This is a genomic window from Roseburia sp. AF42-8, assembly GCF_003435965.1.
Lineage (GTDB): Bacteria > Bacillota > Clostridia > Lachnospirales > Lachnospiraceae > Roseburia_C > Roseburia_C amylophila.
Map to the genome: position 1 here is coordinate 115,343 of NZ_QTVB01000003.1, position 47,025 is coordinate 162,367.

The following is a 47,025-nucleotide window of genomic DNA, read 5'->3' on the forward strand; positions in this document are numbered from 1 at the left end:
TTCCAATGCCGGTTCTGCTCCGGTATGTAAAAAAGCATCTGACAGCCGGCTGATGCAACAGTCCTCTAACGGCTCTATTCCATTATAAAAAACAAAAAAGCCGGGAGTCGGAATCTTTTGAATTGCAGATGAATATAACGATTTCCGGTCGATGAGTTTTTGGTATTCCGCTGCAATATAAAACAAGTCCCGAAGAGGAATATTGGGATTTACTGTAGACTGATGTTCATAAAGATAGAGATTCATGTCTAAAATAAATGCCAGATCATTTTTCATTCCCATATAAATAGCATTTTCCAATGTTACAATTTCCAAGTCATCGGGATTGGTATAATTCCGTTTGTTTACCGCATTATAGAGTGATAGAAGTGACTCCCTGTCTGAAAAAATCATACGAAAAATCGTATCCTTATAATTGCGGTTTGCTGCTGGTACTTTCTTTGTCATATGTAGTTCCTCCTTTGATTTGCAGGAAGCTGCTACATACTCCTTTTCCTGTAACTTCTCCTGCTTTTTATTTAATAGATGGTATAAAAAGCATAGATAGATACAGAAATGTCATAACGCTTAAGACTGCCAGAATGGAATAATAGAAAATGCTATCTGGATTGTATTTTATGCTTTGGATTATTGTATCACAAAGATTTTGTCCCCGGCAATCCTTTTATGAATATTTTAGATTTCTAAGAATCTCTTAAGTTTTATTAATGGGTCCGTTCATATTCTAAGAATTCTTTTGTCTTAGACCAGTACTTGATTCCCCAGTTTTCAAAATTCCATTCTTCCATATAGGCATTACACTCATAATCCACATAATAGAGGACATTTTGCCACAGGATAAAATTTGTAGGGAAATAATCAATATTTGTATGTGCAGCATATAACTTTGTGCACATTTCTTTTACCTGTTGCAGGCAGATTTCCGGCAGTGCGTCCTTTTCCACCTGCTGATAGACAGTGTCTCCCGGAATGTATTCCTTTAAAATGCGTTCCTGTGTCTCATCGATATCAAGCAGCTTTGGCATAGTAATTCCAATTTCCATAAGCCGTTTATAATCCCTTTTTTCAGCCTCTAACTTATTATCAAACTGATAATAACTGCATGGTTCATGGTGAATCTGTTTCAGGACATATTCCTTCTCCCCATCCGTCACAAGATAGGAATAGCCGCCTTTCCCCTTTCCAAGCAGTTTTTTCACTTTATATTCTTTTCCGTTTAATGTCATTACCTCTTCTTCCGGCAGCTCCATTTCCGCTCCGATATCCAGTTTCTTTTCATAAGCCAGCTTATCCGCCATGCGGATGCTGCGCTGTTTTCCGGTATCATCCACCAGAAGAATCGTAACCATCGGTTCTTCCCCCTCCGGCCGTCCTTCACAGCCGAATTCATCCTCAATAATATCTGTGATTCTATATGTTTTCATCTGCCATTCCTTTCTCTTTACTTTTTCATCTCATTATCTTTCATTATACCAGTTTTTCCTGTTTTTGTATTGTCAACTTATGTATTATTCTAGGTTGACATTCTATTGATTTTTGTTTATCATAAAGAACTGTAAAATTCATACAGATACAAAGGAGACAAACCATGGATGCACTGACACTGGCACAGGAAATTATTGACGGACGACGCATTACGAGAGAGGATGATTTATCCTTTTTTCTTACCTGCGATTTAAAGGAATTATGCGAAGGAGCCGACAAAATCCGTGCTGCAAGAATTGGAGATAAAGTAGATTTATGTTCTATCATAACGGACGAAGCGGACGCTGTCCGGAAGACTGTAAATATTGTGCCCAGTCTGCACATAACCATACCAACTGCGAAGTATATGACTTCCTGCCGGAAGAAGATATCATCAAAGCCTGCAAAATGAACGAAAGCGAAGGCGTTGACCGATTTTCTATCGTAACTGCGGGAAAAGCACTGACCGGTCCGGAGTTTGAAAAAGCCATTCACGCCTTTGAATCCATGCATCGGGAATGCAAAATCGATTTATGTGCTTCCATGGGATTTTTAGATGAAGAACAACTGCACCGCCTTCATGAGGCAGGCGTTACCAGCTATCATCATAATATAGAAACATCACGCCGGAATTTTCCAAATATCTGCACCACCCATACCTACGATATGAAAATTGAAACTTTAAAGAAAGTAAAAGCGGAAGGCATGTGCGCCTGCTCCGGTGGTATTATCGGAATGGGCGAAACCTGGGAAGACCGTCTGGATATGGCAGTAAGTTTAGCTGAACTGGGAATTGATTCTATTCCAATCAATGCTTTAATGCCAATCCCGGGAACTCCTTTAGAAAATCTGCCGCAGTTAAGTGAAGATGATATTCTGCGTACCATCACATTCTTCCGTTATATCAATCCGGATGCAAATATCCGTCTGGCTGCCGGCCGTGCGCTGCTTACCAACGATGGTGAAACTGCTTTTCAGGCTGGTGCATCTGCAACCATTACCGGAAATATGCTGACTACCGTTGCCTGCGCTACCATAAGAAGTGACCGGAAATTGTTAGAAGATTTAGGCAGGGATGTAACTCCGGATTACTGGAAAGAAGCATAATAGATTCTTATGGACCTTTGATAGAAAAAAGGAAGCCGTTCCATCAGAACTGCTTCCCTTTTTTTACGCGGGTAACCCACAAAATATTTTCACGCGTTTATGCGATTTTCCTATACCTGTATCCGGTCTGCAATTTCATTTCCCATTGCAAATCTGCTGTCTTTTGCCCCAATAATTACATAGTCACGCATTTTCTGGATGAGCTGTATGCGTTCCCCCTCATCTACAGAGTGGCTATGCAAGAAATCAAGCACTTCTGGCTGACCAAACATCCACTGAATGGTATAGGTTTCACCTGGTGTTGCTTTTGACAATGCCTGCATAGAAATCCCTCCTTTTCTCCTATTGTAGTTTTCACCTGCCCTGTTAGTCAATTGCTATCTTAGTTGCAATCTTCCAACAAATAGTATACGTATATAACAGGAGTAAGATACGGATTTTCTCTTTTATCTTTTTAAAATATCCTCCAAATCCAGACCATAACGTTTGGCAATATCCCTTGCATAGCTTAAGCCATCCGGCGTTGTCCGGATGACCCGGTAACTCCGGGTACCCTCTTCTTTGCTCTCCATCATTGCCACCAGATTATCGATTTTTCCTCTATTCTTCATATGCCCATTATAGGTATCCAGCTGCTGTGTCAAATCATGAATATGGGTCACATAAAGACCGCAGCAGCCGATAATTCCAATTCCGGTCAGCACCTCTGATGCTATGTAGCCTGCCTCAAGTCCACTGGTACTGGAAAAAGATTCATCCATCAACAGCATATCCGTATCTGACAGTTGTTTCATGATTTCACTCAGTCTTACACACTCACTTTCCAGTCTGCCCATTCCATAATTATTTTCATCAGAGGATGGAAAATGTGTAAATATTCCGGACACCGGACTCATTACCGCCTCTTCTGCCGGAACAAACAGCCCCAGTTGAAATAACGCCTGCGCCATTCCGATAGAATAGGCAAAAATAGATTTTCCTCCGTGATTTGGACCGGTTATCAGATAGAATCGTCCATTTTCATCCAGTTCAAAGGAATTAGACACAATCGTTTCCTCTACGGAATTCACTGCCAGCATAGGATTGTATACATGCTTTAACTCACAGCGTTTTTCCTGCATGGACGCTATCTTCGGTCTGCACATGGCAAATCCCTTTTCTTTCATGGAAAGAATAAATTTTACTCCGGCAGTCAGAAAACGGATATCATCCAATAAAGCAATAAACATATTGGTATTAATGTGATAATAATTCTGTACCAGCGGTTCAAACTCCCTCAGCGACTTTGCAAAAATAGTCTGCAAAGCCGCATTCATGGAATAGTCTATAGCATCCTGTTCATCATTGTGCAGCACCCGGCTCAGAGGATAGAGTGCCGACATCAGATGCCATTTATCATTTTTCCCTTTTTTCAAAAGCCGGTCCATGATAGTTCCTAGATGGAACTGCTCCTCATTGACAGAAATCAGTCCGGCTTCTTTCGGTCTTAAATTGCCATCAAGATTAATACCTACGGTTACGCTTTTGATATGCCCGAAGTTCAGTTCCATTTTCGGAAGTTCCTCATTCAGGCTCTGGTACTCGCTGCTTGCTACGATTGAGTGAATTTCTTTTTTGAAATTCTGCATACCTTCCGAATGAATCTCTGCTTTTTCCAATGCATCCGCAAACAGATTTACAATTTCCTGATACATTTCAAGATATCGCACCGAACGCAGGGCTGAATCCGTCGTAAAATCACTGTTTAATACTCTTCGCATATCATTGATATTATAAATAATGGATACCGCCTTGCAAAATGCCTCGTAAAGTGATGGATTTTCCACCAGATCTTCTACTACGCCCAGACGATACTCTAATACCCGCTCATCTGTAGAGAAGAAATTTTCCAGTGAAAGGTCTGCCACTCCCCGGTAACTTTCCTTAATCAGTATTACCATAGCATCAATTTTTAATGCGTGGATAAATTTATAATCCTTCATGGGAACGGCTTTGTTCCGGTCATAATCCGGTGGATATAATAAATGAAAATCTGTCTGCATTCCACTTACGCTCCTTTTCTCTATTGTGCCCTTCTCTGTCACGCATCTGAACGTGAATATGCATTTTTCATCTGGCTGCTTAATTCAAACAGTACCTTATCCAAAGTATCCTGTGTTTCTTTCTTAAGCATTTCTGCTATCGCATTATTTGCCTGCTGCATCAGTTTCTGTCTGTTTGCTGCGTCCTTTTCTTCTGCCAGAAGTGCATCATAGGTATGCAGCAGTTCCCGCCCTTTTGCCATCACATGCATCTGATAGCGTTCGATGTGAAAAAGGGATCTGTGATAAGAGGCATCTGCCATAGCTGCAATCATACGGCTTGCCCAGTAGAAATTATCTGTAGAAACTTCTCCGGTGGTATTGGATACATATTCCGGCGTTGTCTCCACTTCCCCGTAAAACGGAACCAGCACATTAAATACATTGGATGCAAATGCTACCCACTGTATGATGCTTCCTGTATTTTCGGTAATGTCCGCCTGCTCCGGCCGCATTTCAATCACAGAAAGGAAATCATTCCGGTTAACTCCAATGGAACGGAATGCGCCTTTCATGGATTTTTCCCCATAAGAACCATATGGGTCATACGGTGTTCCCTGAAAATGTGCGGATAATACATATTTTACATCTTCGATTGTTACCTTTTTCTCCGGTTTTAAGCACCATGGAATATCATCGGATGCCGGCGTATAATCAGCCTGCTCCCCATCCCATTTATAGGTATGTGGGTTGAGATAACGCTCCATAAACCAGGCTCTTGGTGTATTGTATACATGGTCGGAATCATCATGGGAACCAAATGCATCTCTTGGATTTAACTTTCCATCCAAAGAAAGGTCAAGATGATTCTTTTCAATAAATTCCCGCAGATCCTTTGAGCACATATAGTCCTTCTGTGTAGTAAGGGCATCCTCTAAATCAAAGCTGTCAAGTCCCAGCTGGTTTGGCATTACCACATAGACATCATCCGGCACTCTTCCTGCCATCCAGTGATGTCCGCCAATGGTCTCAAGCCACCAGATTTCATCCTTATCCTGAAATGCAATTCCATTCATCTCATAGGTTCCATACTGCTCCAACAAACTGCCCAGGCGAATGACACCCTCTCTTGCACTGTGAATGTACGGAAGCACAATGTATACAATATCCTCTTCTCCAATGCCGCCGATAATCTCTTCCCTGCCATTTTCTGCCGGATGGTAGGTCACCAGAGGATCTGCTCCTAAGACGCGGGGATTGGAAGTTATGGTCTCTGTTGCAGTCATGGCAATCTTCGCCTCATTGACACCGCAGGCAGCCCAGACACCTTCCCCTTCTACCGCATTCGGCATTGCCGTGTAACGCATCGGATGCTCCGGCAATTCTATTTTCACATGAGATAATACCGACTGATAGATTGTCGGCTGTTCTTCCGGATGAATTACCACATATTTCTTAGGTGTAAAATGTCCGGCACCGGAATCATCATTTCGTGCAATTATGGTTGCTCCATTATAAGAAGCTTTTTTCCCTACTAAAATAGTTGTACATGGCATATCTGTTCTACCCCTTTTCCTGTTTCATTGAATGTTATTTCTAACGATAGCCCATCTTCGTCTCATAGTTCACGATGGTATCCTCATTGGTTCTCTCTATTTCCGATAACATATCTTCTTTGAAATCGTCCGGTTCAATGGTTCCGTTGTACCAGGATTTTCCATCGAAATATTCCTGCAGTCCTTCATCTAAGAATTTTCTTCCATGTCTTGCATAGATTTCATTTCTGGCAATCCGAAGGTCCTCCTGGGTCAGATTCTCCAAATCAGCTTCCGTTAATAATCGGCTGGCACTCTCCGGAAGAATATATTCTGCTTCCTCTTCTCCAACTGCTCCGTCTGTTCCCATGTCCTCATTTCCGGTTGTATCTTCTTTATTTATTACTTCGGAAGTTTTCTCAGATGCTTCCTGCTGTCCGCTTACACCTTTCCTATCTGTCTGCTCTGTAGACATTTCCGTCTCTGTGGTCTGCTCCGTTGTAACCACCGGCTTATCGGTAATATCATCCTGCTTTGCCGGCTGATTGCCCTTGATAAATAACAATACTATAATTGCAATCAGAATAATAATAAGAACTGCTGCACCGATTAATAAATATACCATGGCACCGGAGCCGGATTTCTTCTCAGTTTCATTCTTATTTTTATTTGATATTTTTTCACTGTTCTTTGTTTTTGTTACTTTCTCATTCTCATTCTTTTTTTGTTGTGGATGTGGTGCCGGGCTTGCCTGTCTTACCGGGGTCTGCTGCTGTGTCGGTGCCTGTTGCGGTACTGAGTTTCTCTGCGGTACCGGAGTCGGTTGATTTACCGGTGCTTTCTGCGGTGTCGGATTTGGCTGGATTGCTCCCGGCTGAAAAGCTTCTACTTTCGTTCCGCATTTGGTACAGAATTTTGCATTTACCGGTAATGCATTTCCACATTTTGTACAAAACATTTTCTTTCCTCTTTTCTGTTATTTTATGTTTCTTTTGTTTCAAATTTTCAAATTATTTTTATTATAGATTCTATTGTACAAAAATGCGGGACACCAATTCCGTATCCCGCATTATCTTTTTTATCTTTTAAATTTCTTCCCGTCCTGTTCTGGAACGAATTACGAATAATACGCCAATTAATACCACGATACAAACCGGAAGTGCCAGCCATGAAATTCCTGCCAGTCCGACTGCCTGCAGGATACCAATCAGGAAATAGCCTAATAAGCAGACAACCGCAACAGTCAATGCATACGGAAGCTGGGTTGCTACATGGTTAACATGCTCACAGTGACCACCGGCAGATGCCATAATTGTGGTATCTGAAATCGGTGAGCAATGGTCTCCACAAACTGCTCCTGCCAGACAGGACGCAATGGAGATTACCATCATCTGTCCGCTTGGGAATACACCAAGGACAATCGGAATCAGAATACTGAAGGTTCCCCAGGAGGTTCCGGTTGCAAATGCCAGGAACGCTGCTACCAGAAAGATAATCATTGGCAGGAAGCCCTGCATTGCATTTGCTGAATTTGCTACCAGATCAGCCACGAATACTTTTGCTCCTAAGAGATTGGTCATTCCGGATAAGGTCCATGCCATAGTCAGAATCAGAATCGGAGCAATCATCGCCTTAAATCCTTCCGGAATACATTCGGTAAATTCCTTAAAGGATAAAACATCACGCAACATGTAATAGATAAAAGTAAATACAAGTGTTACTGCGCCGCCAAGAACCAGTCCGACGGAAGCATCACAGCCAGAGAATGCCTCTACAAAGGAAGTTCCGCTGAAGAAGCCACCGGTATAAATCATGGCTACGATACAACTCACAATCAACACAGCTACCGGAAGAATCAAATCCAGTACGTGAGAGTTTTCTTTTACAACTTCCTCTTCATTATCTTCATACGGTCTTCCCGGTGTAGTAAACAAATCACCTTTGATTGCGTTCATTTCATGGGTTTTCATCGGTCCGAAATCCACTCGCAAAAGAGTAATTCCAATTAACATTACCAATGTCAGCAATGCATATAAGTTATATGGAATTGTCTGGATAAATACCGCAAATCCATTGATTCCGGAATCTGCCGGAACAGAAGAAGTAACTGCTGCTGCCCAGGAGCTGATTGGTGCGATGATACATACCGGTGCTGCCGTTGCATCAATAATATAAGATAATTTTGCACGGGACACCTTGTGCCGGTCTGTAACCGGACGCATTACGCTTCCTACAGTCAGACAGTTAAAATAATCATCCACGAAAATCAATACGCCAAGAATCATAACGGAAATCTGCGCTCCGATTCTGGTTTTAATATGCCGGGATGCCCACTTTCCAAATGCGGCAGAACCACCTGCACGGTTAAGAAGGGATACCAAAATGCCAAGCATGACAAGGAATACTAAAATTCCCACATTCCATGCATTCGCAAGCTTGTATACCATACCACCCTCTTCTTGGAAGAAAATGGTATTTATCATCAACTCAAGGTTGAAGTTGGAATACAGCAAACCTCCTGCAATAATTCCTGCCAGAAGTGAGGTATATACTTCCTTGGTAATCAGTGCCAGTCCGATTGCAATAACCGGCGGAAGCAATGATAAAATTGTCGCATAAGCTTTACACTGATAGCTGTCAGCATCAGCAATTGTTCCAGGTGTCTGGCTTGTTACGACCATAAGTATCACGATAATCGCAATAAATACCAGCATACCAATCTGTTTTCTTTTCATTTTCACTGTTTTCGTCTCCATCTCATTGTATTTTCAAAATAACCTACTCTGCCTTAATTGCCCAGCGCATCTTAGTAGAACGTGCCCGTCCGTTCTGCGCACACTCCTGTGCAGATGGGCGGATTACATCTTTGGCATAATCGGCATAAATGCCTGCCCGATAGCCTTCTTTTAATGCTTTCTTTACTAACTTGTCTTCGCCGGAATGGAAAGTTAAAATTGCAGCTCTTCCGCCCGGTTTCAATGCATCCGGCAGTTTCTCCATGAATTCATACAGTACTTCAAATTCACGGTTCACATCAATACGAAGTGCCTGGAAGGTTCGCTGGCAGGTCTTTTTTATCGTATCCTTCTTCTCTTTTTCCGGTAGAAAATCAAGCGTCTTTTCAATGATATTCCTTAACTTTGTGGTGGTATCAATCCGATTGCCTTTTCGAATCTCATCGGTAATCGCTTTTGCCAGTTCTTCACAGTATGGCTCATCTGAATTTTCATAAAGCATTCCCGCCAGTTCATCCTTTGTAATGGCAGCCAGGCGTTCTGCTGCACTGATTCCGGCTTCCTGGTTCAGCCGTAAATCCAGTGGTCCATCCACTTTAAAAGAAAATCCACGCTTCGGATTATCAATCTGCATGGAAGATACACCCAGATCCGCAAGAATAAAATCAAATCCGCCGGCTTCTTTTGCAATTTCATCTATCGTACAGAAATTCTGTAATCGTATTGTCAGAATATCTTCTCCAAAACCGGCCTCTTCTAACCGCTTTCTTGTCCTGGCTGATTCCTCCGGGTCTACATCCGTTGCATAGATGTGTCCCTGCCCGTTTAAGCACTGCAGCATGGCTTTCGTATGACCGCCATATCCCAAGGTCGCATCAAAGCCTGTTTCTCCCGGCTGGATTTTTAAGAAATCCAGAATTTCATTTACCATTATGGAAATATGCATTCCGGCAGGTGTGTTTCCTTTTTTTATTACATGCTCAATCGTATCTTTATATTTTTCCGGCTGAAGTTCTTTATATTTTTCTTCAAATTTCTTCGGATATTTTCCACTGTAACGCACCCGGCGTTTGTGGGTTGTCTGGTTTTCCTCTGCCATAATTAAAGAGCCTTCTTGATTGCTTCCATTAATTCATCATAAGTCTCAAATGCAGGCAGTTCCGGATGGTCTTTCTTAATCTGCTCGGTGCTGCGGAATAAGAATCCTGCTTTACTCGCCTCAATCATGCCTAGGTCATTGTGGCTGTCTCCGCTGGCAATCGTCTCATAACCAATGGACTGTAATGCTTTTACTGTAGTCAGCTTGGAATTTTCAATTCTCATCTTAAATCCGGTAATCTCACCGTCCTCTGCCACCTCCAGAGAATTGCAGAAAATGGTAGGCCAGCCTAATTTCTTCATCAGAGGTCCTGCAAACTGGGTAAAGGTATCACTGATGATGATAACCTGTGTCATGGAACGAAGTTCATCTAAGAACTCTTTTGCTCCCGGCATCGGGTCGATTTTTGCGATGGTTTCCTGAATCTCTTTTAATCCAAGTCCATGTTCTTTTAAGATGCCAAGTCTCCATTTCATCAATTTATCGTAATCCGGTTCGTCTCTTGTAGTTCTCTTTAATTCAGGGATTCCGCTTGCTTCTGCAAATGCAATCCAGATCTCCGGTACCAATACTCCTTCCAGATCAAGGCATACAATGTTCATGTCCATAATTAATCCTCCATACAAACATATTTAATTCAACAAATTACTTCCCTAAAGTATACCTTATTATGAATAAAAGTACAAGAAAGAACCTCATTTTTCAGAAAGCCAAAGCTTTTCTCATAGCCAATATGTGACAAGCTATGTTAATCTTACCAGAGGTATCGGTACACCATACAATTACCTCTGTTGGAAATGTAAGCTTCAGTCTTGCGCTGATTTTCCTGGGTGCAGCTCTTTCTTATATTTCCTTAAAGAATCTCGACTTTATTTATGATTATTTCTTTCTGGTAATTGTCAAAATGATTCTGATTCCGGTTGGTGTTGCAGCCGTGGTATCACATTTCCTTACTCCGGCCGAAACAACCATTCTTACCCTGATGGCATGTATGCCTGCCATGTCCGCCATTCCGATGATGGCAGAAAACTACCATTCCGATGCGGAATTTGCTTCAAAGACCTGCTTTGTCATGACACTTTGCTCCGTCTTTACGATTCCGCTAGTCTTCTTCCTCTTAGAGCTTCCCGGCATCCACATTGGCTGATGATTTACCTTCTTTCTGAAATATGCTATAATGAGCGATACTAACTTAATAGTGACTTATCAAATGCTTATTTTAACTTTAAGAAACCCTTCAGAAAGGAGTCTCCATGAGTATCTTATCCAACCTATCCAGTAAAAAACGTAGCTTTGAAGTAGCAGAACCGGACCGGAAATACCTGGCACAGGGCATCTTCTTCATTGCCCTGGGAACCATTCTTATTTCCTGCATTACCGTTACAGAGCTTAATCTGATGCCTCGTTATCTGCTGCTTGCTGCCGGTATTATCCTTGGTATCTTCGGCTGTTTTCGATTATTGAAATTCCATAAAGACGCCAAAGCTTTCCGCGACTACGAACCTGCCTGGGACAAAGGCAGAGGCATGTATGACCGGTTTGCCAAAGAATATAACCAGTGGAACGAAGATGAAACTCCTCCGGTAAGCTGTGATGGTGATATTACATATTTTCTGAAATTACAGCAGGAACGTCTTAAGGAAAAGGGACTTCATATGGAAAACCGTGTCATTCCGGGAAAGGGAAATACTTTTGGTACTGCCTGTCTCACCCACAAGAGTGCCTGGTATACCTCGGATACAACTTATGAAGAAATCCGCCATAAGTTCTCTTTTTCCAATGCTTCCGGCGAACTCTATTCCCGTGATACCGAGCAGGTTATGTATGAAACAATTGTACACAGCCCTAACGAACAGCAGCTTCCCTTTATTACCGCAACCTGTCCAAGCTGTGGTGCCGTTAATCTGGTTTCCAATCTGACGGAAGGCTGTCCTTACTGCGGTACAAAATTTCGCATAACGGATTTATTTCCCCGTGTCATGAATTTATCCTTTGTAATAAATCCATCCTCTAACCGGAATATGCAGGTATTTCACAATACCATTTTACTTACCATGCTGGCATTTTTTGCTGGATTCTTCCCATTCTTTCTCATTGGAAAACAGGAAATTCTTCCTCTGGCACTGTTCTCTGCTTATCTTGCCGCACTGATTGGTGGCGGATTCTTAGGCTTGCTGTTAGGAGATTTGCTGCTTCTTATGGGGCTTGGCAACCGTGATGGCATGAAACATATTTCGGCTTTTGGCTTTCTGCGTACAAAACGGAAGTTAAAGGATACGATGCTTCGTTATGATCCGAATTTCTCTTATGAAAAGTTTGAAAGCCAGATGATTTCTCTTGTACGCATGGCGGTATTTTCCAATGACCCATCCACGCTTTCTTCCTATCGTGGTGGTACATTAGACGAGCGTTTCAAAGATATCATTGAAATGACTTATACCAGTGGCATGACACTGAGAAATCTGTCCGTGGAAAACAATCAGCTGCATATGACCTTACGAACCTGGTGGATAAATTACAGCGAAAAAAATGGAAATATTTCCAGAACCGGTGACTGTATTGATGTCACTCTTTTGCGAAATATTTCCACTCCGGAACCACCTGGATTCTCCATCAGTTCCGTTATCTGTAATAGCTGCGGTGCCAGCTTTGATGCAGTACGACAGCGGTATTGTCCATTCTGTCACAGCGAATATCATATGGAAGATAAGACTTTTATTATCGAAGATATGAAATTAATCCGATGAACTATTCTTTTTCTTCAAAACCATGCTGCAGGAATTCATTCCATGCAGCATTGGTTTTTTCTAATTCTTTTTTCTGCATAATCGCATTCCGGTCACTTAATATAGCAAGCATCTCATCTACGATTTCACCCTCCGGCAGATATTCATAGTGTGATAAATACCACAGCATCCTCTGTGCCGTAAAATCCGTATTCAGATTCCGGGTAATGACATCACAGAATTCTTCCGGATACCCCCGCTCTGTCATGATATGATAAAGTTCTATACTCTTTTCCGACTTCGGTTTCATTTTTCATTCCTGCCCTTCGTCTCTTAGAATTCATATTTTAATATGGCACAATTCTTCACGCCAAATGCAGCATATTCTTCATTGGTCATTTCATAAAAATAGGACTGCACAACTCTTGATATGCCATTGTGTGCCACCAGAATATAAGTCTTATCGGAAGCTGCTGTTACTTCATCCAGAAGATTGTAAATCCTCTGTGCCAGATGCAGCATAGATTCTCCGCCGTCATAGCGGGTGATAAACTGTCCCTTTGCAATCTTAAATTCTGTTCCATCCCGCGGTGTGGATTCAAATCTGCCAAAGTTCTGCTCTTTTAAACGAAGCTCTTCCCTTGCCGGAATTCCGGTAATTTCCGAAATATGCAATGCAGTATCTTTTGCCCGGATTAATGGGGAATATAATATTTCATCCGCCTTTATGCCTTCTTCTAATATTTTCTTTCCGGTCTCAATTGCCTGCTTATGTCCAAGCTCAGTCAGTGCAATATCTGTTGCACCACATATCTTATTTTCTACATTCCATATGGTCTGTCCGTGCCGGACAAAATATACATATCCCATACTGTTATCTCCCTTAATGCCTTATTTATGTTCTTCGTCATTTTAGCGGTTCACCGGAAAAATGTCAATTTTCATATGTTTAAACAAATTTGAGGAATAATCAGTTTCCAAGTCACTTATTGTCTAAATAATTTTGACTTATTTCCCATAAAGTAGTAAAATTATGATAAATATTTAGATTTTCGCTTTTACTTTTACTATTGTATAACGCAATTGGTGCCATAGTGCCATTGTATATAACGAAGGAGGAACGTTATGTTTGAGAATCTTAAAATTAGAAAACGTCTGGGGAAGGCATTCCGTATTATCGTGACATCCTGCTCCATCGCAGCCGTCCTTGGTGTGGTTATGCTGATTGTAACCATGACTCTGTATAAGAATGCCCTGAACAATTATGGTTTTTCACAGGGTGACATCGGCAAAGCAATGGTTGCCTTTACCGATACCCGATCTGCCACCCGTGCTATTATCGGATATGATGATGACAGTCTGATTAGTCAGATGTCCGATACCCATGATGAAAGAAAGGCCACTTTTGAACAGTATTGGGAAATCGTAGATGAAGTTACTACCACCAGCAAAGAGCAGGAAATCTATGATTCCATTGATGCCAAGCTGGAAGATTACTGGACTACTGAGCAGAAAGCAATTGATACCGGCAAAACAACTGACCCGGGTCAGAGCGCAAAAGCCAGAATATAATGGTTGATGAAGTAGCCCCATTATATGATGAAATCTATTCCGGAATGAGGGACTTGATGAATACCAAAGTAACAGAAGGAGATCGTTTAGCAGATACACTTTTTGTTGTTTCCCTTATTTTTATCATTATCATTGCTGTAATTATTATCGTATCCATCCTTGTTTCTTCCAAGATGGGAGCTTCCATTGCAAGGGGAATTTCAAAACCTTTAGTCGCACTGGAGAATCGTCTTACCACTTTTTCACAGGGTAATTTACATGACCCGTTCCCGGAGGTGAAATCCAATGATGAAGTTGCAAGTATTGTAGCCACTTCTACTAAAATGGCCGAAACACTGAACGCACTCATCACTGATGTAGGTGTTCTGATGGAGGGCATGGCAAATGGTGATTACACCATTCAGTCCGAGCATTCCGACAAATATGTCGGTGACTTCGAACAGTTACTGACCGCAATGCGTGGCATGCGTGATGCAATGGTACATACTATCCAGATGATTGGAGAAGCTTCTTCCCAGGTTTCTGCCGGTTCCATGAACCTTGCAGAATCTTCCCAGAGTATGGCAGAAGGTGCTACTGAGCAGGCCGGTGCCGTACAGCAGCTTCAGGCAACAATCACTGATATTACAAGTAATATTGAACAGTCCGCTGATCAGGCTCAGATTGCTTATGATCAGGCAAAGCAGTATGCTGCTGAAGCAGAAGACAGCAGTGCTGAAATGAAAGCCATGGTTGATGCTATGGCACGTATTGATGAAACTTCTAAGAAGATTGGAAATATTATTTCTGAAATCGAAGATATTGCTTCCCAGACCAACTTACTTTCTCTGAATGCTTCTATCGAGGCTGCAAGAGCCGGCGAAGCAGGACGTGGATTCGCCGTTGTTGCTGACCAGATTCGTCAGCTTGCAGAGCAGACAACCAAATCTGCTGTAGATACCAGAGACTTAATCGAAGGTGCCCTTCAGGAGATTGCTGAAGGTAATGCTGCTGCAGACCATGCTGCTGAATCTATCGGAAACGTTGTAAATGGTATCCAGCAGATTGCAGAATCTTCCAAGCACATCAGTGATGTTGCTAAGACTCAGGCAAATGCCATGGATCAGGCAGAACAGGGTGTAAACCAGATTTCTGAGGTAGTTCAGTCCAACTCCGCATCCGCAGAAGAGACCTCTGCTACCAGCCAGGAGTTATCTGCACAGGCAACTTCCTTAGATGAACTTGTTGGAAAATTCATCTTACCAGAAGACACTGAACAGTAAAATATACCAAAGCCCATGAAATCATAAAACAACTTTGATTCCATGGGCTTTTCTTTTATTCCAATTTTTCTATTTCAATTTTCCCTGTTCTTCTGCCAGGCTTCGCAGTTCTTTATTTAACATATTATAAGGTCCGAAATTCTCGCAGGTGCAAATACAGGTTTCACAGCCTGCAAGTATTTTCTTAGCTTCTTCCAGTTGTGCTTCTTCCATCGGATAAAAAGCTTTTGCAGTAATGACTTTTGATGCCAGTGCCGTTGCAACAGGATATTCTACGTCATTTTCAAATAAGATTCCTGCTGCAAATGGAATATGTTCTCTCTGCAGTCTGTAATAAGTTGGTATTGCAGCACCACCGCCTCCGATTACGAATACGTTCGGGGCAGCTTTATTTCCCGGCATCTGCATGATTCCAAGCATGGAATCAAAGTTCTTTTCCTCAATTCCATAAAGCTTCTGTACCAGCGAACCCTGAAAGATTTCCTCAGGTGTTCCAATATGGCTGACGGTGGTCCCATCTACACAGGCTACCATATCCGATACTTTCTGTACCAAGTCAAGTTCATGCAGTGACATCATTACTGCTATATTCCGTTCCCTTGCCAGTTTCCGGATGCTGTTTAAAATATCAAGCTTATAACGGATATCCAGATAAGAGGTAGGTTCATCCAATACCAGGATTGCTGTATCCTGGCAGATGGCTCTCGCCAACATAACACGCTGTCTCTGTCCGTCACTGATTCTTGTAAATGACTGCTCTGCCACCTCTTCCGCATGAACCATGGTAATTGCCTCATCCACCAGTTTCCAGTCCTGCTTATCCAGGATTCCAAGTCTTCCGGTATAGGGATATCGTCCAGTTGCAACCACATCTCGGCAGGACATCAGCTCCGGATGAATATGCTCTGTCATTACCATGGAAAGGCTCTTTGCAATTTCTGCCTCTTTCATTTCCGAGGTTGCTTTCCCGTTCAGGTATACTACACCACCAAGAGATTTCAACTGCTTTACAATACTCTTTAGAATCGTAGATTTACCGGAACCATTCGGGCCAATCAATGTCAATACCCTTCCCGGCTCTGCCATTAGATTGACATTCGAAAGAATGACCTTTTTTCCATATCCAACTGTGAATTTGTCTGTTACAAGCCCCTGTTTTCTTTCAGAAGATTTCATTTTTCCTGCCATGCATTCTTTCTCTGTGGACTCTTTTTTTCCTGCTATCTGTTTTGTCATCCCCGCTCCTCCTGTCTGCGCAGCATCATTACAATTACCACCGGAACCAAAAAGACCGCTGTAACGGTACTGATACTTACTTCTGTCGGTGCAAAGAGTGTTCTTGCGATTCCATCACAAAACAGTGTCACTACCGCTCCCCCCAGAAAGCAGCCCGGTATCAGCACCAGTGGTTTTGCTGTTCCTGTAGCAGATTTTATCAGATGTGGCACAGCAATTCCTACAAAGGAAATCGGCCCTGCAAAAGCTGTTACACAAGCCGACAATAAGCTGGATAACAGAATCAGGCTTACCCGGAGCACAGTTATATTAACACCCATATTTCTGGCATAAGTCTCTCCCATCTGATACGCACCAATCGGCTTTGCAAGAAACATTGCCGCAAGAAAGGACAGCAAGGTCAGGATAAATATCATCAGGATATTCGACCAGTTCATTCCGGAGAAGCTGCCCTGGGACCAGTTGTGTAAATTTACGATATTCGAATCATCTGCAAAAGTAACACAGATGTCTGTAATTGCCGAGCAAATATATCCGATGAGAATTCCGCATACAATCAGAAGAGACATTCTATGTACCTTCATGGAAATTAATAGTACAAACCCCATTGCTAATAGCGAGCCGATAAAGGCTGCTGCTACCATTCCAAATGAGCTGATGGTAATTCCTCTTCCTAAAAGATAAATCATTGCCAGTGCTACCATAAGTTTGGCACCGGAAGAAATTCCCAGCACATACGGACCTGCGATTGGATTTCCAAAAAAGGTCTGCAGTAAAAATCCGGAAATCGACAAGGCTCCCCCCAGCATGACAGCAGCCAGAATCCGTGGCAGTCTGATATCCCAGATAATATGATAAGCGGTACCTTCTTCTGTATGCTTCATCAAAACATTCCAAAGTTCATCCCATGAAATCGAAATACTTCCAGAACCAATATTCCAGAAAATTAATCCCACCAGCAATATAATAATTGTTATAAAAGAGACTGCATACCGCTTCATTTTCTTTTACCTCAGCTTCTTTAAATATCCTGCTTCTTCTGTATCTGTATTCTGAAATATTTTATTCAGATCTTCCATAAAATCTCCGATTGCCGTGGATTTCTGGAAGAAATTATTTGTGGTACAATAGACATTTCCATCCTGTACTGCCTTAAAATCTGCAAACAGCGGATTCTTCTGTTTCAGTTCCTCCAGCGTACTGATTTCGCCTTCAATTGTACTGTTATATATTAAGATATCGGCATTCTTTGCATCTGCATAGAAATCCTCCATCTGTATGTTCATTGTGGAAAGTGCATTTTCTTCTTCGCCCGCCAGTTGTTCCGGCACATAGGTTCCACCGGAAAGAGCAATCATCTGCGCTACATAATCATTTGATTTCCGCACACTGATTGTTCCATTTGCTGTCACACTGAAAAATGCTACTGTTACATTGCAGCTTTCTTTCTTCATAATCGGCTCTAATTTTTCTAATTCTGTTTCATAAAAAGAATCTGCTTCTTCCTCTTTATCAAATAATACTCCATATAAACGGATCCATTCCAGTCTGCCCAATGGGTGTGATTCATAGCTGGAACGCTCCACAAGTACAGGGATTCCAAGTTCTTCCAACTTTTCTTTTACTTCCGGGTTATGATAAATCATTGTATTTTCAATTGCCAGATTACAGCCTTCATCCAGAATCAGTTCATAGTCCGGAGCACTGTATTTTCCTGCATATAAAATGTCTCCTTCCTCCATGGCTTCCCTGGCTTCTTCTACATACCAGCCATCTTCCTTCGTTCCGGAGAGCCGGATATCTGACATGGCATCAATCTGTCTTACCAAATCCATGACAGAAGTGGATACCAGATATGTTTTATCCAGCGGCTGCTGTAAAACCGTAACATCCTCCGGGATATTCTGCGGCACTGCCGCTCCCTCCGGAATAAGCAAAAAACGACCGCCATCCACGATCGTAATCATTTTGTACCCGCCATATTCATCGACACTATACTGTGTTGCATAATTTAATTCCATACTCCCAGTCTTGCTGAGAGAACTAAAATCTACGGTATCTGCTTTTTTCTCCTGCTTCTTTGTACCACAGGCACAAAGAGTCAGAAGAAGTATACAGATAACGCTCACTATCATAATTCGTTTTTTCTGCATTTTATTTTACCAGTTTAAAATTCAATGTATATTCAATTTCATGAGGTGTGCTCATTGCAACAGTATCACCCACTACTGCAATGTCACAGTCAAAGCCGGATACCGGAATCGTAAAGGTGGAATTTCCACCCTTGTTCTCATTCAGATACTTCGTTCCATCTACTAACATGTAATCATAGTTTGGACTGCTCCACACAACGGTTGCAGTGATTTTTCCATCTTTTATCACAACCTTCGCCGGTGAATCCACCGTTGCTCTTCCGGTTCCGCCCTCTAAAGTTACTTCTGCCTCATAAGAGCCATCAGCTAATTTTTTTTTCAGGATTAGAAACAGATACTTTGTGGTCGTACCATTTTCCCTTTGTTCCAATTAATGCAAGGTCAAAGTCTTCATCCACTGCAGGAACCGGAACATCAAAGCCGTATACTTCTTCGCTGGTTCCATCACTGTATTCTACTGTATCTGTAGTCGGCTCAAGAAGCTTGGCTCCATCCTTCTGTGCATCTGCTGCTGTTCCAGCAAATAAATTTACAATGTTCTTAGATGGAAGCGTGATATGTGCTGTCATTTTTCCATCCTTTACCGTAAGTTCTGCCTTGCCTTCTTTTGCTTCATTTACGTGAAACATTGTGCTGTCTGTGTTGAAGTCTACGGTATAAGTTCCATCCTCTAAGGTTGCAGAGGAATTGGAACCACCTGCTGTTGCAAGTGGCTCTGCCTCTAAAGCAGCCTTTGTATGTGCTACATAAATATCCTGGACTGCTTTAATTCTTCCAAGACCTTCAATCTGTGTATCTACACTGTCAAATGCTTTGGATGCTTTAAACTGGCTCTTCCAGGAATCTTCATCATCTCCAGCCATATCGTTGTTTGCGTGGTCTCCGGCAACAACCATTAACGGACGAAGAATTACTTTTTTGTATCCTGCTTCTTTTACTTTTTCAATAACTGCTTCACATGCGGTATCTTCCGGTTCACCTTCTACGGTTCCAACAAATGCATTTTTATAATTCAGTTTCTCTAACTGGGTCTGCATCTGGTCATATGTTACATTTGCAGTATGGGAAGTACCATGTCCCATAAATACAAATGCTGTTCCATCTTCTGCTGCTGCATCCATGCTGTCATATCCTGCAGCCTTAACTGCTTCTGATGTAATTGCTTCTGCAACGGCAGCTTTATCTTCGTTGATTACAGTTGCGTCGCTTCCAACTTCACCTAACAGAGGTTCTGCGATACGGACTGTTTCGAATTTATCCTGATACTTCTCAATTGCTTCTACCAGTTCATCATATTCTGCACCATGCATTAAGTGGGTCGGCTGTACCACAAGATTCTTAACGCCATTGTCTACCGCACGCTCTAATGCCTGATCCATGTTATCGATTTTCTCATCATCACGGGCCTGTACATGGTTAATAATAATCTGTGCTGTAAATGCTCTTCTTACAGACCAGTCAGGATTTGCTTCCTGTAATGCTTTTTCAATGCCGCCGATATCTGTTGTGCGGCTGTCATTAAAGGATGTACCAAAGCTTACTACTAAAAGCTCATTCTCTCCAATATCATCCTGATTTAAAGGATCATCCTTTGATGCATCTCCGGTATCTCTTCCAAAGTAATCCGGGTCAGCATTTTCTCCGGATACCAGTTCCTTCTGAGCATCTGTCAGTGCATCCCATGCTTCTTTTGCTGCCTTACACTGTGCATCTGTCTCATCAGTTCTTTCCTGCACATAAATTGCATCAATCAATGCTGCTACCTCATCTGCTTTTGCCTGATCATCCTTTTCATCTTCTGTCGAAACAGCTTCTGTTGTTTCAGTTGTCCCTGTTGTTTTCTTATCACCACATCCCGCAAACATGGTTGCAGCCATAGTAAGTGTAAGAACTACAGTCAATGCTTTCTTTTTCATTTTTTTCTCCTTTTCTCATGTTCTGGTTTCACTTACACATGAAAAAACTCCGTTCCATATTGCTATGAACGAAGTAAATGACATACTAACTACAGGAAATACGCTTTACGGATTTCCCTTGTTATCAAACAGTACAGCCAATTACTCGTGACCCGGAATCTCTTCCCGTACCAGATAAACGGCAGGTTTCCTGACTCAAAGATTAACGCTCCGTAATCACCTTCCCAATGTCTGTGCATCAGTGGCGCTTTTAAAAGCCTGACTACGTTACTCCCTTCTTACAGTGACGAGTTCGTACAGGATTTACACCTGTTTCCCTTTTACCCTGCATATGAATGAATTTCATTGCAGGCACCGGTTATCTTTCTATGAAATCGCTACTATACTAACACACTTTTTATTTTTTCACAAGCCATAGTTCACCCAGCCTCAACAAACTTCACCCTTAAAAAGTTCTCTAGCCTTTCAGCCGGTGGGTCAGTACCTTCATAATGGCATCATAATGTTCTGCCTGATGGGGATACGTGCAGTTGGTACAAATCTTAAGTTTTCTGCCATTTGTCTCTTTGTACTCCGGTGTTCCCGGACAATGCTCCATTTCATACATCGGGCAGTAGCAGAACATACAGTTAATCTGCTCAATGTCCCTATGGCAGGGATAATAAGCGCATGCACGATTCTCAAAAAAGCGGCTGCTGTTATGCACCGGCTCATCTTTGGTCTTTACAATCACGATGGTAAAATATCCGCTGTTTTCCGGTATGTTATCCGCACCGGAAAAGACTTTTTCTTCCTCTTTTCCACAATCGGAAACACTATACACTTCTAACGGACAGATGGTACTTTCCTTTTGCAGCATTTCTTTTAACTGCTTCAACTTCCTTCCGGACTTCATATAGATTCTGGTGCCGGAAAATTGTCTCGATTCTTCTATGTCATAGGAACCGGGAATAATATGAATCTGCTCTTCCTTTTCTCCAAGCGAAATGCCAAGTCTTGCCGCCACTGCACAAAAAGACGGTACCCCACTGACCATTTCCGTATGACCACCATGTTCTTCGATTTTCTGTGAAAGATAAGTATAGGTGGAATAAATCGCCGGATCCCCCAGCGTTAAAAAGGCAACCTTTTCTCCCTTTGCAAGATATGCTTCTATATTTTCGCATATCTTATCATGGGCTTCTTCTAACCTTTTCTCATCTCTGGTCATGGGAAAATTCCATGCCACAAGCTGATGTTTCCGGATGTCCGGCACCAGTTTTTCTACAATCTGAAAAGCATTACACTCTTCTATCGGTTCGGACGGCACTACTATGGTATCGCAGCATTCTATCACCTGAACCGCTTTATGGGTCAAAAGCTCCGGCTCCCCCGGACCTACTCCGATTCCATATAAAATTCCGCTCTGTGCTTTTTCTTTCTGCATCTGTCTTCCTCTTATTTTAAATTATCTTTTACTTCTATTTATCTTTTTGCTTCAATTTCGATTGTTGATACAATCCTGCCTGCTGATAGAAATGCTCCACAAAAGAAGGGTTGGACGGATAATAAAGATGAGGAAATCCCCACCAGTGGTTTTCTCCTTCCCAGACACATTCCCACCTTCTGCTTCCGGTCGGTTTCTTTGCCACGCAGTCCGTTCCATTTTCCGTACTGTCAAAATAATGGAATTCGTGTCCCCGGATTCCTTCTTTTTCCGGCAGGAAACAGCTCTCTTTCTCAGTAAGCTCCACATAACCAAAACGCACCAGTTTTCCCCGGTAATCTGCATCTGCATCAATTACGCCCGCCATGGAATATTGTCTGCCTTCCATATCCTTCAGTGATTTATGAAGATAAAGAAAACCCCCACATTCTGCCAGTGACGGAAGTCCGCCCCGGATGGCTTCCCGGATGGCTGTCTTCATGCTGTCATTTTCGGATAATTCCTTTGCAAAAAGTTCCGGATATCCTCCGCCTAACAGTAATCCGCTGATATGCTCCGGTAATTTCTTATCATGCAGGGGAGAAAACGGCACCAGCTCAAAGCCCCTTTTTGAAAGCAGTTTCAGGTTCTCCTGATAATAAAAACAAAATGCCTCATCTCTTGCGATGGCAAGGCGGAGTTTACTTTCATGGGTGTCATTTTTTTTGATATCTGCTCTCTGGAATACCATATCATTTTCATAGATATCTGCTCTCTGATATGTCACTTTGTTTTCGTGACTATCAACTTTTGGGGCTGCCGCATCCTTTTCTCCGGCTCCCCCAATTGCTAAAATCCGCTCTATCGATACCGTTTCTTTTAAGCTGTCTGCCCCGCGGCATACCTGTTCTTTTAAATCACGCTTTTCTTCTGGAAGTTTTAGCCTAAGTGGCGGCTCTCCAGATGAAGCTCCTTCTGTTCGGTAAAACAGCCCAGCACTTCTATGGATAATTTGGTTTCGATTAACTCTTTTAATGACGCATAGAACATTTTGCTGACCCGGTTTAGTATCACGCCCTTTATGATTCCGGCTTTGTCATAGGATAAAAGTCCCTGTATCAGTGGAAGTATCGTTCTTCCCATGCCATGTGCATCAATTACCAGAATCACCGGCAGGGAAACAGAATTTGCCAGGTGATAGGTGGAACCTTCTTCTAAAATTCCGCCAAGTCCGTCATAAAGCCCCATGACACCCTCTACCACTGCAAATGCATCTTCCGGTGTCTCTTCCATAAATATCTCTTTTGTCTTTGTTTCGCCGGTAAAATATGTATCCAGATTTCCGCCCGGCACACCTAAAATCGTCCGGTGAAACATCGGGTCTATATAATCCGGTCCGCACTTAAATGCACAGACATTGACTCCTGCTTCTTTCAAGGCTTCGATTAACGCACAGGTAATCAATGTCTTTCCACTGCCGCTTTTGGGTGCTGCAAGAACTACTCCTTTACGCTTCTGCATCCGCTTCTCCTCCCTGCAAATCAAAGGAACATATCATAACCGGATTTTCCGCCTTTGGCATATAATAAGAGCCAAGCTCATGATAACGGCTGACCTGCATCTGAATCATTTCAAAATTGCATACCGAAAACCGTTCTTTCACCTGCTTGAATTCCGCCACTGTCTCAAGGCTTATGGCATTCATTACAACTCTTATTCTCCTCTTTTTTGCTGCCAGTACTTCTAAAATTTCCATCAGGTGTCCACCGCTTCCCCCGATGAAAACATGGGTTGGCTCCTCTAATCCATTGCATGCCTCCGGTGCCGTTCCCCGGATAATCTCCATATTTGCTACCTGAAACTTCTCTTTATTCTGTGCCAGAAGTGCTAGCGCCTCTTCTTTCTTTTCAATGGCATAGACTTTGATTCCTTTGGATAAATGGGCTGCTTCCACAGCAATCGAACCCGTTCCGCTTCCAATATCATAAAGCACCGAATCTTTCTGAAGCCGCAGGCTGCAAAGGCTGACCTGACGCACTTCCCTTTTGGTCATTGGAACTTTCCCACGAATAAAGGCTTCATCCGGGATTCCCAGAGATATAGTTATTGCCACTTCCTGCTCCCCGCGTGCTTCCTGCACTTCACACACTTTCTGTGTTCCCTTCTCCTCACACGCTTCCTTTGCTTCATGTTCTTCTTTCTCTATCATGACAACATACAATCCTTCCTGTTCTGTCTCTCTGCACGCTTCCGGTGTAAGCACCATCAGCTTCTGCTGCGGATAAGATAACTGGTACCCCACTTTAATTCTGCAATTCTCTTTATCCGAAAAAAGTGCTCCTAATTTCCGGATGTCTTCTGCTCCGGATACCAGAAGAAACAGCCGCCCATTTTCATGCATCCTGCGTATCACTTCTGCCTGCCAGCCATCCGTATCTGTTTTGCCATGTATACTGTAAATTCCGGCATTTTCCCAGCTTACGCCACAGGCTGCTGCCATCATCTGAATGGAAGAAATGCCCGGAATGCTTTGCAGGGTTCCATGAAGTATGCCCTTTTGCAGCGCTTCCTGCAGACAGATTCTTACCTTGCTCCAGCCACTATAAAAACCAATATCCCCGGAAAAAAGGATGACTACCTTCAGTTTTTCATGCACCGCATACTGTCTGCTCTTTTCCTTAAGCCATGTAAGGATTTTATCCGGCAGATAAAGTGCCTCTTTTTCAAGCTTCGGTGTCACTGCCTCTATCAGACGTTTCGCACCTAATACAAGGTCCGCTTCTGCCAATGCTTCCTTTAACCGGACGGTCATCATATCTGCATCCCCCGGTCCGATTCCTGCCAGCGTAATCATAAGCTCCGCCGGTCTTAAGGAAAGGTTTACTCCTGTTAATGTTTCGATTTTCTCACAGACTGCATCAAAGGAAAGTCCGTCTTCCTCTGCTGCCTCCCGACGAATGACCAAAAGCGGGATATGATTTTTTAAAGCTGCTTCTTTTTTTTCTAAAAAGCCTCCGGTAATGCCGCCCTGCTTTGTTACCATACATTTTATCCCGTACTGATGAATCAGTGCATCATTGAATTCTTCAGAAAAAGGTCCCTGCAGTGCCAGAATCTGTTGTGGCAGAATTCCTTCCCTCCGGCAGATTTCAAGACTTTCCAGCCCCGGCAGTACCCGGACATAAAGACGTTTTTTTACTTCTTCCGATTCGGTATATACGGAAAGTTCCTTGCTTCCTGTAGTAAGAAGAATGTTTCCCTTGATTTCCTTTAATGCTTCTGCACAGGCCTCATTGCTGTCAAAGAAACGAAGTCCCGTTTCTTCCGACGCCTGGATGCTCCGTTTCAGCCGTAAGTAAGTGACCTCAAGTCCATCCGCTTTCATTCCGGCAACGCAGCTTTTTATGGTTCTGGTCACTTCCACCGCATAGGGATGAGTGGCATCGATTACAATGTCAAAGGATTCTTTCCTTAGAAATTCTGACATAGCTTCTTTGGAAAGGCGTCCTTCCTGAATCTTCACCTTCGGATGCGCCTTCATAACCAGCTTTCCATAATCGGTTGCCACCGATACGGTGTGGGCTATGCCTGCTGCCGCCATCAGCTCCGATAAGTTTCTTCCTTCTGTTGTTCCTGAAAAAATGATGATCTTTTTCATTGCTCTATCTTATAGCCTCTTGGTGTGATTAATTTTCCATCCTGAATTCTGGTTCTGGAATTTCCAACAAAAACGGTAGTAAACATATTTACTGATTTACTCTGTAATTCTTCTAATGTACAGGTAACTGTGCTTTCTCCGTCTCTTCCGATATTTTCCACATAACCGCATGCGCGCTCCGGTTCTATCTCCTGAAGCAGAATCTTACATGCTCTTTCCAAATAGTCTGCCCGCTTCCGGCTGGACGGATTATAAAGTGCAATAGCAAAATCTCCCCGCGCTGCCATAATCAGCCGCTTTTCAATTAACTCCCATGGTGTCATAAGGTCACTGAGACTGATAACACAGTAGTCATGATTTAATGGTGCTCCAAGAACCGCCGCACCGCTGTTGGCTGCGGTAATTCCCGGTATCACTTCCAGTGAAATCGCCGGATATTCTTTTCCAATCTCATACATCAGTGATGCCATTCCATAGACACCGGCATCGCCGCTGCATACCATTGCCACGCTTTTGCCTTTTTCTGCTTCCTCAAAACACATTCTGCAGCGTTTTTCTTCCTGCCGCATCGGCGTGGAAAGAAATTCCTTATTTTGGAAACGTTCTCCTAACAAATCAAGGTATACGGTATATCCGATGATTACATCCACCTGTTCTAATACTTCGATGGCTCTGCCTGTCATCATCTCTTCATTTCCCGGTCCCATTCCAACAATCCATATTTTATTCTTCATATAAAGTCAGTCTCCAATCTTCTTTTGCTATTGCCAGTGTCATTCCATTTTCCGCTCTTTTCTGAAGCACCAGCCTTCCATTATCCCGGCAGGCTGCCATGGCTGCCCGCTCGCAGACATTGTCCACGCCCACCTGACTTTCCACAAATACCGATGCATCAAAGGTACCAGGCACCCGGCTTAAGGCCTCTGCGTCAAAGACAAGAAATGGAATGCCATGTTCTGCCGCAAGTTTTAGAATTGCCTTCTCATCCTTCTTTTTATCAATCGAAGCAATCGCCCGTATCTGTTTCCAGTCTACTCCGGCTTCCTTTAAACAGCTTTCTGCAAATGCCTTAAGTTCCTGTTCTTCTTTATTCCTTCTGCATCCGATCCCAAGAATATATTCTTTGGGGATTAAGGTCAATAATGGCTCCGGCTTCTGTCCATCCTCTGGTGTGCCGATTACCACATCCACTTTGGCGGCATATTCCGGAGCGATTGTCATGGAAAGCTTCTTTTTTTCCAGCACCTTTGCAGAAACTTTCTTAATGCCTTCTTTTTTATCAATGGATAGGTCATGCTTTTTTGCAAATACATCTATGGCAAAGGCATTATTAATGTCGGTCGCTGTGGTAATTACCGGAACTGCTCCTAATAACTCTGCCAGCTGCAGTGCTATCTCATTGGCGCCTCCTACATGCCCGGATAAAAGAGGAATGACATAATTGCCCGCCTCATCCAGTACCAGCACCGGACTGTCTGTCAGCTTGTCCTTAAGAAATGGGGCAATTGTCCGCACTGCAATTCCACATGCTCCGATAAAAATGATTGCATTTCTTAGGGAAAACTGTTCCTTTGTCCACGCGTTCAGATTTTCCACCTGTTTTCTGCCATGATAAGTATGAATTTCATAGGGAAGCTGCTGCTCTTTGGAAAGTCTTTTTATCTTTTCGGCAAGCTCTGCTCCCTTTTCGGTAAAGCTGATGACACTCCATTTCAATGACTGCATTTTCTTTCCGCCTTCTTATGATTTTTTGCTGCCCGGAATTCTGTGGAGAAATCTTCTGCATACAGTCTGGATTTGCTGTATCCGCTCTTGTTAATGACATCTCCAACGAGAACCAGTGCCGTTTTGGTAATTCCATGTTCTGCCGCTGTCTGTGCCAATGTTTCTACCGTGCAGATATATATTTCTTCCTCCGGCCAGCTTACCTTATAAGCCAGTGCCGCAGTGGTATCCTTTGAATAGCCGCCCTTTATCAGACGCTCAGATAACTTCTCCAACATTCCGGTGCTTAAATAGATTGCCATGGAACACTGATGGGCAGCAAATGCCTCAATGCTTTCTTTCTCCGGAACCGCCGTCCGTCCCTCCATTCTGGTAATGATAAGGGACTGGGAAATATCCGGCAGGGTATACTCCAGATTCATGGCTGCCGCTGCTCCAAAGCAGGCACTTACTCCCGGCGTAGAATCATAGGCTATCTTTTTTGCATCCAGCTCCTGCATCTGCTCCTGCACTGCTCCATATATGCTTGGTTCTCCGGTATGCAGCCGCACCACATCTTTTCCTTCCTGCTCTGCCTCCACCATAACTGCAAGGACTTCTTCCAATGTCATCACTGCACTGTTATATACCTGACAGTCTGCTTTGGCATAATTTAAAAGCTCAGGATTTACCAGTGAACCGGCATAGATAATCACATCTGCTTTCTCCAAAAGATGCATTCCTCTTACGGTAATCAAATCCGGTGCTCCGCACCCTGCTCCAACAAAATGAATCATTGCTTTTCCTCCAACAGTTCTTTTAATAATGCCTCTGCTCCCGGCGTTACACCTAAAAGTCCGATATCATTACTATAAACCATACATTCTATTTCCAGTCCATCCCCGGCACGATGCTTAAGATGGTCTTCAATTTTTTCCATGACATATTCCATGGCAGGTTCTAAAAGTCCGGCTTTTCGAATCCGGTCTACGGCATCCTCTGTACCAATGCAGTCTAATATTTCCCGAAGCAGTGTCACTTCTGCGCCCGCCCGGATTGCTGCCGCCGCCAGAAGCTCCATCCGGCAGTCTGCCTCTTTGGAATGGGTGTTCATAATGCCGCCGGATACCTTTATCAGCTTTCCGATATGACCGGTTAAGAGCATTTTGGAAAATCCAAGTTCTTTTACCATATCAATGGTCTGTCCGATAAAGTTGCTGCATTTTACACTGCGCTCCAAATCATAACCATAGGTCCGTTTCATAAATTCCAATCCGTAGTTGCCCGGTGATATGGCAACAATAGAATGACCTTCTGCCCGCTTCTGTTTCAATTCCACTGCTATGGTATCTAGTAATGCCTTATCACTCATAGGCTCCACAATCCCGCTGGTTCCAAGTATCGAGATTCCGTCCTTTATTCCAAGTCTCGGATTAAAAGTCTGCGCCGCAAGATTTTCTCCTTCCGGCACTGAAATTACGACTTTGATTCCGCCCTGAAAATCAAACAGATGGCAGACCTCTGATACTTCTTTTGCAATCATCTGCCGTGGTACTGTATTAATTGCGGCATTTCCTACCGGCTGGTCTAATCCCGGCCGCGTAACCCTGCCAACACCGATGCCGCCATCTATTTCTATCTGATTGTTATTTTCTTCACAAATGCTCACCGCTGCATAAATCCATGCCCCCGTTGTCACATCCGGGTCATCCCCGCCGTCCTTTTGTACCGCGCAGGAAACTTCTGTTTCCTGAATTTTGATATGCTCCACCGTTGCATGGTAGGAAATTCCCTTTGGTGTCTCAATGGTAATCTCTGTTTTTCTTCTTCCACTCAGCAGCATATAGACTGCTGCCTTTGCTGCGGCTGCGGCACAGCTTCCGGAGGTAAACCCATATTGCATCTTTCTTCCCCCTGATTTTACTATCGTCTTAATTGATACAAAATTGCATTGCAGATAGCTGCGGCAACATTGCTTCCGCCCTTTCTGCCCCGGTTAATGATATAAGGTACTTCTGTTTCCATAATCAATTCTTTTGCCGGTACCACATTTACGAAGCCTACCGGAACTCCGATAATAAATGCCGGCTGGTAGCGTCCCTCCGTTATCATTTTATGAAGCTCGATTAACGCCGTCGGTGCATTTCCCACCGCAAAAATAACCGGTTTTTCAATGGCTGCGGCTTTCTCCATGCTGATGGCGGCTCTTGTTACCTGCCGCTCTCTGGCAAGCTGTGCCACATCCGGGTCTGCCATAAAGCAATGGGCTTCTCCGCCAAATGATGCCAGTATTTTCTTATTGATTCCGGCAAGTGCCATATTGGTATCCGTTACAATATCGGCGCCCTTAAGAATCAGTTTCTTTGCAATTTCTACTGCATGGTCAGAATAACACATTGTCTCTGCATAATCAAAATCTGCGCTGGTATGTATCACACGCTTGGTAACAGGTTCCTGCTCCCTGGGCAATACAATATGACGCTTTTCTAATTCCTCTGAAATAATCTCAAAGCTGCGTTTTTCGATCTCTCCCGGCAATACAAATTCGATTGGATTCATTTTCCCATCACCTCTCTTAATGCGCTTATCAGCCGCTCATTCTCTGTCTGCCCTCTTACTGCAATCCGGTAATACCCTTTGGACAGACCTCTGTAATTTTCACAATTTCGAATCAAAATCTGTTTCTTTAAAAGCAACTCATATAATGGCAGCTCTGTGTAAAATAAAATATAATCTGCCCGGGACGGATACACCCGGAAGCCTAAGGATATCAGCTCTTTTGTCAGAATACTCCGCTGCTCTTTTATGAGTTTCCTGCTTTCCCCGATAAATTCCGTTTCTTTTGCTGCAGCGCATCCTGCCATCTGGGCAAATACCGATAAGTTCCATTCCGGAAGCTGCCTTGCAATCTTCTGACAGACTTCCCTGTTCCGGCAGATAAGATAACCCAGCCGGACTCCCGGTATGGCAAAGGTCTTGGTAAATGCTCTCACCTGAATCAGATTCCTACATTTCATGCCAGCTTCCATTTCTTCATAAAGCTCTGCTTCTTCACAAAACGGCAGAAAGCATTCATCTACCACCACTATTATATCAAGCTCCTGACACCGCTTTAAAATCCCTTTTAAAATCTCCGGTGGAATTAACTGTCCGGTGGGATTATTGGGATTAGCAAGGTATATAAGCTCCGTTTCTTTATCTAATGCCTCAATAAAGTCCTCTCCCAGCACAAAATTATCCTGTTCCCGCAATGGAAAATAACTTACTTCACACGCTTCCGTTCCGGCAGCCCACTCGTAACCATAAAAAGAAGGAACCGGAATCAGTATTTTCTTTGGTTTTAATGCATGAAGAATTGCAGGAAAAAGTTCAGAAGCTCCATTTCCGCACAATATCTCATCTGCCGCTACCTTATCCATCTCAGCAATGGCTGCCTTCAGCTTCTCCTGCCTGATATCCGGATACCGGCTGCATAAAGACACCGCTTCCCTAAGGGCTGCCTCTACAGATGCCGGTATGCCCAGAGGATTGATATTTACAGAATAATCTAACGATATGCAATTACGGTAGATGTCTCCTCCATGTACCATATTCCTGTTCCTTTCCTGAATTTTCATCCTTTCAATCATATAAAGAATAACAATCCCATCACCAAAAGGCAAATGCCTTCACATAAAAATGCAGTCGCATACAAAAGCCGGTTTGCTCTTCTGATGTCCTCGTATTCCACCGGACGCAGTGCATCTCCGATAAACGGCTTTTTCACCAGTCTGCCAAAATACCAGGCATCCCCTGCAAGCTGTATGGACAGTGCTCCTGCACAAACTGCCTCTGTCTGGGCAGAGTTCGGGCTGGCATGATGATACCGGTCCCTTTTATAAATGTAATATGCATGTTTCCTGTTATATTCCTTTCCAAGGAAATACGTCCCTGCAATCATCAGGTATGCACTGATACGGGATGGGATATAATTGCAGATATCATCGAATTTTGCGGCAGCTCTGCCAAAATGAAGATAACGTTCATTCTTATATCCTACCATGGAATCCATCGTATTGACTGCCTTATAAAAAAAGCCCAGAACCGGTCCGCCAAGTGCGGTATATAGCATCGGTGCAATGACTCCATCCGAAGTATTTTCTGCCACCGTTTCAATGGCAGCCTTTGCCACTCCGGTTTCATCCAGCCGCCCGGTATCTCTGCCTACAATCATGGAAACAGCATGTCTTGCCGCTATAAGGTCATTCTCCTTTAAACAATTATATACCTTCATGCTTTCTACTTTCAGGCATTTTGCAGCAAGAATCTGATAGGTCATAATCATTTCCAAAATAACACCTGCCACCGGATGAATCCGGTACGCAAGAATCAGAAGAAGTGCGGTCACCATAAGAACTGTCAGCAAAACAAGCGCAACCATTCCAATGCCTGCTCTTACAAGGTATTTCTCACTGCACTCCTTTTTATTCATTCTTTTTTCCAATATCCCTATAAAATTTCCAATCACCCGGATGGGATGTGGCAGCCAGTATGGATCTCCCAAAAGAAGGTCCAGGCAAAATCCCAGTCCGAACGCAATCATGTGATAAATCATATTGTAATCTCCTCAAGGGAATCTAATTTCCATTCTTCCCCGCAAAGTCTGAGTTTACAGCAGTAGCCGCCTCCGTTTTTCACCTGATAATCAAAATAATTTCCGCCTGCAAGGATGTGAAGCAGTGCCATAATTGTGCCGCCGTGTACAACTGCTGTTATATTCCGGGGCTGACTTTCTGTCATCTGATTTTCTGCTATTTGATTTTCTGCTATTTGATTTTCTATCATCTGACCTTCTGCTATCTGTTTTTCAGGCTTCCGGAGTTCTGTTATCTCATTCGCTGATGACGTCTTTGCAGTATCTGCTACTTCTCTGACAATCTTTTCCTCTATGATTTTTGTTGCAGTAAGAAGTCCTCTATGGCAGCGTTTTATATATTCCTGCTGGCTCTCGCCTTCCGGAAAAGGCAGTGTGCCATTGCTGTCAATCCATTTCTGATAATAGGAATCATTTTTCAAATCTTCGTAATTCTTTCCCTCATATGCACCAAAATTCATCTCCCGCCATTCTTCTATCGGATAAGCTTTCTTTCCCGGAAAAAGTATACCAGCACTCTCCTGACAGCGCAGCATCGGACTGATGAAAAGCAGCCACGGCTTTCTTAAAATGTCTTTTTCTGCGAGAATCTCCAACTGCTTTCTGCCTTCCCCGGATAAGGCTTCTTCTGTTACACCTAAATACCGGTGTTCCTTATTTGACGGGGTCTTTCCATGACGGATAAGCGTTAAATTTATTTTAATCTCTGGCTGATTCCACATACAATGCGTTCTACCCTTTCTGCCTTCTCAGCAATCCGTATCTGTAGTCTTCCGGTCCGCTCCCTGTAATCCCGTTCCAGAGCATCCATCGGTACAATTCCGTTTCCAATCTCATCACAGATGAAAATAAGTCCCGGATATGTTTCCAGCAGTTTATCAGCTAACAGCTCCACATCTGTCTGCTGCTCAAGACATTTCCGGACCCACAGGTGTAAATGGTTGATGACCGGATTCTCAAATTCCTGCAGTTCTTTTATCATTCCATCCCAGTCTGCAGGAAGGTTTTCGCCCTCTATCACCTGACCTTTACATTCCGGGTGAAGCTTTAACACATATTCCTTTTTTCCCTGGTAACATCCGCCCAAAAATAATTCCATGATTTTTCCTTTCTAGCCTGCTATAAAACAAAGAATGTGCCTTGGCACATTCTCGCGCCTGTGGCGGTCGCTTGCGGCATCTACCTTATACGCCGCAGTTCGCATACTCGCGGAGCGTTTTTTACTTTACAGGAAAGCAATTTCCTGTAAAGAGAAGAACAACTACCACTGCAACTGCCATGGCATTTTCGCATAATGACACAAAATATCCTGCGGTATCACCATTGATTCCGCCAAATTCCTTCCGGCTTTTCCAGCCATAATATCCATAACAGAGCAATGCCACAACTACTGCCGCAAGCCCCGCCCACAGGTTTACATAAATCATACATCCACTGTAGACAACTGCCTCTATGATGAGGACTGCCAGCACTCTTTTTTTCTGGGCGCTGTCTGCAAAATAAGCAAGCATACCATCCTTTTTTGCTGCCTTCAGGCTTACCACACCAATTCCGCTTAAGCTTCGTGATAACGCAAAGCCAATTCCCACTACAAGAATTGCAGACAGTTCCGTAAGCTCCGCATATGCTGCTCCATAAATAAGATAATACAAAACCAGCATCAATACGGAAAATGCGCCAATATGAGGGTCTTTTAAAATTGCCAGCTTCTTCTCCTTATCCTGATAGGAATGAAATGCATCCATGGTATCCATAAATCCATCCATATGAAAGCCACCGGTAACAAGCAGTGGAATTGCCACCGCTATCAGTGTTTTGCAAAGATGGCTTATCCCGACTGCATTTCCCAAAAAGAACCAGCCGGCTTCCAATGCACCAATGATAAGACCAATCAATGGGAAGAAGCAGAGGTGATACTGCATATCTTCTTCCTTCCAGTCAAACTGTGGCACCGGTATTTTTGAATATATAGAAAATGCAATAACGAATCCTTTTATAATTTTCATGTATTCCTCTTCTTTCTTAAATTCCATCCTTTTTTATAAAAATCGGAATCCCTGCTACTACTTCAATAACCTGCTCTGCCCGCTCTGCAATCTGCCGGTTTATATCTCCTAACAACCGGATATAAGCCATTGTGGATGCATCATAACGGATTCCGTCTTCAAATATCTGATTCGTGACAATAATCAGTATATCACAGGAATCCTGCAATGCTGTTACTCCACTTATAATTTCATGGGAAAGCTGCTTTACTTTCGCTTCATCCATCACAGCAGACAGATTTTCTTCTGAAAACATTTCGTTGGCAACGAGGTTCGACATACATTCCAGCAAAACTATTTTCCCGGCCGACACTCCTTCTGCTGCAACTTTTCCTGCTGACACTTTTTCGGTTGCCACTTTCTTTGCTGCCTCTTTAAGTCTTCTCGGCTGCTCTATCGTAAGAAAGCCTTTTCCTGCCCGCATTTTCTGGTGACGTTCTACTTTTTTCTTTCCTTCTTCATCATACACCTGCATGGTGGCTACATAATAAAGGCTGCCGTTGCCTGCGGCTTTCACTGCCATTTGTTCTGCATATGCGGATTTTCCGCTGCCGCTTCCGCCGATTACCAATGCAATCATTCTTCATACCTCTTGTACTGTTCTATCTCAAAATTTGCAAAGGATGCTCCCTGCAAATACACGCCCAGTGCCACATCCAGCAGGGACATCATCATCACTGCACCGGTTCCCTCACCCAGCGCCATATCCGCATCCAGTACCGGATCTAAATGCAGCTTTTTCATAATCGCTGTCTCTGCCAGTTCCCGGCTCTTATGGGATGGTATCATATAATTTACGGCACCCTTGCAAAGAGTCTCTGCCAAAAGTGCCGCAACGGCACTGATGACGCCATCGATGACAACCGGTATCTGCTCGATTGCTGCTCCGATAAATACGCCTGTCAATCCGGCTATGTCCAGTCCACCTACCGTCTTTAATATGGTAAATGCATCCGCATCACGAAGGGAATATTTTTCTATCGCTTCTTCAATTACCCTGCATTTTCTTTTTAATGCCTCATCGGTTAATCCGGCGCCTTTGCCGGTCACCTGCTCTACCTCTAAATCCAAAAGTGCTGCTGCAACGGCTGTGCTGGTGGTTGTATTTCCGATTCCCATCTCTCCTGTGGCAAGTATCTCATACCCTTCTCTGTGGCATTGCTGCACCAGTTGTACTCCGGTTTCTATTGCCTTTAAGACCTCTTCTTCTGTCATCGCAGGTTCCTTTGCGAAGTTTTTCGTTCCCTTTACAACTTTTCGTGGCAATACTCCGGGAATCACTTCGTCTGTATCAATTCCAATGTCCACCGGAATTACATCCACGCCTGCCACTGCTGCCATTTTTCCTACAGAAGAATTATTTACTCCCATGGCTTTTGCCACTGCAAGCGTTACTTCTTTTCCACTCTGGCTGACCTGCTCTTCCACCACGCCATTGTCTGCACACATAACAAGAACTGCTTTTTTCTGAATTGATATTTTGGTCGTCTTCTCTATGGCTCCAATCTGTGCAATCAAATGTTCAAACTTTCCAAGTCCATCCAGGGGTTTGGCGATTCCATCCAGCTTCTCTTTTACCCTGCGATACCAACTGTCATCTAAAGGCAAAATCTTTATGCTATCCAATTCTGCTTTTGTCATATTCTGCCTCCTGCAGCATTCCATAAACCGCTTCCATATCAAGATATTTCCGCAGTGTGTCCGCCAGCAAATCGTACTGGCTCTCCTTATACTGCTGATAATTCATGCCCTGATTATCTTCATAATGCACTCCCTTTTTCTCCGCTAATGCCCGGATAAAAGCAGATGCGATATCTCCTTCATCAAAAATACCATGGACATACGTTCCGTAGACATTTTCCCTCTGTACAACGACTGCATCCTGTATACAGAATTTCTCCTGTTCATGAACCTGTGTATGATTATGAGCTTGCGCCTGTGTCTGCTCTGGCGCATGGATCCGCTCTGGCTCTCGGATTCTTCTGGTATGTCCCATATGAATCTCATAACCTTTGTATTCTTTGCCGGAAAGAGAAGCTAATGTGCCGGTGAGAGAGCCTATGGTTCCCGTTACCTGACGGCGTACCTTTTCCCGGCTCATCACGGTCTTAAGTGGCAATAGCTCCATGCCCCGTAAGCTGCCGCCTTCCTCTACCGAATAAGGGTCTTCGAGACTTTCTCCCAGCATCTGGTAACCGCCGCAGATTCCAATGACCGGAGTTTCTGCGGAGAGTTTCTTTATCATAGCTTCCATGCCATTTTCGCGCATCCATTTCAGGTCACCCATTGTATTCTTACTGCCCGGCAGAATAATGGCATCCGGATGATGGATTTCCTGCACCGAAGTCACATAGCGCACCGATACGCCTTCCATATGCTCGAAAACATCAAAATCCGTAAAATTAGATATTCTCGGATAACGGATAACTGCCAGATCTATCAATGCCTCTTTCCGATGCTTGAATTTTCCGGTCAGGCTGTCTTCATCCTCAAGCTGTACCTTCATATAAGGCACCACTCCGCAGACCGGAATGCCGCCTTTTTCCTCTAACATCTGAATACCCGGTTCCAATATGGATACGTCTCCGCGGAATTTGTTGATGATTAAACCTTTTACACGGGATTTTTCCTGCTCTTCTAAAAGCATCAGCGTTCCTAAAAGCTGTGCAAACACACCGCCCCGGTCAATATCTCCTGCCAGAAGAACCGGTGCATTTACCATCTCCGCCATGCCCATATTTACAATGTCATTTTCCTTGAGATTAATTTCTGCCGGACTTCCGGCTCCTTCTATTACAATAATATCCGCCTGCTCTTCCAGTTTTTGAAATGCCTTTAATATATCCGGGACAAGCTTTTTCTTATAGTTAAAATATTCCCGCGCCGGCATATTGCCAATGACCGTACCGTTGACAATCACCTGGGAGCCAATATCATTTGTAGGCTTTAAAAGAATCGGGTTCATGCAGACCTGTGGCTCGATTCTAGCTGCCTCTGCCTGCATAACCTGTGCCCGTCCCATTTCAAGCCCTTCTGCTGTAATATAGGAATTCAATGCCATATTCTGCGACTTAAAAGGCGCCACGCGGTATCCATCCTGATGAAAGATACGGCATAAGCCTGCTGTAATCAGGCTTTTTCCGGCATTCGACATTGTTCCCTGTATCATAATCACTTTTGCCATGTGATAAGTTCCTCGATTTCTTTTGTTTTCTATACTATCTTGCTTCCAGTCCCTGAAGCAGTACCACATAACATGCGAAGTCTCCGATTCGTTTTCGCTCTTCCCCTAACCAATCATCCCAGTCATTGCCCAGCTTATGCTCATACATATAAACGGACAGTTTGTTTTTCGCACTGATCACAAGATTATGACAGCGGGTGCGCTCCGCATCTTCCTGTCCTTTCTCTGCCAGCGATTTCTGGTTCCATCCGTTTCTGATTCGCACATAGTCTACTGCACATTTCAAAAAACGGTCTATGAGTTCCCTGCAGGCTGCATCCGCTTCCCCCCGCTCTGCAATCTGGTTCCAGATCTGCATGGCTTCTTCAAAGGGCAGTGACGTCTCCTGTTTTAAGTACTCTTTGTATGTTGTATACATTGGACATCCTCCGCATATTTTTATCTTAACAGATATATTGTATAACATTCCTTGTTTTTAGAAAAGATACTTTCCCTTTTGATTTAGTCAAAAATAAGACAGTCTCAATTGAGGCGACTGTACCGACCCCCAAAAGTGGCTGTCTTTTTTTATTTCTGGATTCTATCATCAACACAATTTCTATTATGTTCCTTTTCTCTCTTTTCTTCTGCTGAAAATAAAACATCGGATTGTCTACACGCTGTGTCGACAATTTCAAGAAAAAACTTATAAAACTTCAGACAAGATATACATTACTTCTTGAATTTATATTTTCCTTTTCCGTGACCGGACACTGGTTCAATAATATCTGCCTGCACCAAATTGGAAAGAAGTTTTGAAGCACCTGAACCTTTCAGTTCAAGAAGTTCCATAACTGCACTTCTTCCAAACACCTCATCAAAGCCAAACTTCTCAAAAAGTCTATGGATATGAATCGTCGTTTTTACCAAGAAATCACTACTTTTTTCGGAAAGTACACTTTCAATATCCACTTTTATATCCTCAATATCCACTTTTACATCCCCAATGTCCACTTTTTCTTTGTTCAAAAGTCCACTTATATGAAGATTTCGATTATGAAGCTCATTTTCCTCGTTCAAAAGCAAATTTCTGAGAAATGCTTCCAAATACTCTGTTGTTTCGTGAATACCTTTTTGCAGGTTTGTATAGTTTGCACGGACAAGTGCATTTCTGAAATACCACGCATTTTCTGCAAAAATATCATTGGTTGCAGAGAACCCAAGCGTCCTTAAATATTTGATGAAAAACACTGCCGTTGTTCTCGTATTGCCTTCCCCGAAGATATGGATTTGCCATAACCCTGAAATGAATACCGCAAGATGATGAATAATCTCGTCCATTGAAAGCCCTTTATAACTAAAATCCTTCTCCTTCGAAAAATCATATTCAAGTGTAGCTCTCAGTTCTGAAGCACTACCGTACATAACAGTTGCTCCATCAAGCACCCATTCTTTCTTTGTGATGTTGTAATCTCTAATCTTTCCGGCGTGTTTATAAATACCCTGAAAGAGTTTACGGTGGATAGAGATATACTCGTTTGGTGAAAATGAAAACGCTGTTTCCGAAAGAATTTCTGCGATACGGGACGAAACCTTATCTGCTTCTTCGGTACGCTCATCATCGGACAAATGCACTGGTCTTTCTTCATAATAGCTGTCAATAAGACTCTGTGCTTCTTTCATCGTGATTTTACCTTCAATGTTCTGAATGGCGGTATCAATCAGATATTTAGATGGTTTGAGTCCGTCCACTGCCTGAAGTCCAATTGCCGTACTCCAAGCATATCCTTTATGAGCTTTATCCGGTTCAGACTCCCTCAAATATTCCTTAAACGGGTCTTTTTCCATATCCACTACCTCGCTTCATAGTTATTCTAGTCAAAGTTCTTTATTCAGAAAACAACTTGATTTTAGAAAACATTTTATGCAATCTGTACTCATCAAATATCTTATACTCTTCCTTCATTGCTCTTACTTTCTTAACATTATATATCTGAAGATTAGCTTTTTCAAGATTTTACAAAGCTTTGGAGAGCTTGTGGGGATATCCTATTTTCTGCTTTGGAATGTTATAAAATATAATGGGACAGGAACTCAAATAATTTCTGATTCGTTTCTTCATTCAGTTCTTCTGCCTGCAAATATTCAGGCAGTGGAATTCCCTGCTGGCATTCTCCGCAGATATCAATGCCAAGTATATTTCCATTTTCCAGAAAATGCGACAGCAATCGCTCCAGCATCGGAAGTGACATGTTCCCCTGACTCCAGTTAGTCTCCGTATATTGTTTATCCAAGATGTCTTTGTCTATGGATATATAAACCGGCAGATTCTTTTTCATTTTGGAAATCTTATTTTTGTCTTCTCCGGTATGAATTTCTTCTGCGGAAAAAGTAAGGAGTTTTTCTGATATTTCCTTACGATTCATCAAGCCATCTTTTTCCCGATAAAGCTGCTCTATATCCTTCGCCTGCGGTCCGATTAATATCAGTTGCTGCAACCATGGATTCGTCTCTAACACCTTTTCTGCCCAGTCTCCGCAGCTTGTCATGTGCTCAATCATCGGCTTTTGCATGTCCGTATGATGGTCAAATACAACAAGCTGGAATTCCTTTTGAATCTGGCTTGTCATAATTTCTGTCACATAATGATAATTTCCGGAATCCAGAAAATGGATTCCATGAATTCCATATGGCTTGATTTTTTCTCTGATTTTCTCTTCCGCCTGTCTGGAACAATACAAATCACACTCTTCAATTTCAGAGCAGTCCAGCCAGTGGATGCCGGTATTCTTTGGTATGTTTTCATCGCAATATACATGCGAAAAATCTAAAATCAGATGATTGGTTGTCATTGTTGTGCCTTTCTTAGTCTTGATGTTTTTCCAAAAATACCCTACCCAAAATATCTTTAATAGCATATTCTATCAACTATTTTCTTAAATTTGATTATATTATTTTTTATCCTTGTGATAAATTCAATGCATTCTGCTATCTACCTTTTCTCCGCCACATATTCCAAAAATATTTTATCTTTAAATCCACCACGTTCCTTAGCCTTTTTAATTCTCATTGCCTCGAGCTCATCCAAACTATATCCTCTCGCCAAACAAATTGCCTGAAGCACTTCCAGAACATCAGCCATTTCTTCAAGATTTTTATATTCTTGATACTCAGCAACCTCTTCATTTAACTTGGTTTCAAGTGCAGCTATATACTCATCTTTTGATAAAATGCGCGTTTTGCATTCCTTCCCATCTGCCTTAATTATTTCAGGTATTTTATCTCGTACTAGCTTATTGTATACCTTCATTATATCACCCCCTCCATCAACATATTTATTTAACTACCTCCTTTGTTTTTAGTACAGTGGGCGAACTTATACTTCGTATAACATTGGAGATTTTTACTGTAATAAAGAATAGTACGAGCATTTTTAATTTTATCAGCTATCATAATTCTGTATGCCTCCTTCTTCCATGAGATTACAGCAAACGTAGTAGTAATGTCTATCAAAAGGCTTTTACATATTAGATAAAAGCATGTAAAATTTATTTTACATAGCTTAATTGCGGTCTATTTAGCTTATTTCTTGACTACTCAGGAAAAATATTTCTACCCTCGCCCCACCTGTATTTTCAGAATTTGAAAGTTTAATACCTCCACCATATTTTTCAGCCACAGTTTTTGCAAAAATAGTCCCATCCCATAATGGGCTTCGCCATTTCTACTTGTGTCATCCATAAAAAACTGCTCTGTGCCATGCAATAATGCTTCTTTTGTAAATCCTGATCCGCTATCCTCCACAATGAATGTCAGCCGGCCATCCTGCTCCTTTGCGTCAATATAAATGATTCCATTTTCTTTTGTATGCTCCACTGCATTCTGAATCACATTCATTACGGCTCGGAACATTGGATCATAAGCAATCGTTACCTTTTTATCACTTTGTTCCGCCTTCCAATCTATCTTCTGGTGATAGATTTCTACCAGTCCGAGTGCCTGTTCCTTTATATCTGCGAAAAAATCTTCTAACCTCACCGTTGTATAGGTAACATCACTGCAATTCCATGATTTTGTGACATCTATCAACTGTTTTACATAACTTTGTATCTGTGTTGTGCCGTTCAAAACATAAGTGATATTATTCTTCTGTTCTGTGGTCAGTTCAGTCTCTGAAAGTAGTTCTGCATTTCCCCGTACAATCGTAAGAGGTGTTTTAATATCATGCGCCAAAGCAGACATCTGCTGTTTCTTTTCCTGCTCTGTTTTCCACTGCTTTTCTAAGGATTCACGGAGTGCATCCCGCATATCATCGATTGCCGATAAACAGTCATCAAACTCTTTGATACCGGAATGAGATGCCTCATATTCCAGATTTTGATCCTTTATTTGTCCGATTGCATCTAATACAGGCTGCATCTGCTTTTTGATTCTTTTTCCAAAACGTATGGACGGAATGATGATAATCGCTACCGCTCCAATCACAGACATAATACTCATCACATTCTGTGGTCCTATAAAATGCTCCCTCAAAAAAGCTGAATGATATTGAGGTGTCAGGCGATATTGCAATACAACATATTCATTTTCCCTTACAATTACTTTATAAAAATATTTTCCGGATGCGTTTCCGTACTTTGCAACATTCCATGCTATCTGTTCGTATTGTTCTGACAGATCTCCACCTATTTTCTCTCCATTCTCTGAAAAGATTACATAATCGCAAAGTGCAGGAATCATCTCAGCAGTTACTTTATCCGCATGTAAAATCGTATCATATGCTTCATTAATCTTTTGCTCTGCATAATTCGCCGGATAGATACAGCCCACACTAATCAAAAGGTACAGCAGCAGCCAAGCAACAATCACCAAACCTACTAATGATCCAAGCATGACCAGTACATATCTCATAAAAATCCAGCTGAGTGCATTGCTTCTCTTTACTCTTCCCATTTATATCCAATCCCCCAGACTGTTTTTATCGGTGTATAATCATAATCCGCAAATTTTGCTCTTATATTTTTGATATGCGTGATTATAGTACTGTCATTACTCTCATTGTCAAAGCCAAAGACCGCTTCCAATATCTGTTCCTTTGAGAAAACCTGTCCTCTGTTTTTAGCCAGGAATTCACAAATTTCGTACTCCGCTTTCGTAAGAGGAAGTTCCTTATCATCCATCAACAGTTTCTTTTGAGACATCTGAATGCAGACTCTCCCTAAAACCATCCGGACAGAATGTTCCCTGTGCTCTCTTCTAAGATGTGCATTGATCCTTGCCCGAAGTTCCATCACTCCAAATGGCTTTGAAATATAATCATCTGCTCCTAAAGAAAGTCCGTTTACCAGACTGTTTTCCTCCGTTTTTGCCGTAAGAAACAAAATCGGACAATCCACAAGTGCCCTGATTCTTTTGCATAATTCGAAGCCATCAATTCCAGGCATCATAATGTCCAGTAAAATCAGGTCATAACGATGTAATTCTTCCATATTAATTTTTAGTGGATTACTTACTTTGGTAACCAGATGTCCATCCTTATTCAAAATGCTTTCTATCATTTCCAGAATTGCCGGTTCATCATCAACTGCCAGTATTTTTGCCATAGTTTTCCTCGATTCTATTCCAATATTCTGTTTCCTTCCCAGTGGTTTACCCACCAAAAATAGTATACCATACTAATCCCTGTAAATATTAAGCAACCTGGTATGAATGACAACCATTCACCTACACTAGTTTCTCCCAATACAGATTGCAGATAAGTATATGGTACTCTACCCGTCCAGCAGACAAATACATATTTCCACACATAATCTCCAAGTCCGGTAAGCATCAATGCACTAATTAGTCCTGATATAATCCCTGCTCCAATGGATACCCCTTTTCCAAACTGAAAAGCCAGAATCAGCTGCCACAGATAAAGTGGAACACTGCTTCCCCACAGCAGCAATGCTGCAAATATACATCCTTTCATGATTTCGATATCGCTTGATGCGATTCTTCCAAATCCAATTCCGAATATGATTGCTGTCAATAGGATAGAGCACAGACACAAAACCAGTAGCATCAACAGTTTCGATAAAAATGCTGCAGGTTTATCCGGTAAAGACAACAGATTTTGAAAATCACCTGCATTTTGTTCCTGTTCCATCACACTTGCTGTAAAAATTCCAACAAGTACTGGAAGTCCTGCTCCTATTGCCTGATAAAATGCAATCACTTTCATATTTTCATTCCATGGTGAAAAAAGGTAATACACTAAAAATATAACGCTGGTTAGAATCGGAATCAGTACGTGTGCCAGAATCACAGATGTTCCTTTCATCTTTCGCAAGTCTGCATTCAGAGATCTTCCAAGCATCCTATCTCACCTCTCTTCTCTCAAACCATTTCAAAAACAGAACCGTTACAAAAACAAACCAGATGATTGAGAGACACATTCCCGGAACAATGACTCCCGTATCCAAAAGAGGATTCCCTGCTTCTGCGGCAAGTCCATTTGGTAAAACATGAAGCAACGGGCACATCATTCGCATAGGGATTGCAGAAACAAGTACATACCAGATTCTGGTTTGTGATATTACCACACCGCTGACGGTAATAAATAGGCAGACGAACAGGTTTACAATCATTCCAAATCGTTCACTTAAAAATAAAGCTACCGGAATCTCCCATAACTCAGAAATCGTCAGAAACAATACTGCAATCAACGCTCCTCCAACTGGAACATGTGTCGTTAGAAGAAAGCCTCCAAGCGTTGCTCCTGCAAACACAATCACATTAGAAAACAAAATCATGTACCCAATATAAATAATTTTCCCCAGCAACAATTTTCTTCTGTCTGTTGGAATAGTCGTTAAATGATAGTATTTTATCTTTTTCTCCTGCGCTACAGAAAGATAACAAAATAGAGCAATCATCCCCGGCAGCAAAAGTGTATACCACCAGTTCCAAACACTTTCTGCATAAGCATTTGTCATCCCAAGAGTAAATATAAATGCCATGACAAATGTAAGAAGAGGAAATCCCCAGATAAACTTTTTTCGCATGGTTCTTTTGGCTTTTTGATGTTCTGCTTTTATAATATTAACCATGGATTTCACCTGCTTTCTGGTTTTTTCTTACCACATTCATAAACAAATCTTCAAGATTATCTCCCTGCTTTAATGCTCCTTCGTATCCTAAGATTCCACCTGAAATAATCCCGACTTTATCTGCAAGTAACTGTACCTCTGAGAGAATATGACTGGAGAGAATTACAGTGATTCCCTGTTCCGGAAAAGATCGAATCAGTTCTCGTAATTCCTCGATTCCTATTGGATCTAATCCATTCGTAGGTTCATCCAATATCAAAAGTTCCGGTTCTCCAAGCAATGCCATTGCAATGCCTAGTCTTTGCTTCATTCCCAAAGAAAACTGTCCTGCTTTCTTCTTTCCGGTGTTTGTAAGTGATACAATCTGCAAGACCGCATCAATTCTGTTTTCATCTGTACCAAGCAATAATTGTCTTACCTTCAAATTCTCTCTGGCGGAAAGATTTTCATAAATAGGCGGATTCTCAATTAACGCTCCTATTTTTGATAAATCTTTCCTATCCCAAAGTTTTCCATCAAAGTAAATCTTTCCTGCAGTGGGTTTCATCATACCGGTCAACATTTTCAACGTGGTAGATTTACCAGCGCCATTCGGTCCAAGCAGTCCATAAATCTGTCCTTTTTCTATATTGAGTGAAACATTATTTACCGCTTTCTGCTTTTTAAAATATTTACATAGATTTTGTGTCTGCAACATCATTTCCATCTTTTCTATCCTTCCTTCTATATTTTATTTCTTACTGAAATATAATCTATCAGGGAAAAATAAAGATTTGATGAAGTTTGCTACATTTTAGAAAATCTGTCCCGGAAGTTTTTCCTTCTCCATATACGGGAACTCTCTATCAAATGCCTCCGCTTCCTTTTCATTTACCAGATACCCTGCCGGAGGTGCATACTCTCCTGTAATTCCATTAAGATATCCCGGTATCAGTTCTTCGCACAGAAAAAAAGATGCATCCTCGCCTTCCGGCAATCCATGATAGCGGATGCCAAACTCACTCGCCTGTCTGAATCCGCTTTTTCCATAAAAATCAATATTTCCTTCAAAACATAGTGCTCCGCATCCAAGCTCTTTTGCTTTTTCTAAAGAATAATCCAGTAAAATCTTTCCATAACCCTTCCTTTTAAGCTTCGGTGCAATACAGATCGGTCCCATAGTCATAATGGGAATACTTCTGCCATCATCGGCTGCAATCACAGCCTTCATAAACATGTTCTGTCCAATTAACTGTCCATCTAATGTCATGACAAAATCCAGTTCCGGAACAAATGCGGGATCATTGCGAAGTTTGTGGAGTACATAATGCTCCAGACAGCCTGGTCGATACACATTCCAGAAACTCTCCCTTACCAGATTTTCTACCTCATGGTATTCATTTTCTCTTTCCAATCGAATGATAATATTTTCCTTCATTTTCTTTTTCTCCACTTCTTTATATAATGCTGCTAATACTTTTTTCAAACCGCTCTTTTATTCTTGTTTTATCCTTTGCTCCATCATACAGACTATAGTAGAAAAACATGATGGAATAAAACATGGTTGCTTTTTTATCTGCATCCACTATCTTCATGCTCTTGAATAAATCCTTCACATATTCTGCCGGACCGGACACAAGATACTGCTGATACAAAGCCTGCATCTCCTCATTCCGAAACTGCTCTAACGTAAGCATCTTTCGAAATGACGATGCAAAATCATTTTCTGTCCAATACGAAAACATAGATTTACTGTATTCCACGAAATTGTCCGTAGAAATCTCTTCATACTGTTCAGGTTCATTTTCCTTTTTATCAACAGGCATATCATATTCTCCTGCCTGTTCGCCATCCCCCTGCTCCATCTTTTTTACAATATGTTCAAAAATATCTCTCTTACTCTCATAATGCCTATACAATGCACCTTTTGTCATGCCAAGCTCCCCCGCAATCTGACTGACAGAAACTGCTTCATATCCATCTCTCGCAAATAAATGTAATGCAACAATCAATATATCTTCCTTTGTAGTTTTTGACATACCCAAACCTCCTGTTCATAAAATAAACGACCGTTTACATTTTGTTTGTAGTAAACGGCCGTTTATTTGTCAAGTCAGATATCTCTACACATTTTTACATAACTTTTTTATGATAATTTTGTCTTTAATGGGAAACAGATGTCAATCTCCATATAACCATCTTCCTCTATCTTCCGATAAATATCAATAATCGGTCGCTCATCCAGCTCATTCTTTCCCTTAGGAGGACTCATAAACAAGGGGAAAACGATATAACACGATACAAGATGTAATGGAAAGGATACCAGTGAAAAGTTTAGTATTTTCAAGGGGGCGACGAGATTTTTATAACAAGATATAACAGTTATTAAATCCTTTAAAAATCGTCATCTGAAAACTGAAAGTTTCCATTTATTTCTTTTTGCGGTATTTGGGTTCAATACCTACTACATACGCTACCATAGCCGCAATACTAATAAGCATTGCACCCAATATAGGTATAA

Annotated in this window: 46 protein-coding genes, 3 pseudogenes and 1 riboswitch (1 of these 50 running past the window's edge); of the genes and pseudogenes, 5 read left to right on the forward strand and 44 right to left on the reverse strand. The window is 42.3% G+C overall.

The features are described 5' to 3' along the window. Both DW059_RS02355 and DW059_RS02360 read right to left on the reverse strand, forming a co-directional pair. Positions 1–447, reverse strand: partial view of a hypothetical protein gene (locus tag DW059_RS02355; RefSeq protein WP_117697352.1) — the 5' portion only. It extends 417 nt beyond the left edge of the window; only the first 447 of its 864 coding nucleotides appear in the window; its start codon is at positions 445–447; the stop codon falls past the left edge of the window. A gap of 257 nt (positions 448–704) precedes the next feature. Then, positions 705–1,424 carry a hypothetical protein gene (locus DW059_RS02360; protein ID WP_330408221.1) on the reverse strand — a complete coding sequence of 240 codons (720 nt, stop codon included), beginning with the start codon at positions 1,422–1,424 and terminating at the stop codon, positions 705–707. Positions 1,425–1,588: 164 nt separating this feature from the next. Here DW059_RS02360 and bioB point away from each other — a divergent pair. Continuing rightward, positions 1,589–2,571: pseudogene (gene bioB / locus DW059_RS02370) on the forward strand (biotin synthase BioB). A gap of 110 nt (positions 2,572–2,681) precedes the next feature. Here the strand turns inward: bioB and DW059_RS02375 are convergent. From DW059_RS02375 to thrH, 7 genes are all read right to left on the reverse strand, one after another. Further along, on the reverse strand, positions 2,682–2,894 hold the full coding sequence (locus DW059_RS02375; protein WP_117697354.1) for a FeoA family protein: 213 nt from the start codon (positions 2,892–2,894) through the stop codon (positions 2,682–2,684). 123 nt (positions 2,895–3,017) lie between these two features. Further along, positions 3,018–4,613, reverse strand: a complete 1,596-nt coding sequence (locus DW059_RS02380; RefSeq protein WP_117697355.1) for a MutS-related protein — start codon at positions 4,611–4,613, stop codon at positions 3,018–3,020. A 38-nt stretch (positions 4,614–4,651) separates the two neighbouring features. Continuing rightward, entirely contained in the window at positions 4,652–6,148 is a 1,497-nt protein-coding gene (locus DW059_RS02385; protein ID WP_117697357.1) for a C69 family dipeptidase, read from the reverse strand. Between the two features lie 40 nt (positions 6,149–6,188). Continuing rightward, positions 6,189–7,085 (reverse strand): YARHG domain-containing protein, encoded by an 897-nt coding sequence (locus tag DW059_RS02390; RefSeq protein WP_117697359.1) that lies wholly within the window; start codon positions 7,083–7,085, stop codon positions 6,189–6,191. Positions 7,086–7,212: 127 nt separating this feature from the next. Beyond that, a complete protein-coding gene (locus tag DW059_RS02395; protein WP_117697431.1) occupies positions 7,213–8,862 on the reverse strand; it encodes a Na+/H+ antiporter NhaC family protein in 1,650 nt (549 codons plus the stop codon). 43 nt (positions 8,863–8,905) lie between these two features. Then, positions 8,906–9,961, reverse strand: a complete 1,056-nt coding sequence (rsmH, locus tag DW059_RS02400; protein ID WP_117697361.1) for a 16S rRNA (cytosine(1402)-N(4))-methyltransferase RsmH — start codon at positions 9,959–9,961, stop codon at positions 8,906–8,908. A 2-nt stretch (positions 9,962–9,963) separates the two neighbouring features. Beyond that, positions 9,964–10,563: a bifunctional phosphoserine phosphatase/homoserine phosphotransferase ThrH gene (gene thrH, locus DW059_RS02405; protein ID WP_117697433.1), complete on the reverse strand. Its 600-nt coding sequence runs from the start codon at positions 10,561–10,563 to the stop codon at positions 9,964–9,966. A 143-nt stretch (positions 10,564–10,706) separates the two neighbouring features. Between thrH and DW059_RS02410 the strand changes: the two genes are divergently transcribed. Both DW059_RS02410 and DW059_RS02415 read left to right on the forward strand, forming a co-directional pair. Beyond that, complete coding sequence (locus tag DW059_RS02410; RefSeq protein ID WP_117697363.1) at positions 10,707–11,108, forward strand: AEC family transporter; 402 nt, start codon at positions 10,707–10,709, stop codon at positions 11,106–11,108. A gap of 106 nt (positions 11,109–11,214) precedes the next feature. Then, positions 11,215–12,708, forward strand: a complete 1,494-nt coding sequence (locus DW059_RS02415) for a hypothetical protein (RefSeq protein WP_117697365.1) — start codon at positions 11,215–11,217, stop codon at positions 12,706–12,708. Position 12,709: 1 nt separating this feature from the next. Here DW059_RS02415 and DW059_RS02420 read toward each other — a convergent pair whose 3' ends face one another. Together DW059_RS02420 and DW059_RS02425 are read right to left on the reverse strand one after the other, a co-directional pair. Next, complete coding sequence (locus DW059_RS02420) at positions 12,710–12,997, reverse strand: hypothetical protein (protein WP_197420827.1); 288 nt, start codon at positions 12,995–12,997, stop codon at positions 12,710–12,712. A gap of 23 nt (positions 12,998–13,020) precedes the next feature. Continuing rightward, positions 13,021–13,557 (reverse strand): histidine phosphatase family protein, encoded by a 537-nt coding sequence (locus tag DW059_RS02425; RefSeq protein WP_117697367.1) that lies wholly within the window; start codon positions 13,555–13,557, stop codon positions 13,021–13,023. A 255-nt stretch (positions 13,558–13,812) separates the two neighbouring features. Here DW059_RS02425 and DW059_RS16900 point away from each other — a divergent pair, with 255 nt between their 5' ends. Continuing rightward, positions 13,813–14,259: an MCP four helix bundle domain-containing protein gene (locus DW059_RS16900; RefSeq protein ID WP_330408224.1), complete on the forward strand. Its 447-nt coding sequence runs from the start codon at positions 13,813–13,815 to the stop codon at positions 14,257–14,259. Next, positions 14,259–15,521, forward strand: a complete 1,263-nt coding sequence (locus tag DW059_RS02430; protein ID WP_330408225.1) for a methyl-accepting chemotaxis protein — start codon at positions 14,259–14,261, stop codon at positions 15,519–15,521. Before DW059_RS16900 ends, DW059_RS02430 begins: the two co-directional genes overlap by 1 nt. Positions 15,522–15,590: 69 nt before the next feature. Here the strand turns inward: DW059_RS02430 and DW059_RS02435 are convergent, their stop codons facing one another. From DW059_RS02435 to DW059_RS02590, 33 genes and pseudogenes are all read right to left on the reverse strand, one after another. Next, on the reverse strand, positions 15,591–16,697 hold the full coding sequence (locus tag DW059_RS02435) for an ABC transporter ATP-binding protein (protein ID WP_117697437.1): 1,107 nt from the start codon (positions 16,695–16,697) through the stop codon (positions 15,591–15,593). A 56-nt stretch (positions 16,698–16,753) separates the two neighbouring features. Further along, on the reverse strand, positions 16,754–17,758 hold the full coding sequence (locus DW059_RS02440; RefSeq protein WP_117697369.1) for a FecCD family ABC transporter permease: 1,005 nt from the start codon (positions 17,756–17,758) through the stop codon (positions 16,754–16,756). A 6-nt stretch (positions 17,759–17,764) separates the two neighbouring features. Beyond that, a complete protein-coding gene (locus tag DW059_RS02445; protein WP_117697371.1) occupies positions 17,765–18,910 on the reverse strand; it encodes an ABC transporter substrate-binding protein in 1,146 nt (381 codons plus the stop codon). A gap of 1 nt (position 18,911) precedes the next feature. After that, positions 18,912–19,280 carry a hypothetical protein gene (locus DW059_RS02450; RefSeq protein WP_117697373.1) on the reverse strand — a complete coding sequence of 123 codons (369 nt, stop codon included), beginning with the start codon at positions 19,278–19,280 and terminating at the stop codon, positions 18,912–18,914. Between the two features lie 343 nt (positions 19,281–19,623). Further along, positions 19,624–20,826 (reverse strand): annotated as a pseudogene (locus DW059_RS02455) (sirohydrochlorin cobaltochelatase); the annotation flags it as partial. Between the two features lie 163 nt (positions 20,827–20,989). Continuing rightward, positions 20,990–21,200: riboswitch (cobalamin riboswitch) on the reverse strand. 83 nt (positions 21,201–21,283) lie between these two features. Next, positions 21,284–22,252: a precorrin-2 C(20)-methyltransferase gene (gene cobI / locus DW059_RS02460; RefSeq protein WP_117697377.1), complete on the reverse strand. Its 969-nt coding sequence runs from the start codon at positions 22,250–22,252 to the stop codon at positions 21,284–21,286. A 34-nt stretch (positions 22,253–22,286) separates the two neighbouring features. Next, positions 22,287–23,018 (reverse strand): hypothetical protein, encoded by a 732-nt coding sequence (locus DW059_RS16905; RefSeq protein ID WP_330408227.1) that lies wholly within the window; start codon positions 23,016–23,018, stop codon positions 22,287–22,289. Between the two features lie 152 nt (positions 23,019–23,170). Then, positions 23,171–23,752, reverse strand: a complete 582-nt coding sequence (locus DW059_RS16910) for a nucleotide-binding protein (protein ID WP_330408228.1) — start codon at positions 23,750–23,752, stop codon at positions 23,171–23,173. After that, positions 23,739–25,889, reverse strand: coding sequence for a precorrin-6A reductase (gene cobK / locus DW059_RS02470; RefSeq protein WP_117697379.1), 2,151 nt, complete (start codon positions 25,887–25,889; stop codon positions 23,739–23,741). Before cobK ends, DW059_RS16910 begins: the two co-directional genes overlap by 14 nt. Next, positions 25,886–26,623, reverse strand: coding sequence for a precorrin-3B C(17)-methyltransferase (gene cobJ / locus DW059_RS02475; RefSeq protein WP_117697381.1), 738 nt, complete (start codon positions 26,621–26,623; stop codon positions 25,886–25,888). The genes cobK and cobJ overlap by 4 nt, the downstream gene beginning before the upstream one ends. After that, the gene (locus DW059_RS02480; RefSeq protein ID WP_242986061.1) at positions 26,613–27,614 is read right to left on the reverse strand and encodes a cobalt-precorrin 5A hydrolase; all 1,002 of its coding nucleotides are present in this window, start codon (positions 27,612–27,614) and stop codon (positions 26,613–26,615) included. The genes cobJ and DW059_RS02480 overlap by 11 nt, the downstream gene beginning before the upstream one ends. Further along, the gene (gene cobM, locus DW059_RS02485) at positions 27,602–28,390 is read right to left on the reverse strand and encodes a precorrin-4 C(11)-methyltransferase (protein WP_117697383.1); all 789 of its coding nucleotides are present in this window, start codon (positions 28,388–28,390) and stop codon (positions 27,602–27,604) included. The genes DW059_RS02480 and cobM overlap by 13 nt, the downstream gene beginning before the upstream one ends. Continuing rightward, positions 28,387–29,496: a cobalt-precorrin-5B (C(1))-methyltransferase CbiD gene (cbiD, locus tag DW059_RS02490; protein WP_117697385.1), complete on the reverse strand. Its 1,110-nt coding sequence runs from the start codon at positions 29,494–29,496 to the stop codon at positions 28,387–28,389. Before cbiD ends, cobM begins: the two co-directional genes overlap by 4 nt. 20 nt (positions 29,497–29,516) lie before the next feature. Further along, on the reverse strand, positions 29,517–30,152 hold the full coding sequence (locus DW059_RS02495; protein WP_117697387.1) for a precorrin-8X methylmutase: 636 nt from the start codon (positions 30,150–30,152) through the stop codon (positions 29,517–29,519). Further along, positions 30,149–31,183 carry a pyridoxal phosphate-dependent aminotransferase gene (locus DW059_RS02500; protein ID WP_117697441.1) on the reverse strand — a complete coding sequence of 345 codons (1,035 nt, stop codon included), beginning with the start codon at positions 31,181–31,183 and terminating at the stop codon, positions 30,149–30,151. Before DW059_RS02500 ends, DW059_RS02495 begins: the two co-directional genes overlap by 4 nt. A 35-nt stretch (positions 31,184–31,218) precedes the next feature. Beyond that, complete coding sequence (cbiB, locus tag DW059_RS02505) at positions 31,219–32,187, reverse strand: adenosylcobinamide-phosphate synthase CbiB (RefSeq protein WP_117697389.1); 969 nt, start codon at positions 32,185–32,187, stop codon at positions 31,219–31,221. Then, on the reverse strand, positions 32,184–32,948 hold the full coding sequence (locus tag DW059_RS02510; protein ID WP_117697391.1) for a histidine phosphatase family protein: 765 nt from the start codon (positions 32,946–32,948) through the stop codon (positions 32,184–32,186). The genes cbiB and DW059_RS02510 overlap by 4 nt, the downstream gene beginning before the upstream one ends. Continuing rightward, positions 32,921–33,325, reverse strand: coding sequence for a bifunctional adenosylcobinamide kinase/adenosylcobinamide-phosphate guanylyltransferase (locus DW059_RS02515; protein ID WP_117697393.1), 405 nt, complete (start codon positions 33,323–33,325; stop codon positions 32,921–32,923). Before DW059_RS02515 ends, DW059_RS02510 begins: the two co-directional genes overlap by 28 nt. Before the next feature lie 121 nt (positions 33,326–33,446). Then, complete coding sequence (locus DW059_RS02520; protein ID WP_117697443.1) at positions 33,447–34,232, reverse strand: adenosylcobinamide-GDP ribazoletransferase; 786 nt, start codon at positions 34,230–34,232, stop codon at positions 33,447–33,449. A gap of 16 nt (positions 34,233–34,248) precedes the next feature. Continuing rightward, complete coding sequence (locus tag DW059_RS02525; RefSeq protein WP_117697395.1) at positions 34,249–34,851, reverse strand: bifunctional adenosylcobinamide kinase/adenosylcobinamide-phosphate guanylyltransferase; 603 nt, start codon at positions 34,849–34,851, stop codon at positions 34,249–34,251. Beyond that, positions 34,848–35,912: a nicotinate-nucleotide--dimethylbenzimidazole phosphoribosyltransferase gene (cobT, locus tag DW059_RS02530; protein ID WP_242986062.1), complete on the reverse strand. Its 1,065-nt coding sequence runs from the start codon at positions 35,910–35,912 to the stop codon at positions 34,848–34,850. The genes DW059_RS02525 and cobT overlap by 4 nt, the downstream gene beginning before the upstream one ends. After that, positions 35,890–37,455 (reverse strand): cobyric acid synthase, encoded by a 1,566-nt coding sequence (locus DW059_RS02535; protein WP_117697399.1) that lies wholly within the window; start codon positions 37,453–37,455, stop codon positions 35,890–35,892. Before DW059_RS02535 ends, cobT begins: the two co-directional genes overlap by 23 nt. A 34-nt stretch (positions 37,456–37,489) precedes the next feature. Next, on the reverse strand, positions 37,490–37,873 hold the full coding sequence (locus DW059_RS02540) for a hypothetical protein (protein WP_117697401.1): 384 nt from the start codon (positions 37,871–37,873) through the stop codon (positions 37,490–37,492). A gap of 293 nt (positions 37,874–38,166) precedes the next feature. Continuing rightward, complete coding sequence (locus DW059_RS02545) at positions 38,167–39,282, reverse strand: Fic family protein (RefSeq protein WP_117697403.1); 1,116 nt, start codon at positions 39,280–39,282, stop codon at positions 38,167–38,169. Between the two features lie 221 nt (positions 39,283–39,503). Further along, positions 39,504–40,286, reverse strand: coding sequence for an arginase family protein (locus tag DW059_RS02550; RefSeq protein ID WP_117697405.1), 783 nt, complete (start codon positions 40,284–40,286; stop codon positions 39,504–39,506). A gap of 140 nt (positions 40,287–40,426) precedes the next feature. Then, positions 40,427–40,744 carry a nucleoside triphosphate pyrophosphohydrolase gene (locus tag DW059_RS02555; RefSeq protein ID WP_117697407.1) on the reverse strand — a complete coding sequence of 106 codons (318 nt, stop codon included), beginning with the start codon at positions 40,742–40,744 and terminating at the stop codon, positions 40,427–40,429. 267 nt (positions 40,745–41,011) lie between these two features. After that, a pseudogene (locus DW059_RS02560) lies at positions 41,012–42,387 on the reverse strand (sensor histidine kinase). Beyond that, complete coding sequence (locus DW059_RS02565) at positions 42,375–43,037, reverse strand: response regulator transcription factor (protein ID WP_055168476.1); 663 nt, start codon at positions 43,035–43,037, stop codon at positions 42,375–42,377. The pseudogene DW059_RS02560 and the gene DW059_RS02565 overlap by 13 nt, the downstream one beginning before the upstream one ends. 14 nt (positions 43,038–43,051) lie before the next feature. Continuing rightward, positions 43,052–43,792: a lantibiotic immunity ABC transporter MutG family permease subunit gene (locus tag DW059_RS02570; RefSeq protein ID WP_117697409.1), complete on the reverse strand. Its 741-nt coding sequence runs from the start codon at positions 43,790–43,792 to the stop codon at positions 43,052–43,054. Position 43,793: 1 nt separating this feature from the next. Next, the gene (locus DW059_RS02575; RefSeq protein WP_117697411.1) at positions 43,794–44,525 is read right to left on the reverse strand and encodes a lantibiotic immunity ABC transporter MutE/EpiE family permease subunit; all 732 of its coding nucleotides are present in this window, start codon (positions 44,523–44,525) and stop codon (positions 43,794–43,796) included. Beyond that, positions 44,518–45,231: a lantibiotic protection ABC transporter ATP-binding protein gene (locus DW059_RS02580; protein WP_117697413.1), complete on the reverse strand. Its 714-nt coding sequence runs from the start codon at positions 45,229–45,231 to the stop codon at positions 44,518–44,520. Before DW059_RS02580 ends, DW059_RS02575 begins: the two co-directional genes overlap by 8 nt. An 87-nt stretch (positions 45,232–45,318) precedes the next feature. Further along, positions 45,319–45,990 (reverse strand): GNAT family N-acetyltransferase, encoded by a 672-nt coding sequence (locus DW059_RS02585; protein ID WP_330408230.1) that lies wholly within the window; start codon positions 45,988–45,990, stop codon positions 45,319–45,321. Next, positions 45,962–46,543 (reverse strand): TetR/AcrR family transcriptional regulator, encoded by a 582-nt coding sequence (locus DW059_RS02590; RefSeq protein ID WP_117697415.1) that lies wholly within the window; start codon positions 46,541–46,543, stop codon positions 45,962–45,964. The genes DW059_RS02585 and DW059_RS02590 overlap by 29 nt, the downstream gene beginning before the upstream one ends. Positions 46,544–47,025 lie beyond the last annotated feature (482 nt).

Excerpts from the sequence above, each read along its gene's own strand:
- DW059_RS02390 (WP_117697359.1), bottom strand. The coding sequence starts at position 7,085 with ATGTTTTGTACAAAATGTGGAAATGCATTACCGGTAAATGCAAAATTC.
- cobJ (WP_117697381.1), bottom strand. The coding sequence starts at position 26,623 with ATGAAGAATAAAATATGGATTGTTGGAATGGGACCGGGAAATGAAGAG.
- DW059_RS02525 (WP_117697395.1), bottom strand. The coding sequence starts at position 34,851 with ATGATTGCATTGGTAATCGGCGGAAGCGGCAGCGGAAAATCCGCATAT.
- DW059_RS02555 (WP_117697407.1), bottom strand. The coding sequence starts at position 40,744 with ATGAAGGTATACAATAAGCTAGTACGAGATAAAATACCTGAAATAATT.
- thrH (WP_117697433.1), bottom strand. The coding sequence starts at position 10,563 with ATGAACATTGTATGCCTTGATCTGGAAGGAGTATTGGTACCGGAGATC.
- cobK (WP_117697379.1), bottom strand. The coding sequence starts at position 25,889 with ATGAAAAAGATCATCATTTTTTCAGGAACAACAGAAGGAAGAAACTTA.
- DW059_RS02415 (WP_117697365.1), top strand. The coding sequence starts at position 11,215 with ATGAGTATCTTATCCAACCTATCCAGTAAAAAACGTAGCTTTGAAGTA.
- DW059_RS02580 (WP_117697413.1), bottom strand. The coding sequence starts at position 45,231 with ATGGAAATGATGTTGCAGACACAAAATCTATGTAAATATTTTAAAAAG.
- DW059_RS02545 (WP_117697403.1), bottom strand. The coding sequence starts at position 39,282 with ATGGAAAAAGACCCGTTTAAGGAATATTTGAGGGAGTCTGAACCGGAT.
- DW059_RS02445 (WP_117697371.1), bottom strand. The coding sequence starts at position 18,910 with ATGCAGAAAAAACGAATTATGATAGTGAGCGTTATCTGTATACTTCTT.
- cbiD (WP_117697385.1), bottom strand. The coding sequence starts at position 29,496 with ATGCAATATGGGTTTACCTCCGGAAGCTGTGCCGCAGCCGCAGCAAAG.
- DW059_RS02360 (WP_330408221.1), bottom strand. The coding sequence starts at position 1,424 with ATGAAAACATATAGAATCACAGATATTATTGAGGATGAATTCGGCTGT.
- DW059_RS02565 (WP_055168476.1), bottom strand. The coding sequence starts at position 43,037 with ATGGCAAAAATACTGGCAGTTGATGATGAACCGGCAATTCTGGAAATG.
- DW059_RS02520 (WP_117697443.1), bottom strand. The coding sequence starts at position 34,232 with ATGAAAATTATAAAAGGATTCGTTATTGCATTTTCTATATATTCAAAA.
- DW059_RS02380 (WP_117697355.1), bottom strand. The coding sequence starts at position 4,613 with ATGCAGACAGATTTTCATTTATTATATCCACCGGATTATGACCGGAAC.
- DW059_RS02535 (WP_117697399.1), bottom strand. The coding sequence starts at position 37,455 with ATGGCAAAAGTGATTATGATACAGGGAACAATGTCGAATGCCGGAAAA.
- DW059_RS02575 (WP_117697411.1), bottom strand. The coding sequence starts at position 44,525 with ATGGTTAATATTATAAAAGCAGAACATCAAAAAGCCAAAAGAACCATG.
- DW059_RS02480 (WP_242986061.1), bottom strand. The coding sequence starts at position 27,614 with ATGCAGTCATTGAAATGGAGTGTCATCAGCTTTACCGAAAAGGGAGCA.
- DW059_RS02375 (WP_117697354.1), bottom strand. The coding sequence starts at position 2,894 with ATGCAGGCATTGTCAAAAGCAACACCAGGTGAAACCTATACCATTCAG.
- DW059_RS02385 (WP_117697357.1), bottom strand. The coding sequence starts at position 6,148 with ATGCCATGTACAACTATTTTAGTAGGGAAAAAAGCTTCTTATAATGGA.
- rsmH (WP_117697361.1), bottom strand. The coding sequence starts at position 9,961 with ATGGCAGAGGAAAACCAGACAACCCACAAACGCCGGGTGCGTTACAGT.
- DW059_RS02515 (WP_117697393.1), bottom strand. The coding sequence starts at position 33,325 with ATGGAATTATTTTTGGGCGGATGTTACCAGGGAAAAAAGGAATATGTG.
- cobM (WP_117697383.1), bottom strand. The coding sequence starts at position 28,390 with ATGATTCATTTTGTTGGAGCAGGGTGCGGAGCACCGGATTTGATTACC.
- DW059_RS02435 (WP_117697437.1), bottom strand. The coding sequence starts at position 16,697 with ATGAAATCTTCTGAAAGAAAACAGGGGCTTGTAACAGACAAATTCACA.
- DW059_RS02570 (WP_117697409.1), bottom strand. The coding sequence starts at position 43,792 with ATGCTTGGAAGATCTCTGAATGCAGACTTGCGAAAGATGAAAGGAACA.
- DW059_RS02440 (WP_117697369.1), bottom strand. The coding sequence starts at position 17,758 with ATGAAGCGGTATGCAGTCTCTTTTATAACAATTATTATATTGCTGGTG.
- DW059_RS02495 (WP_117697387.1), bottom strand. The coding sequence starts at position 30,152 with ATGAATCCAATCGAATTTGTATTGCCGGGAGAGATCGAAAAACGCAGC.
- DW059_RS02550 (WP_117697405.1), bottom strand. The coding sequence starts at position 40,286 with ATGACAACCAATCATCTGATTTTAGATTTTTCGCATGTATATTGCGAT.
- DW059_RS16910 (WP_330408228.1), bottom strand. The coding sequence starts at position 23,752 with ATGCAGAAGCGTAAAGGAGTAGTTCTTGCAGCACCCAAAAGCGGCAGT.
- DW059_RS02500 (WP_117697441.1), bottom strand. The coding sequence starts at position 31,183 with ATGGTACATGGAGGAGACATCTACCGTAATTGCATATCGTTAGATTAT.
- DW059_RS02430 (WP_330408225.1), top strand. The coding sequence starts at position 14,259 with ATGGTTGATGAAGTAGCCCCATTATATGATGAAATCTATTCCGGAATG.
- DW059_RS02420 (WP_197420827.1), bottom strand. The coding sequence starts at position 12,997 with ATGAAACCGAAGTCGGAAAAGAGTATAGAACTTTATCATATCATGACA.
- DW059_RS02590 (WP_117697415.1), bottom strand. The coding sequence starts at position 46,543 with ATGTCAAAAACTACAAAGGAAGATATATTGATTGTTGCATTACATTTA.
- cobI (WP_117697377.1), bottom strand. The coding sequence starts at position 22,252 with ATGCAGAAAGAAAAAGCACAGAGCGGAATTTTATATGGAATCGGAGTA.
- DW059_RS02425 (WP_117697367.1), bottom strand. The coding sequence starts at position 13,557 with ATGGGATATGTATATTTTGTCCGGCACGGACAGACCATATGGAATGTA.
- DW059_RS02510 (WP_117697391.1), bottom strand. The coding sequence starts at position 32,948 with ATGTGGAATCAGCCAGAGATTAAAATAAATTTAACGCTTATCCGTCAT.
- DW059_RS02410 (WP_117697363.1), top strand. The coding sequence starts at position 10,707 with ATGTTAATCTTACCAGAGGTATCGGTACACCATACAATTACCTCTGTT.
- DW059_RS02540 (WP_117697401.1), bottom strand. The coding sequence starts at position 37,873 with ATGTATACAACATACAAAGAGTACTTAAAACAGGAGACGTCACTGCCC.
- cobT (WP_242986062.1), bottom strand. The coding sequence starts at position 35,912 with ATGACAAAAGCAGAATTGGATAGCATAAAGATTTTGCCTTTAGATGAC.
- DW059_RS02395 (WP_117697431.1), bottom strand. The coding sequence starts at position 8,862 with ATGAAAAGAAAACAGATTGGTATGCTGGTATTTATTGCGATTATCGTG.
- cbiB (WP_117697389.1), bottom strand. The coding sequence starts at position 32,187 with ATGATTTATCACATGATTGCGTTCGGACTGGGATTTTGCCTGGACCTT.
- DW059_RS16900 (WP_330408224.1), top strand. The coding sequence starts at position 13,813 with ATGTTTGAGAATCTTAAAATTAGAAAACGTCTGGGGAAGGCATTCCGT.